We start from the raw sequence: 55625 nt of genomic DNA on the forward strand, positions 1-55625 counted from the left end.
CTCGTGAGCACGTTGCGCGGCCGCGGGGTTGTGGCGCCCATCCTGATGCTGACCGCGCTCGGCAGCCTCCGGGACAAAGTCGATGGCTTGGATGCGGGAGCGAACGACTACCTGGTCAAGCCCTTCGAGTTCGACGAACTGCTCGCACGGCTGCGCGCGCTCACCCGCACGTTCACCGGCGAAGGCAGGGAGCTGCCGATCGGCGAGTGGCGATTCCTTCCCGAGAGCCGGGCCGTGTATTCGCCGTACGAGGGACGCATCCTGCTCACCGACCGCGAGAACGCACTGCTCCGGCTGCTGGCCGAGAACCCGCTGCGCACGTTCTCGCGCCGCCAGATCCTGGACGCGGTGTTCGAGTCCGACGAGCAGCCGGGAACCGTGGACACCTACGTGCACTACCTGCGCCGCAAGACCGATCCGCTTATCGTGTCGACCGTGCGGGGCGCGGGCTACCGATTGGGCCAGCCGTGAGAAAAGGCAACGACACCACCGATCCGTTCGAAGTGCGGCGGGCATCGCGCGCGGTGGCATTGCAGATCACCATCGCCTCCGGCGCCCTCGTCGTCGCCGCGATCGGTGTGGCGTTCTTCTTCGTCCTCGACCAACTGCGTCCCGCCGAAGTGAATGAACCCCCGCAGCCCGGCGAGCACAAGATCTACGTCGACACGACGGCCGCCCTGATCGCCTTCGCCGTCGTCGGGGTTCTGGCCATCCTGATCGCCGGAGTTCTCAGCATCCTCCTCACGCGCCGGGCCGTCCGTCCCCTCGGCGAAGCACTGGAGCTGCAGCGTAATTTCATCGCCGACGCGAGCCACGAGCTGCGCACACCGCTCGCGGTGCTCGACGCCCGCCTGCAGGTCCTTCAGCGGGGCTTGGCGCGGGAGGACCCTTCCGCGGCATCGATCGCGGAACTCCGCAAAGACACCAGGACCCTGATCGATGTGGTCAACGACCTCTTGCTAGCAGCGGGACCGGAGCGGGAAGCACCCTTCGATCCGTCCCCGTTCTGGGAGCCGGTCGAGAAGGCCGTTCAGTCACTGCAGGTCCTCGCGCGCGACAACGACACAGCGCTGCGCTTCGAGAAGCGTGACGATGTGTCGACGACCGTCCCGCCGACCAGCATCCAGCGGTGCGCCATCGCTCTCATCGACAACGCGCTCGCTCACTCGCCCAGCGGGTCCAGCGCGACCGTCGCCGTTCGGCGCGACGGAAAGGATGCCGTGCTCACGGTCACCGACGAGGGCGCGGGAATCACCGGAATCGAACCGGCCCGGATCTTCGACCGGTTCGCCCGCAGCGAATCGACGTCGACCGGTCATACACGCGCGGGCTTCGGAATCGGGCTGGCACTCGTTCGCGAGATCGCCGTGCGGTACGGCGGCACCGTCACTGTCGCGTCCACCGGCTCAGCCGGCACGAGCATCGAAATGCGGGTCCCCTCCGCCTGAGCCGGAGGGACCCGCATCCCGAAACGCCGTCCGCGGGCTCAGAGGTCGAGGCTGGGCTCCCGCGACGCTATCGACGACTCCCGAACAGCGGTGCGATCCCGTCGCGACACGGTCAGGAAGACGACGAGCGCCAGGATGGCGAGGAGGAACAGAACGCTCGTGACGATGGTGCCCAGTCCCAGGCCGCCGTCGCTCGTGGGCTGGGCGAGGAAGTCCCCGAGGGATGCACCCAGCGGTCGCGTGAGCACATACGCGATCCAGAAGGAGATGATGGCTCCGAGGCGGAACACGAAGTGCGCCACCGCGACGACGGCGATCGCACCGGCGAACACTGCGACCGACGCCAAGTAGCCCAGGTTCAGCTGCTCGGCCAGGAAGTCGCCCGCAGCGGTGCCGAGCGCGAAGGTGAAAAGGATCGCCAGCCAGTAGAACGTCTCACGTCGACGGGTCACGATCTCGTGGATCGACAGCGTCCGCTCGACGGCGTACCAGACGGCGAAGGTCGCGATGAGTGCGACCGCGAAGACGGCGGTCGACACCGCCAGCGGCACGCCGAGCCCATCCGTCAGGTTGTCGGTGATCAGGGTGCCGACGACGCTGATCAGCACGACGGTCAGCCAGTAGATCGCCGGAACGTACCGGGTGGTCCGAAACTGCACGACCAGGACAACCAGGAACAGCACCGCCATGATGATCGAGGTCAGCTGGGTGCCCAAATGCAGGTTGGTGGCCAGCAGATCAGCGGCGGTCTCGCCGACGGTGGTGGCCAGGACCTTGATGATCCAGAAGGTCGCGGTCGGCTCCGGGACCTTGTTACCGGCAAGCGCGAGACGGTTCGGCTCGGTCATGTGTTCTCCTTCGTGCGATCGGGTCGGACGCATCGAAGGCTAGGGTGCTGGCTCTCAGGTACCGCTAAGAATCCGCGCGGGCTCGACGGCGCAGGGCGAACACCCGCACCAGCACCGGGACGACCGAGATCACGACGATGCCGATCAGTATCAGATCCAGGTAGGAGGAGACGAAGTCGGCGACGCCGGGGATGTGCCCGAGCCCGTAGCCGAGCATGATCACCGCGGTCGCCCAGACGGCGGCACCGGCCACGTTGAAGACGGTGAACAGAGGCCAGCGCATCTTTCCGACACCGGCGGCGACGGGCGCGAAGGTCCGCACCACCGGCACGAAACGTGCCACCATCACGGCCGCTCCACCGAAACGGTCGAAGAAGTGCTGCGTCCGATCAACGCTTGACCGGCTGAAGAATCCGGACTCCTTGCGTTCGAATACGCGCGGACCGGTACGGCGCCCGATGACATAGCCGACCTGGTCGCCGAGCGCTGCCGCCACGATGACCGCCAGAATGATCACCCACAGCGGTTCCGTGAATCGGCCAGTCAGGGCAAGCACGCCGGTGAAAAAGAGCAACGTGTCTCCCGGGAGGAAGAAGCCGACCAGGAGCCCGGTTTCGATGAACGCGATCGCGCACACCCCCAGAAGCGCCCACGGGCCTGCGGCTTGGATGATCCCTTGCGGATCGAGCAATCCGAGATGTGCGGTCATGGTGTCCTTTCGTAGAGGGCGATCAGGCCCCGGTGAGTGTGTATCGGCGCCGCAGTTTGCTCGAACCCGAGCTGGCTGAGGTCGCGCTGTCCGTAGGTATCGGCTTGATGAGGCGACGCCGCGTATTCGATCAGCCAGACACGATCGACACCCGCGAAGCGTCCGTGCGCTGCCGCGTCCCGAACCGTGTATGCAATGTCGTGCCAGGTCAGGGCTTTCTGGAACGGCGTCCGCACGGTGACATCCCGGAGGCCGTGGAAGCCAACCGGATAGCCGTGCATCGCCAGCCGAGGGCGCCGTGAAGGGCGGGTCGACTCATCGAACACGACGGCGTCACCTGGCCGGGCATTGTGGCCGATCGCTGCCGAGATCTGCGACCAGTCCGACTGGTTCTTGGCGTAGGGAGTGCGTTGCGCAACGTACACCGGCGCTGCGAGCAGCACCACCAGCAGGCCTGCTGCCACTCCGAGCCACCGGCGAACCCGGAGGAACTCGTCGATTCCGCATGCGATCAGGGCGGCGGCAGCCGGAGCACAGAACGAAACGTAGCGAGCCGTGAAGTCGGGCACGAACCCGTGCACGGCGATTAGCAGCAGGGTTGGGACGAGCAGCCAGGCCAACGACAGGAAGACCAGGGTCGGTATGCGCCGTCCCGACAAGAACAGGACCCCTCCGCCGACCGCCTGCGAGATCTGCACGCGGCGTCTCGCCTCGCCCCAGACGGCGACGCCGATCATCAGCCACGCAACCGCGGCGAACATCCAACCGCCAAACCACAGCCCGCTGTACAACGTGGATGGCGAGAGCTGCTGTGTCACGCCCAAATACGAGATCTGGGCGCGCTCCATAATCGCCACAACCACCAATGGCGACGCCGCGGCAAGACCCCCCACAGTTGCAATCACCCATCCAAGGACCGTGCGCCGTGACACCCGCGACGCGATCACCACAATCAGGTGCACCACAGCAAACAAGGCAATGTACAGAAAGAGAAAGATGCCCACCGCGAGCATCACACCGTACAGGACCCAGAGCAGGTTGCTGGTGTGATCACGGGAGAGCGCGACAATGAGTATCAGCGTCAGCCAGGCGACCACCGCGGCCGACAATGCGTACGACCGCGCTTCTTCGCCCATGTAGGTGATGCGCGGGAGGATCACGCAGACAAGCCCGGCGAGAACCGCGACACGACGGGATCGCAATCGATCAGTGAGGAGCACGACCGCGGCGGTCGCAACCCCGACCGCCAGGGCACTCGGGAGGCGCACAATGAACGGGCTGAACCCGAACGCGGCGCCCCACGCATGCAATCCCAAATAGTAAGTCCCGTGTACCGCGTCCACGTGCCCGAGCATGAGCAACAGCGACCCCACTGGGCGTTGAGCCGACATCACACTGGTCACTTCGTCGCCCCACAGCGACGGAATCCATGATCCGAGCATGGAGCTGACGGATGCGAGCGCGCCGAGCAATAGCGCGAGCAGGGCGGCGGAGTCACGGCGAAGAACACGCCTCTCCGGCAACGGCCGCGTCACTGTGACAGACAAGGCGGCACCGTCCTTCCGAATCAGTAGCCAACGCCAGTCAAGCCCGGCGGCCCTAAGAAAGTTCCAAGCGGTCGATTCCGGAATGCCTTAGAAGCTTCTGAGACCTTCACCTGCACACTGGTCGAGTGCGAATCCTCGTCATTCTGCTCGCAGCGGTCGCGGCGATCGTCGCCGTCGTCTTGATGCTCGTCAGAGCATCAGATCTAGCGGACGCGCGCGATGAGGCCGACGGAGCCCCTGACATCCTCTGACGCCGCAAAACGCTGGGGGCCTACCGCACGCATAATCCGGTCCGCGAGGACGACCGCAGCCGTCGCGTACAGCAGGCTGGCCAGGACGTCAGTCAAGTTGTGCACGCCGACATACATCCGGGCGAACGCCGTCAGCAGCGGAACACTGATGGCGACGACAACCAAGGCCGCTCGCAGCCTCCCGCGCCCCCAAATCACGAGCAGGGCCAGGCAAAAGGCGGTGGCCAGAGCCGTGTGCCCGCTCGGATAGCTATACCCCGTCGCTGTGAGCAGATGATGCGGGAGATTAGTGCTGAACGGACGCGGTCGCTGAACCAGCGCCTTGATCAAGCTGCTGCCAAGCCACGGGACGATCACCAAGATTGCCAGCCGCAGCGCCGGCCACACAGACCTTCGAGCTACTCCCGTCGCCACCGCAGCAGCCCCGATCACCACGGCCGCAACCAGTGGCGAAAACAACCAGGTCAGCCCGAGAGACAGTGCAACGAGGATCGGGCTTTGCACAGACTCCAAGCTGTGCAACACGGAGAGGTCCCACCGGGTCACGCCCGGTGACGCGGCGATCAGCCACCCCGCGACCAGCACAGCCACGATCACCAGGGCCGGAATCCCGAACCAGAACGCCGCCGCAACCGCTCGACGTGTCTTGGCTTGCCCAGAACTCATCGGATCCTCCGCATTCCCACGTGAACGAAGATCACGTTGAAGCCGATGCGTCAGTTCGCGTGGCCCTGCTGCCGGACGCCCCAGCAACAAGTGATCGGGCCGGCACCGGGCCGATCCGCCGCAGGAACGGCAACCAGCGCAGGACGGTCAGCCCAAACCGGGACCAAAGGCCGCAATAGAACGAGATCGCCACAGCGGCCACCAGCGCCGAACCCAAAACGTCGGTGAGATAGTGGGCTCCGACATACATCCGCGAGACGGCGACCACCAGCGCGAACAGCGACCCGAGCACCACGGTCAGGGTGAACCAGCGCGTGTGGCGGGAGAGCAGGACAGCCGCGATCGCGTACGACACAGCGAAGGTGGTGTGGCCGCTGGGGAAACTGTCATGTCCGGTCTCGGCCAGCAGCGGGTGCAACATCAGGTGGCCATTCGGGCGCGGCATCGAGACGGCCGCCTTGAACACCTCACAAGTGAGGTAGCCGAAGGCGGCAACAGAGGTGAAGGCGAAGGCGTTCACCGGGGAGCGTCGCACGACGAGCAGCAAAACCAACGAGATCGCCAGTATCGCCACGCAGCCTGCGGGAGAGAAGAGTGTCTCGATCACGAGCGCGATGCCGCTGGGGAAACCGCTTTGATGGTAGGTCAGCCAAATGTCAACATCAACTTCAGCAGCGGCGATCCCAGGAACGAAGCGAGCCAGCAACCCTAGAAGCAGCACAACCACGGCACCCAAGGCCGGCAAAAGGATCCAGTGTCGAGGGTGCGGAAGCGCCGCCATCCTGATGCCTGGGTCGGGTGGCGCCGCGAAGAAGGACGCGGTCTCGGGGATGGAGCTCATCCTCGAAAGGCTACGAGAACCAACCAAATGAATCGCTAAGAATCCACCACTCAGGGGTGGGTGTCGGCTCTGGAGTTCCGAGGGGCCGAAGGCTTTGGCCGCAGCTCTGACGGCTACACACGTTCGCAGGCCTGTGTCTTTGAAGAATCCGGCCGTTCGCATCATAGGTCGACTGCCGATAAGGAGACCTTATGACAGTTTGTGCATCTACTGATCGTTTCCTGAGTCCCTTTCGGTGGTCGTAAAGACGCCTTCCGCGTCCACGCGGTAGCTAAGACGCTCGAAGTCAGGTACGGAGTCACGAAGCCCCCACGAGTGGCCCCACTCTCGCACTGCGGCACCGTCCTGATCGACTTTTCGCGCCGCGACCATCCGAACAATTGCCAGCATCGCGGGTACGAGCGCTTGAAGCTGGACCGGGTCCGGTGGCTCGTTCTCGGCATGCTTCACGGATGTGTAGGTCCGGCTGATTGCGCGTGCCAACCCCTCGGGTGCGTCCGCTAGGAAGCTCCAATCGGCGTCGGTCAGTCTGAGGGCGCGGTATACGGAGATTGCGAACGTGTGGCCTTTGGAGTCCGGGGACACTGCCCGCTCACCTTCGACCCTTTCAGCGGTCTTTCCCCACGCATCGAGAAACCGGCCAGTGGCGAGAACCATGTCGTCGTAGAACGGCTTAGGTCGCATCAACGTGGTAACGACCGGCTCGATCATCCGAGAGAACGCCGCGTCGTCCCACACTTGCGCCCAGCGTGTGATCCCTTCGGGACCAATCTGCGGAAGTCTGAGCACCGGCCAGAACAGCCGACGCTCAGCGGGTACGGGCGCAGAAAGCTCTCGGAGTGTGCTTCGAGAGATGAAACTCACTGGCGGCGCAAATATCTCCGGCTTCTCCCCGGGAATGGTGCCCGGCAGGTAGTGGAGGCTTCTAACCTCGTGTCGACGGAAGCTGACCGGTGCTCCGAACATGAGCACCAGCAGTTCTCGCACCTTGCGGTGTTCAGCTAGGTGCGCGGCGGCATCCCTGGGCTCGGGAAACGCACTCACGAGTTGAGCATTGTCTTCTAGGGACCACGAGTGGTTGTGGTTCGTCGTCGACGATCGCCACCCCATTTTGAGTCTCATGACGGCATCCCCCTGCTGCCAGGTAACCTCCGGTACTTCGGTGGTTGAGACGCCCATCCCTTTAGTGAATCCCCGGTCGTCGTATTCGACCTCTCGGCTTATCGATGAAGGTGTGCCCCACCAGCGATCCAGGCCGTCTATCTCGCTGGCCAGCTCGTCGTACATCAGCGGATCCTCGACGCCGCGCCGAGTAGTGGCAAACACTGCCTCGTCGCTGCGCATTCTCGCGGTCACGACTTCGCCATTCGAGCTGTGTGAAATCTTGTGGATGCCGGCGAGCGTGACATTGCCGGAGTTGGTTTGAAATACAGCCTGGGTCGGGTACTTCCCGCCCTGGTGAACCCACCGCGGTGCGTTCGGTTCGTCGTCTAACCATCCGGTATCGGGATAGCTGACCTCGAAGGTTGCGCCCAGCTCGGCGTCAAAAGTCAAGGTCGCCGGTGCCTGCACAAGCTCGCCCTTGTCTTCGGAGGCGACGACTCCAGAGAATGACTCCCCCGGTGCAAACTCAAGGCTCATTGCATCATGATGCCCGGTCTCGACCCCTACGGGTCCGAGATTCGGATATCAGGTGCTTACGGACGGCTCTCCAAGTACTGCCAGACGCGCTCTCGCGTCTCGATGTTGCGGAGCGCCTGATCGGCTTCTTCGAGCGTCATTCGTCGACCCTGCTCGCCGTGCACCGCGTCCGCTACGACCGTGCGGAAATCGCGGACAGCCCAGCGTCGGCGCTCGTCGGCGCTGCCGATCCTTCGCCGCTCCAATGGCCGTTCCTCCAAATAGCCGATGATGTTGACCGTCTCGCTGCTCAGACCGTCGAGAAGGTAGAAGGGGTCGGTCATTGGTCGTCCTCCGTCCTGCCCGAGCTGGGTGACACGTACGTGTCAATCCGCTCGAGCTAGCTGTCCTGTTCTGGGTCGATGAAGCGCACCCGTTGCTTGGCCGCCTGCTGCCGCTTCCAGCGGGCGTGCGCCTGGCTGCGGGCAACCGCAGCTCGATAGGCGCGGCGTGCGCCGTTGACGGCTGCGACGGCGGCCAGGGCGATGGATGCGCCGATCGTGTAGCTCACGAGCGAGACGCCGCCGCTGTGGCCGAGCCAGTCGGCGGCACGCGCGACGAAAAGGCCGGCGAGCAGGATGCCGATTCCGACGAGCAGCCAGACAAGCGCGCCGGATGTTGCGCGGCCGCTCACTGCGGGCTCCCGACGTATGCGCCTTTGGCGTTGAGGAAGTCGATGTGTAGATGGTTGCCGGTGTCGTCGATCTGCCCGAAGTTGGTCGTGGCGATCGTGACGCCGGCAGCTGCGCGAATGTCCTTCTGCCCGACTCGTGAGCCCTTGGGGACGATCGGGTCGAGCATTCCGATTAGGCGCAGCGAGTATCCATCGGCGCCGGTCAGCGGGGTGCCGTTGAGCATGTAAAAGTCGACGGCGTGGCCGCCGCCGTCCTTGTAGTGGGCGGACTCGGTGCCGGCTCCTTCGATCTGGCCGGTGCATTTGCGGTTGATATCGGAGACGCCGACCGACTGGAAGTTGCGGACGGCGAGCACGATGGTCTGCAAGACGCGGGTGTCGATTCCGCAGTCTGGGACGGTCTTTCCCTGAGCGATCCAGCGGATCTCTTTGATGTGGTCGGGGACCAGGCCGCGCAGCTGGCCTGCGCCAGCGGCCTTGACGAGTTCCTGGGCGAGTCCAACCTGGTCGCCTCCGACAGCGCAGCCAGGTGTGCCGCCACCGTTGCTGGTGAGCGCCTGCACGACCTGTGCGGCCGCGGGATAGAACTTCGTGTAGTGGTTGGGGTCGGCGTTCACCTGCACGGTGTGCGCGGCCATTGTCGGGGTCATGGCCTGCCAGCCGGGCACCTGCATGAGTCGTTGGAAGAACAGCACCGCCGATTTGGTGGGGTCCATCCGATCCGCGAGGCTCCCCCAGCTGTCGCGCTGTTGGAACAGCCCGCGTGAGTCGGGGCCGGCCTGATCGCCGTGGTCGAGCACCCGGAGGCCGGATTCCCCCATCGCGGTCATCACGCCGATGACCTGGGCTTGTCCGTCGAGCCCGAGTCCGGTTGCGGCGTTCATGATCGCCGCAGCGTTGGCCAGCTGGTCGCCGGAGTAGCCGGCGATCGGCTGGCTGCTCGTCGCGGTGGTCGCGTCGACCTGGCCGCCGCCGCATCCGCTGGCCTGCGCGCCGGACATGAACACACCACTGCCGAACATCACCAGGACGGTGATGCCGGCAGCGGTGATGCCCTTCCAGCCCATCTACGCGCTCCGCAGCACCGCGGCCGCGGCACCTTCCATGCCCTCGTCGGTGTTGGTCATCTGGACCTCCCAGTCCGAGCGGATGTGCCGCACGAGCGTTTCGACGTGGGTGCCGTACTTGAAGTAGTGGTGGCCGTCACTCAGCTGCGTAATGTCATGCGCCCGCTCGGGTGAGAAGTTGAACGTCTGCTGGCACCACAGGGCATCCTCATACCGACTTTGCCGGTACACGTAAACCGACTGGGCCTCCTGCACCATCGCCATGCCGGGCGAGTTCGCCGGAATGTCGGTGCCCTTGTGAAAGACGAACACGTTGGAGAGCCCGAGCCCACGCGAAAGTTTCTGGTTCGCGCGAGCGAGTGACGCCGAGGGACCGGCCGCGATGTGCCAGCCTTCCTCGTACACGCACGTCGTGTGCCAGCCGCGATCGTTGCGGAGTCGGCCGAGCAGCCACATGTGCCCGATCGCCATAACGATCGGGACGGACGGCCCGTCGTCGGGCAGCTGCGAAATGTCCCAGCTGGTGAGCTTATGCGCGAGGTCGACCGACTGAGACGTTTCGCCGTCGAGCAAGCCGGCGTAGTCATCTAAGAGCGTGTTGAGCGTGAACTGCACCGAGAGGCCGGCCTGGTGCAGCTTGTCGCGCGCCTGAGCCGAGTGCTGCGCATAGTCGCTGTCGGCAGTCGTCGACGCGAGCGCCGGCAGCACATCGGCCAGGGTCGGCACCCTGCTGTCCTCGAAGCGGCCCAGCGTCACCCTCAGCGCCGATCGAAGAGCCTCTTCCTCCCACTCGTTCAGTGGGGTGTCGTTGCGCGCGAGTCGAGTGACGACCTTCAGCAGCCGCAGCTGGCCCGCTGCGCCCGTGCCATGGCCGATCATCGGGTCCAGCAGATTCAGTCGCGTACCGCTGCCGTCATCGGCGAACTTGATCGGCTCCGCGCCAAACGCGCGCGCGAGCTCCGAGTACTCCCCCTCGCCTCCGCGATCCTTCTTGTCGAACACTGTGGCGCGGCGTTTGGCCATGATGAGGGGCCGCGCGACGCACGCGGTCTTGACGAAACTCGATTTGCTGGAGCCGACGTCGCCCATCACGACGACGTTCGGGCTCGACACCAACCGCGGCCGCGAGTTGTAGGCGGTCACCGGGTCGTGTGCGATCGACGTCTTGGAGAGGACGTCGCGGCCGGTGACGATGCCGCTGGTGCCGGTGGGTGCGCCGATGACGGCGGAGTTGAGGACTTCGGCCTGCCGGGTGGTCGACGGCGCACCGCGCAGCGCGGGGGCGTAGAAGCCGCGGCCGGCGCGGCCGCTGCGCGCGCGCAGCTGCGTGCCGGGGACGTTCCACGGCAGCAGCTCGTCCTTGCCCTCGGTGCGGCCGCTCTCGTCGACCTGTACTTCCTCGGGCGGGGCGAACTTCCGCAGCACCGGCAGCGACCACATACCGCTCTTGGTGCTCTCGGCCTTGTGCTCGCTCATAGCGCCTCCTTGTTGGTCTTGCCGGCCAGCTTCCGGTACACGCGGTTGGTGACGGAGGGCTTCTCGGTCTGGATACCTCGGCCGATCGGCCACGTCGTGCCGGACGCCGCCGATTGGTAGCTGTCCTGCCAGTCCAGGTGCTCGATGCCGAGCCCGTTCTCGCAGACTTCCTCTAGCTGACGAGACGCCATTTGCAGCCGGTCACGGCTTGTCTCGGTGATCGTGACGTAGCCGATCCAGCTGTCCCCGTGGTGGCGGGAGCCATACCCAAGATCGGCATTCCGTAGCTGCGCGGCGGTCTTGTTCACGTGGGTTTCGTCGTTCGCGAGGCGGCCCTTTTCGGCGTCGTTCATCTGCGCGGCTTGGTCGCGCACCAGGTCGCGCCGGGCCGCAGCGCGTGCCTCGGATGCGGGGATCAGCTGGTGATGGAACGTCACCGTGCGGAGGAAGTGCAGCTCCGACCCAATCAGCAGGTCGAGCATCCACAGCTGTGACCGTTTGCCTACGGCGAGGTTCTCGGCCTTGATCGCGGCGGTGCGGTGCCACCACTCAACTTCTTCGCCCGTCTCGGGATTGGTGGCCGTGACGATGTGTGCGGAGTATTCGTCGTGGGAGGCGACGCCCAGCTTGCCCGGATCGTCGACGGGCTGGTCGATCGGGTGAAACGGGTTCTGGCCGTGAACGACGTGCGCGCCGGTCTGCCGTGCGGTGAGCACGGCAACGTCTCCCAAGCGAGCAGCGCGGAGCCCGCGTTCCGCGGACTCGATTTCGCGGTGCATCAGCGCGCGCCAGCCGTCCCGGCCTTCTCCGTATCCGCGGGCGACGTCGACGAATTCGGCGTCGATCGGCCAGCACGCTGTGATCGTGTGCCGCTGCACCATTGCGTCGCGGCCGGTCGTGCGCAGCACATCGCCGTAGGAGAGCACGGCGGGGTGGTTGGTCGGGATCGTCGGGTCAAGGCTGACTTCGGCCCATGCCGCGTTGAATGCGTTGTCGGGCGGCAGTACTCGCGTGGTGACCTGCACGCGGCGCAGCAGGCTCGACGGTGCTGCGCGGGATGCCAGGAACTCCCCGAAAGCCTCGGCCGCTCGACGAGCGACCGAGTTGGGCTCCGCACCGCGCAGCTGCCCGGTGACGGTAAACACGACCGATAGATAGGGCTTCTCCCCCATCGGGGCGTGCCAGGCGATTCCCGGCTCGCGCCGGCCCATCTGGAGCCACCCCATCCCGTCCGCGCCGTCCGGCATGGTCCGCATTGCCGCAAGCTCGCGTGCGGCCGTCCAGCGGTCCTCCTTGCTGGCGGTCTTGTCCTGGCTGAGCTGGGTCAGCTGGTCCCACTGTGCGACGTCGAACGGCGTGTAACGGTCGATGCCGGCGCGGCGGCGGTCCTTCCAGCGCACGCGACGTTCGCGGCGATCGAGGATCGATCCGCGATGGGTGCGAGCGGTGACCAGGAACACGAGCAGTGCGGCAATGACTGCCACAACGACGGCGGTCGCACCGAAGAACGGTGCCCCGACCACCAGGCCAACCCCGCACAGCGCGAGCAGCACGTTTCGCGGGCCTTTGCCCGACCCTCCGAAGAATGAGCGGTGGCCGGCTTCGCCGCCCAGCTGCCTCTCTACCATCGTGTTCTGCGCTGCGTTGCTCACTGTGCCCCCTCGTCCGAATCGGCCGCGTCAGCGGCCATAGCGCCCGCCTCCTGCGCCTTGTCGACGGCCGCCTGCCCGGCTGCCATAGCGCCGGCCGCGATGAGCGTAGGAACCCCGATCGCTGCACCGACGCCGGTAGCGGACTCGGCCGCGCCAGCGGCTGCCAGTCCCCCAGCGCCGGCACCAGCTGCGCCGGCCCCCGCACCTGCACCGGCCGCGCCAGCTTCCGCGCCCGCGCCGGCTTCCATGCCAAAGCTCTTACCGGCTTTGGCTCCTGCCCCGGCGAAATCGCCTAGGCCGCCACTGCCCTTCGCAGCTGGCGCGTCCTCGGCCGGCGACGGTGCGTTGGCAGAGTCCGTCGATTTGCCGCCCTGTCGAGCATCTGGGGCGTACTTCTGCGTGGCGTCTTGCATGTTGTTGGAGCCCCACTGGCCCGGCTGGATGCTCGGTCCGTTGCTTCCACCGAATGATGCCGGGATGACCGGCGCGAACTTCATCAGCAGCATGGGGCTGAGAGTGGCAATGAGCATCGCGAGCACACCGGAAATGAGCAGCGCGAGGCGCTGAACGTTCAGGTGATCCCCGAATGTCTCAACTCCGGCTCCGATCCAGTGGAACGTGACGCCGAGCATGAAGAACAGCAGCGGATGGGCGAGCATCACGCCGATGAACAGGCCGACGAGTCGCCAGCCTGTCTTGCGTCGCTGCGGGTCGATGATCCAGACGTAGCCGAGCGGGAACAGCACGCCGGCGAAGTAGAGAACGACCAGCAGCACGAGCATGACCGCGATCGCCATGAGTAGCGAAATCCAAGCGCAGAACATCAGGAACGCCGCAACGGGTGCGCCGCCGGCGATACCGGCCGCGTCGCCCTGATCGAGCATCTTCGTAAACGACGCCACCAGGTTGTCGTTGGTATCGAAGAAGGCCCAGCGGGTCAGTGATGTGCTCAAGGCGTGCACCACGTTCACCAAGAACGAGCCGAGCAACGGGCCGAACATGGCCCCGATGATGAACAGGGGCCCATAGAACGCCAGCGACTCCCCCAGCTCACGACCCGACTGCGTTCCCCGAGCGACCCGGACGAATTGCGGAAGCAGGGTGAAAACGAGCACGAGGATCGCGAGGCCGAACGACACCTTGTAGGCGTTAATGAACCAATCCATCGTGAGGTCTGGCATCGTCGCCTGCGTGACAACGGGCAGCACATCCCGCGACAGCGAGACGGCAGAGTCGCGGAACGACTTGTACATGTTGCCGAACGGGTCGGAGAAGAAATTTGCGGTCTGCACGGCCCCGCCGATTGCATCCCCGATGCCTCCGATAGCGTCGCCGATCGGGTTTCCGCTGCCTTCTGCGCCGAACATGTCAGCAGCCCCCACTGAATGCTGTGCCGATCGCGAACAGGTCTTGCGTCGTTCGCGTCCCCTTGGACTCGACGACGTGCCACGCTCCGTGCTCCCACTGAGCGGTCACCGTGATGGACTCACGCAAGGTCGCGCTTAAGGCGCCGTCCGTCACCAGGCCGCCACCGACCGAGACTGACACCTTGTTGGGTGCAGCCGATTCGATGTAATAGACCCCTGGCACCGTCGAGACGTAGAACGGCTGGCTATCCGGCACGAGCCCACCGGATAGGTTGGGCGAACCGGCAAGGAAGTCGATCACCTTCTTGGGGTCAGCGTCTGCCGAGTAGATCCGTTGCGCCACTGCCTGCACGTCGGACGCGGGCGGCGTGGGGTACTGGTACAGCCAGCGAACGAACGCCGCCGCAAAGCTAGCCGCGCCGTTCTCCGTATGGGGAGCGGCCTTCTGAGCCGCAACGAGCATGGCTGCGTCTCGCTCGCGTCCGCCGATGCATCCGCTGACCGCCGCGCCCGGTGCATCAGTGCTGATTTCCGTAGGCGTCGGCGCGGTGGTCGCCGGGACGGCCCTGTCGTCGCCACCCCGCGGTGCGGTCAGAGCGAACACGACCACCAGGATGACAAGGAGCGCCAGGGCGCCGACGATCCACGGCCAGCGAGGCCGTGTCCGGACAGGGCGTGGTGCGTCGGTCATGTGCTTACCCCGCAATGGCGAGAATGCCGCCGACGATCACGGCCAGCGCAGCGAGGCAGGCGAGCGCGATACCGGCCCAGATTGCCTTGGTGCGTGCTGACTTGTAGGCCATGGCGTTGCCGCCGCCCTCGGACGATCCGGCCATGCCGGTGAGGCCGATCGCGAGGAACGCAATCGAGATGATGATGCAGATTCCCCAGATGCCGGCGATGAGCTTCTTCCAGAGCGCATTGAACTGGACGCCGAACACGGAGAAGTCGGGAAGGACGCCGTTTAGCGGGTTGTCGATCGCGTGGACGATCAGGTGGTGAGCGATTTCGTGCATTGTGGTTTCTCCTTCTGGCCTAGCGGGCGGTTGATTTGAGCGCCCGCACGACGCCAGCTGTCGCGGCGGTGAAGGCGGCACGGGTGGCCGGCGCGAGCCGGTCAAGAGTGATCTGCCCGCGCTCGGCAATGTGCTCGTCGTAGGGCACGTGGTAGACGGCGCGCACGCGCATCCCGTCGATGATCCGGTTCACTCGCTCGATGACCTGCGGGTGCTCCGGCCGGCCGTCGGTGAGGCGAATCACGATCGCGTTGTCCGCCAGCTGCGCGGCGTGGCCGCCTTGGGCCCGAAGCTCCTCGATCATGGCGACCGCCTCGAGTACGGCATCCCCAGCGTTGAGTACGGGGATCACGAGCGCGTCGGCGGTTTCCACCGCGCCCTCGAAAGCGCTGGATGACGGCTGGTTGCCGGAGTCCATGACGCGGATCGAATAGAACTCGTCGATCACGCCTGCGGCGGCCACCACATCGTCACGGCTGAGGCGAGCACGTCGGCCTACCGTGCCGATGACGGAGGCGAATGAGGTCTGCGGGGCGGTGTAGCCGGCCAGCTGGCCGGCGTTGGTGATCTTCTGCACGTCCCGCACCAGCTCACCGATGCCCAGCGACGGGTTACCCTCGGCGCGGAAGGTCAGCGCCCCCGGGTCGTCGGAGACCTCCATCACGGCCACGGAGCCCCCGCGCACTGCCGCAAGCACTCCCCCGACGATCAGCGATACCGGCGTCTTGCCGGTGCCGCCCTTCTTGTTGCCCACGAGGATCGCCTGCGGGCCTGTCCACGTCGCCTGACGAATGACTTCCTCGTCCCGGCGCAGAGACTCGGCGGCGTCCAGCGCCGCACGCTCACGCGCTCCCGGCTCCATCTTGATTCCAAGCTTGCCGAGCAAGCCCCGAACACCCTGCGTCGCGGTCGCTGGCTTCTGCACGGTGCTAGCGATACTGAGGTCCGCCACCGGGTCCAGGAAGATCGTTTCAGGGATCTCCGTGTGCGGACCAGTCGGAGGCGCAGCCGGGATCGGCGGAAGCTCCGCCACAGGCGCGGCCGGCTCTGCATGAGTCGCCAGCTCGGGCGGCACTTGGATCAGCTCATCCTTCTCTGCGAGCTGCCCCAACACCTCGTCGACCTGGGCGCGGCTACTGGTGTGCTCGGACTCGACGTATCGAGCGGCGCGCCCAGCGCCCGCGAAAATGTCACCTGTTTGCTGCTCGTTATCTGTCATCTGCTCCGTCTCCCCTAGTGATTGAGTTAGCGTGCTGCGCCTTCTCGCCGCGTGTGCGGGAAGCGACGTCGGCCGTGAGAGGTCGCGACGGTGCTCGGTGAGGGCGCGCCTGGGAATGCCGCTGGGCCGCGCCCTTTGCTGATAGCTGAGACTTCGTCATCCGGCACTCTCCCCCCTACAAGACCGTGACCATTTCGAGGGTAATACGAACCCCCGATCTACAGTGCACGATCAGTCTACCTAGTAGTTCAATTAGCAGGTAGTGCATTGTGGAGGCATGGACAAATTGAACGGGTTGCTATCGGCCACCGTCGCGATCAGCGGGCACAATGGGGGGATGCCGTCACGCCGCGACTCCCCCGAAATGCCGCCGCGCGCTGCCGCGGTGCATCAAGCTGTCTCCGGGACGTCCAGGTTAATAACGCTGCGGTTTCTCCTGGAGAACCCCGGAGCCACCCGGACACATCTGGTCGAAGAAACCGGGCTCACGCCGAGCACCGCGCGCGTGACCCTACGCGAGCTGGAAACGCTCGGCTACATCGCTGCGGACGTTGAAGGTGAAAACCGGAACGGCCGCGCGGTGCATTACAGCGCCCGTCGAGACGTTCTCACCGACGACCTGACGGCGTTTGTTGCCTGGATGCTTCGCTAATTCTCAGAGTGACACGTGCAGATGCCCTGCTGGGCGTTGCTACTCTGTCGGCTACCAGCTGGTTCCCCCGACCCCTGGAAAAAGAGGCCACCCGCCAAGCGGGTGGCCTCTTCTTGTGAGACCCGCTCAGATGGATACTGCCTAGCAGCCGGAGTCCAGCCTCCTTAGAGTGCCCCCATGATCGAATCGCAAACCTTTGTCGCGGTCCTTCTCCACGATGAGAGGACCGTGCGGGACCGCGCCGTGCGCATGCCTCGCCCGTTCGAGGAGCCGCCAGTCAGACTTCGTATCCCAATAACGTTCGCGAACGCTGCTGCGTTCGACGTCTACGATCTGGTCGATCCCTCAGGGTGGCCGGATCGTGCGGTGTTCTGCCACGTCGCCACGGTTCCCAAAACCTCGGCCGATTACACTCGTCCCCCGATTGACGCGTAGGTGTCAATTTCTCGAGACGGCGCGACCGCGCTGTCAGGTCGGTCTGGAAACCGCGCTCGACCGCCCGGGCTCCGTGGGCGAGCAGTTCTGCTAGGCCCCGCCCCCGATAGGGGATCGGGACAACGAGGGCAGCCTGGACAAACGATAGGCCTCTTCGAGGGGATAGATCTGGAGTCCTCGGACGTCCGCTGTGAGCTCCTTCTCCGAACCGTCCATGTAGCGTGCGAAGACACGGTCCGCGGGGATTCTCGTCACCCACACGCGCGCTGTTGACACCTTTGGCGCTTGGCGGAAGCGCGCGAAGTAGCGGGCCTGGTCAACGTCCAGGCTCCACGACAGGCCTTCCTTGTTCTGCTCCGTAGCGCCACGATAGGCCAAACGTGTCCGGCGAGGTCGACGCCGCACCACCATGTCCTCGGTGTAGTGCGCACGCTCGAACATCGCCCGCCACACGTCGGTCGGAACGGACGAATGGTCTGCCCGGTACCGCCACATCCGGGGAACGAAGAAAGTCAGCATCGGTGAGGTGAGAGTGCCCGCGGTGAACTGCCGGACGACCTCAGCTTCGGGCGCGAGGTTACCAGTTCGGTCCACCAAGGTCACGATACCGGCGAGCTCATCGCCCGACAGGTGCAGCCGCGCTCGTGTAGCCATCTGCCGAATATCTTGCTCAGTCGCCACCGCCGGCTCCTATTCGCGATTTCGATGATGCGCTGCGGAAATCCGCGAGGACGGTTTCGGCATCGTGTTCTGTCTGCGTCCGGAACATGCTGGCGGCGGGTTCCTGGCTTGGGTTGGTTCCGTCGAGGCTCGGTTTGGGCTGGGTCACGCCTCAACGTCCTTGTGGGAGAGGAGCGCGTCGAGAAGGTGGGAGGCCCGGTAGCCGATGTTTCCGCCTGTGTCTGGACCGTCGAGGTTCACCCATCCGTGTGCCTGCCAGGTGGCGATGGTCGATTCTGTGATGGGTGCTCGTGCAGCGAACTCCTTTGCCGTTACGAGTCCGTCCTCGGTGCTGCGGGTGCGGACGGTGTCGGTTCTCACGCCGAGCGCGGCGGCGATCTGGTCGGCTGCTAGGCCTAATCGGTTTGCTCCTCCGAGTAGGTGTCGGGTGACCCGGTATGCGGCGCGGCGCGCTGAGCCTTCGGCGGTCGTTTCGGCCGCGCTGGAAGCGCACAGCACTGCGAGCAGGAGTGTTGTGCGTGCCGGATCATCCAGGCTGCCCCTGAGCGGCGCGCCGGTGTTGAGTGCCGTGCTCATCGTCCTCTCCGCTAACGATCAGTGGGCCAGCGGATGTCTCCGCTGGCCCACCTCATCGTGTTTCGGGTTACTCGGTTGCGCGGCGTCGGCGGATCACCAGGAAGGTGGCTCCGGCGCCGACCAGGAGCAGGGCGAGGATGCCGGGGGCGACGATGTCGCTACCGGTGAACGCCAGCCCGGTTCCCGGTGCGGGCGGGACGATCGGCGTGTTGGTGTCGCAGCTGCCGGCCGGGTCGCACGCGCCGCCGCCATCGACGGGCGGGTCGACCTTGTTGATCAGGCGACCGTTACCGGTGTCCGGGTTCTTGACGGTCACCGAGTAGGTCACCGTCACGGTCTCTCCGACATCGAGCGGGCCCGCCCAGGAGAGGATGTTGCCGTTCAGCGTCGCTCCGTGGGTGGCGTCGCCGTTGTAGGTGGCGTCATCCAGCACGTCCGTCATGGTGTCCGTGAACTTCGCGGGCGTGGCGGAGGTGTAGGCGAACTGGCCGGTGTTGACGACTGTGATCGTGTACACGACCTTGGCGCCGGGCTTTACGGCGTTCGTGGTGGAGACCGACTTGGTCACCGTGTACGAGCCCACCGGGGTGTTCGTCAGGCAGGTGCCGGCCGGGTCGCATACTCCGCCCGGGCCGGTCGGGATGACCGCGTTCACCAGGTGGTGGTTACCGGTGTTCGGGTTGTTGACCGTCACCGAGTAGGTCACCTTGACCGTCTGACCGGCGGCGAGAGCACCCGACCACGCCAGGGTCGGGGCCGCGTAGGTGGCACCGTTACTGGCGTCGCCGTTGTAGGTGGCGTCATCCAGCACGTTGGTCAGGTCGTCGGTGAACGACGCCGGCTTCGCAGCCGTGTAGTCGACCTTGCCCGTGTTGGTCACCGTGACCGTGTAGGTGATGGTGCCACCGGGGACGACCGTGGACTTGTCGGCGCTCTTGGTGATCGTGAACGACCCGGAGGGGATGTTCACGGTGCACGCCGCGTTATCGGCGCCAGTCGGGCAGTCGCCTCCGATGTTCGGCGGAGTGACGACCGTGTTGTCCATCTGCTTGTCGCCGCTGGCGGGGTCGTTGACGGTCAACGAGTACGTGACCGTCACCGTCGCACCGGCTGCCAGCGCACCCGACCACGAGAGCGTCGGGGCGGCGTAGGTGGCGCCGCCCGTGGCGTCGTTGTTGTAGCTGGCGTCATCCAGCACCGCCGACAGGTCGTCCGAGAACGAGGCCGGGTTCGCGGCGGTGTAGTCCGCGGTTCCGGTGTTCTTTACGGTGATCGTGTAGGTGACCGTGTCACCGGGGACGACCTCGGTCTTGTCGGCCGTCTTGGTCACGCTAAACGCCTGCACCGGGTTGGTGGTGGTGCAACTCCCGGCCGGGTCGCAGTCGCCGCCGATGACGGCGTTGGTCAGGACACCGTCACCGGTGCCCGCCGGGCCGACGAGCACCTGGTAGGTGATCGCCTGGACCGCGCCGACTGCCAGCGGACCGGACCAGGTCAGCGTGTTGCCGCTGACCACCGCGCCGGCTGTGGCCGAACCGGCCACGTAGGTGGCGTCGTCGAGGACCTTCGACAGGTCATCGGTGATCGTCGCCGGGACGGCCGCCGTGTAGTCGGCCTGACCGGTGTTCGTCACCGTCACCGTGTAGGTGATCGTGTCGCCCGGGTGCACCTCGCCGGCCGCCGACGACGTCTTGGTGACGCTGTAGGACTGGACCGGGTTCGTCGTGGCGCACTCCCCGGGCACACAGCTTCCACCGCCATCGGGGACGACGGCGTTGGTCAGCTTGTGGTCGCCGGTGTCCGGCGTGTTCACGGTCGCCGTGTAGGTGACCGTCACGCTCTTGCCGGCCGCCAGAGCACCAGACCACGACAGAGTGGGAGCCACATACGTAGCACCGTTCGAGGCGTCGCCGTTGTAGGTGGCGTCATCCAGCACCGCCGAGAGGTCGTCGGTGAAGGACGCCGGGTTCGCGGCGGTGAAGTCCGCGGTTCCCTCATTGGTCACGGTCACGGTGTAGGTGACGGTGTCGCCCTGCTTCACGGCACCGGCCGGAGAGGAGGTCTTGGACACGGTGAACACACGCACGTCCGTCGTCGTCGTGCACTCTCCTGCCGGGTCACAGGAACCGCCAGGACCCTCCGGGCGGACCGTGTTCGTCAGGACCTTGTCGCCGGTGTCGGGGTTGTTGACAGTGACCGTGTAGGTAACGACGACCGTCGCTCCCACCGCAAGCGGACCCGACCAGGACAGCGTGTTCCCGGTGATCGTCGCCCCGTTGTCCGGTCCCGCCGTCACCGTGGCGTCATCGAGAACCCGCGAGAGGTCGTCCGTGAAGCCGGCCGGCAGCGCCGCCGTGTAGTCGCGAACACCGGTGTTCTTCACCGTCACCTGGTAGGTGACCGTGCCGCCCGCCGTGACCTCAGTGGTCGAAGACGTCTTAGCGACCGTGAACGACCCCGACGGGATCAGCACGATGCAGTCCGGGTTGGTGGAGCCGGCCGGGCAATCGCCTCCCGGAGGCGTGACCACGGCGTTGTCAATGTGCGAGTCGCCCGCGATCGGGTCATCGACGGTGACCGAGTAGGTGATCGTGACGCTCTGCCCGACCGCGAGGGCACCAGACCACGACAGGGTCGGAGCCGCGTAGGTGGCACCACTGGTCGCGTCGTTGTTGTAGGTGGCGTCATCCAGCACCGCGGTCAGGTCATCGGTGAACGATGCCGGAGCGGCGGCCGTGTAGTCGAGCTGGCCCGTGTTCTTCACCGTGATCGTGTAGTTGATCGTCTGACCGGGCACGACATCCGTCTTGTCAGCCTTCTTGGTCACACTGAACGACTGCACCGTCGTGGTCGTCGTGCACGAACCTGCCGGGTCACACGTGCCACCACCGCCGGGGACGACCGCGTTCGTCAGAACCCCGTCACCCGGGTCGGGGGCGCCGACCGTGACCGTGTATGTGATGGTCTGCGTCGCCCCGACAGCGAGCGGACCGGACCAGGTCAGCGTGTTGCCGTTGACCGTGGCGCCGTTGCTCGGACCCGAGGTGATCGTCGCGTCATCCAGAACCTTCGAAAGGTCATCGGTGAACGAGGCGGGCTTCGCGGCCGTGTATGCCCACGCGCCCGTGTTCTTCACGTTCACCGTGTAGGTGACGAGGCCACCCGGGTTCACGACCGTGGTCGAGGCCGTCTTGGAGACCGTGTAGGACGGGTCGGAGAAGGTGACGGTGCTGGTGCCGGGCTCGTTCAGGCCCACCGTGGTGACGTTGTCCGGGCCGTTGGTGAAGCTGCCCGCAACGGGAGAGGTCACCTGCACGGTGATGGTGCACGAGGTCTGCCCAGCGGCGAGGGTGCCGTTGGTGATCGCGACGGAAGTTGCACCAGCGACAGCGGTGGTCGTCGCGTTACAGGTGCCGCCCACAGTGCTGTTCGCCAGGGTCAGCCCCGCCGGAAGGGCATCGGTGAAGCCCCAGCCCGCCTTCGACGCGAGCTCGCTCGTGTTCGTGACGGTGAACGTCAACGTGGACGTACCGCCCGTCTGTACCGCGGTCGGGCTGAACGCCTTATCGAGCTGCGGGGTGACATCGAGGATGCGGATGTTGTCGAACGCTGCGTCGTTACCGGCGCCGGACCCGTTCGCGTTCTGCATCCGGATGCCGAGGGTCGATCCGGTGAACAACAGCGAACCGTTCGAGGTGTAGGTGCCGACGTTCACCGTTGCCGCGCCGAGCGAGCCATTCGCGGGGACGTTCACGGTCTTGCCGGAGGAGCACGCGTTGAGCTGCCCGCCGACGTTGGTCGCAGTGCCCGCCTGATTCAGGAACGCGAACTGGTAAAGCGGTGCCGACGCGTTGCAGTTGACTGCCGCGGTGTCGACACTGAAAGTGAGGAATCGGCCGGAGGACGAGGCAAGCGGGATGTTAGTCGCCGTCTGGAACTCCGTCGCATTCACGCCGGGGTTGTTCTCCGTGTAGGCCGTCACCGCGTGGTTGGCGCCGGGGGTGGCGGAACCAGCATGCGCACCGAGGGCGTAGGCCAGCTGGTTCAGGTGCGCGGAATCGTTCTCGATCTGACAGTTGCCGAGCGTCGTCGAGGGCGTGTTGAAGTTGCGGACCTGACCGTTGCAGTTGGCCAGCCACGCCGGGTCAGCGGTGTACTTCTGCCCGGATGCTCCGGTATACGCAGTCAGCGCCACCGGCGTGTTGCCGACGCCGTTCTCGAAGTTCTCCTGGAACGCGACGGTCGGGGCCTGCGCCGTCCCCGGGGTCCCGGGCGCTGCTTGGGCGGTTTCGGCCGAGCCGATGGAGACCCAGCCGGCGCTGATCGTCGCGGCTACAACAGCCAGCACGACCGTGGTCGCAGCCGTGCGTCCAGGCCATCTCATCGTCAGCGTGTTATCGCCCCCACCTCGGGCAATTCTTCTCAACCAGCGCACGCGTGTTTCCCCTCATCGATCAGCGGCAAAAGACCACTCGGCCAGTTCACAGCTAATCGGCCGCGACACGCCGATGTCACGACTCCTCCGCAAAGTCCACCCTCTAGGACGAAAAACCCATACCGGTGTACCCCCAAACGGGGTACAGTGCTCGCGGTTGGAGAGGGGCAAAATACGCGCGATCTGCCCCTCGGTCGGGTGACATCGGTGGGAATGCGCTTTTTCCCGGGGTGACGAAATGTGCCCGTTTTGTGAAACTGCCACGCTATTCCAGTGAGTGAACGATGACCTCTGAAGAGCAATCTGACGATACAAACCCGGTGACCATCGACCCGCGGCTGAGACCGTCCGACTTGCCGGCGCTGGTGGCTGAGACGGGCGCACGCGACGGCTGGCAGGCGGCCGCTGCGGTGGTGGAGAGCCATTGGGACGCGTTCGCCAGCGCCGCACCCACACACCTGCTTGCTGCATTGAAGGCTCTTCCCGGTGAAGCGTTCGTCAACATGCCCAGTTTGAGTGTGGCCGCCAACTACCTGCAGCATGTGGTCATCGACGGGGAACCGCGACGGTTCTTCCACGACGGACGACTCACCCCGAACCCGGACCCCGAAGCCTCCGCCACCCTGGACACCCTCATCCTGCTCACCGGCAAGGCCGCCGGCGATCGCACCGCCGGCAGGCTGGAGGAAGCACGGCGCACCGTTGTGGAAGCTCAAGCCGTCCTCTCCCGGATCAGCTCGGCCGACCGTGGCGCGATCGTGGGCTCACTGCCGCACCTTCGCTTCCAATGGGGTCGCACGCTTGATGCAGCGGATGCATCCGGCGCGATTGCCGAGTATCGGGAGGCCTACGACCTCGCCCGTCTCACTGGACAGGCGGTCATTGCCCGGAGAGCTGCCGCCCATATCGCCTGGATCCACGCGGACCGTGGTCACCTCAACGATGCGGACTTGTGGTTGGCGCGCGCTCACGCGGAGCCGGCCACCAACGGCCGCTATGACGTGATCGTGTTCTTGGCCTCTGCCCTGCTCAAGCAGGACCGGCAGGATCGTAGCGCTGAGGTAGACCTCGGTCGTGCGCTGGGCCTCCCGCTCGGAGAGCAATGGGCGGCCGCCCTCTGGGTGTCCGCGCTCCTGGCACACGGGAAACCGGGTGCGTTCTCCGTGGACGCGCGGCTCGAGCGCGAGCTCGAGCTGCACCCGGAAGTCCACCTCGGCGGCGCCGATGCCCGCTACGTCAAGGCCGCCCGTGCTCGCCTCGCCCGAACGCGGCCACGGCTCCGGCAACAACTACGTGAGGACATCCCGACCGGGACAGCGCTCGACCCGCTGCTGGATGCATCGCTCGCGTACTCCGAAGCCCGCTACACAGACACGCTCGCCCGCAGCGAGGAAGCCCGCACCTTGACCGCTGCCCCCCGCGTCGAGGCACCCGCCCTGCTGCTGGCGTCCGCGTCACACCACGCCCTCGGCCATCACCCGACCGCGGCCGAACTGTTCCGTGCAGCCAACGCGATCATCCACCAGGAACGGCTGTACAGCGCATACACCTTCGTCCCCGCTCGCACTCTCACCGTCATCGCCCAGCACGCCGACGAACCCATCCACGGCCGAGTCCACGCAGCAGGCGAAGCGTCGGATTTTCCGAAGCTCACGAAACGCGAACAGCAGATCCTCGCCCTGCTCGTCAGCGGCCTCTCCTTCCAACAGATCGCCGCCGAGCTGTACATCAGCGCAAACACTCTCAAATCCGCCACAGCAGGCCTATACCGCAAGCTCGGCGTCAACTCCCGCGCCGCCGCAGTCCAACGCGCCAAACAGGCCGACAGCTGATTGTGCGCCTGCTCGCGATCCACATCACCGGACGAGGCGACGAGCTGCTCTCGTCCTACCGTGACGGCAACAATTTCTACGCGATCAATCAGGTGCTCGACGCGTACGGGCTCCGCGTCGACGTGGACGGAGATTGGCACCGCGATGAGTGAGGCCTCCTCGCTTCGTTCACCGCACCAGCGCCGGACCCATACTGTCGGAAGGCGTTAGCTAATCGCGTGGCGGGTGTCTACACATCGCGCCCGGCTCATCAGGGTTCAGTCGGGCAGACCCCAACGCTGGATTTCTTCCGCGCTCAGCTGCCCCTCGTACCCGTGCAGCTCGCATTGCCAGTGCCAATTACCGGCGAAGGTCCGTGCGGGGCCTTCGTCGGACTCGGCCGTCATTGTGTATTCACCCTGCGGACATTGCTTTGTGATCGCGGACATGCGCGAAGTCTGCCATTGTCGGTCGGTGTTGGAGTGCTCGCCTCAGGAGGCGAGCTGCTGGACGCGCTGTTTCGAGAGGCCGAGGACGGCGCCGGCGTCGGCCTGGCTCATGTGCTCCTCGGAGAGGAGAGCACGCACCGCGGCGCGGCGAAGTGCTGCGGCGCGTTCTTCGGCCTCGTCGGCCTGGGCGCGTAGCGCTTCCGCTTCGGCCCAGGTGGTCGCCACTGTCTCGGGAAGCTCGAAGGTGACGTTCACGGTCACCTCATCGGGTTCGACGTCGAGAAGCGCAGCGGCAAGATCGGTAGCCATGACCGGAATCTCCTTGATGGAGCGGGCCTGGGTGACGGCATCGAGCGCGGGAACGCGCACGAGCCACCAGCGGCCCTCACGGCTGGCGATCGCGTCGAAGGTGCGCTGATCGGTTTGAGTCTGTTCTGTCGTCGTCATATCGGGGGTCCTTCCCCTCATCCAGCCTCAGGGGGTCCCTCCCCCGGGCCGGCCAGGGGTCCTTCCCCTGGTCCATCCGTGCGGCGTGAGCCGCGGGCAGTGCTGGAAGTGCTGCGCTAGTTCCAGCTTTCCGGGGCTCCCGGCTGGGCCTTGATGATCTGCCGGACGACACCCTTGGTCACGGTGCCGTGCCGCGGGATCGCGAGCGACTGCGACCCGTCCGGGGACTTCCACACATTGTGGCCGCCCGTCGTGCGCGCCAGCTTCCACCCACTAGCCTCAAGAAACCGCTCGACCTCGCGCTGCTTCACTTCCTTCACCATGACTATAGACTATCCCCCCTTGTCGTACAAGTCAAGAGGGGCTAGTCATTTTCTGTCGTTGGTGGTGCGGGGAATGGTCGGCGGGTCCCGCAGTACGCGCAGATCAGGACGAACCTGACTTCGCCGTCATCGGTGGTGATTGCCGGGTAAGCGTCGGAGGTGTTGCAGCGCGGGCAGCGGGAGGTGTGCATCTGGCCGGTCACCCCCAGACGGTGCAGCAAAGAAAGGCCGGCGCCAGTTGACACGTACGTGTCAACGACTCGAGGCGGCTCTTTGCTTAGGATGAAGCAATGAGTATTGCAGTAAAGACTCATAGATAGTTCTCCGTGCCGGGCTGGCGGACCGGAACATCCCAAGGTTCCAGCTGGGACGCTTCGGGCGGAGCACTCGTGCGCCGATCGAGTGCAGCTGGTCGGCGTAGGAGACCACTCACGACGTCGGCAATCGTCCCGTCCATCGCAATCAGCATGCGCTCTAGATCGTGCTGCGCGGCCTCGATCTGCCGCACCAGTTCCTCCCGCTCAGCCAAGGCACTCTGGACGCCGAACACGTAAAGAGTGAGCCCCGCATCTGTGAGGCGCGTGAGGTCGACGCGGCGCGCCGGCCGGGCCAGCTCGTTGCCGCCGAATCCCGGAGGTGCTGGGTGAAAGCTCGGCGCGACGGGCTCGGCTCCATCGTCCGTGTCGACGAACGCCCTGTAGTAGTAGGCGGCCGCCTCCTGCCGAAGCTCGTGCAGCTCGACGTACAGCTCGGCGAAGGTCTCGCGCGTATCGGCCACTCCCCCGGCGATGATTTCCACTGGCGTGTACTTCGTGCGCATCAGATCCTCCCCCCGGTGTTGCGCTAGTAGACACTCAAATGAAGCTATGAGTATCTGAGTTCCGCGCGCCCTAGTCGACGAGGGAGCGAATGTGACGGGTCAGCTCGTCTTTGATGCTGGTGTCATTCTGAGCGGCCCACGCCTTGAACTTCTGGCGCAGCTCGCGCGGGATCATGAAGTTGATTCGAGCATCCTCGACCGCCTCGGCGGCCGCTGTTGAGCCCTGGGGCCCGGGTGTTGCCGCGGTCGGCGCAGGGGCCGGTGCAGCAGCCGGCTGCTTCGGCGGTACGGCCTGCACATCGCTGCTGCTGCCGATCATGTCGGCCAGATTTGCTTTCGCCATTATTTGCTTCCTCCGTTTGCCCAGATGGTCGTCATTTCCAGCGCCAGTGACTTGAAGTCGTCGATCGCAAGGGACGTGTTGCGGGTCGTTGGGTACGTCGTCACGACGTCGCCAGTCATCGGCGCATCGGAGTGCGCCACGTAGTCCCGGATCACGCTGTTGAAGCGCGGAATGCCCATCGCGTCGAGCCCGGCGATCGCGTCGTCCCTGCGCCGCTCCCCCGCAGCGTCGCGCTTCACGCGACTGAGCAGCACCCGGTATGGCAGGTTTCGTGGTTCCACGAATGACTTGATCGTTCGAAGGATGGGCTTCACGCTGGCTGGCTGGGGCTCCATCGGCAGGACCACGAAGTCCGCTGAGTCGAGTACCGCGGCCAGCAAGTCGCTCTCGTAGAGGCTGCCAGGCGTGTCAACAAAGATCGTGTCGTAGGCGCCGGCCTCGCGCATCCGCGCGAGCAACGCCGGGTCGCCCTCGTCGGTGAAGTCGAACGGCAACGGGCGCTCGTTCTTCTCCGCCGTCTCGGCCCAGTCGCTCGCGGTTCGTTGCAGGTGGTCGGTATCCACGACGAGCACCCGCGAGTGATCCGCTGTTACGGCGGCGAGATTCATCACCACGTTGCTCTTGCCGACGCCGCCCTTTTGGTTGAGCACTGCCACGATTCGCATGCTTTATCCTATCATCTTTTCATCAAATGATGATGTGAGTAAAAGTGCCTTGCTGGCTATGAGTATTGGAGTAGACGCCGGGTGAGTATCTGAGTAAGTGAGCCTAGGAAGCGTTGCGGAGGTAGAGCGCGATCGCTTCGCGCGCGACTTCGCTGGGCTTCCGGTGCTCGATCGCCGCACGGGCCCTGAGGGCGGCGTCGAGGTCGTGGGGGAGTCGTACCTGGACCTTGGGGGATTCGCCGCGCTGCTTGCCGGCTCCCGCCAGCGAGGGCCGGCCGCGGCCGATCGCCTTGTCCAGCTCGTCCGCTCCGACAATCTCGTCCAGGAGGGCGCGCGCTGCCCGCTGCGCGTCGTCGCCCTCGAATGCCTGGGCGGTGTCGGGGGTGTGAATGTCGTCGGCTTCGATCTGCTCCGACCATGCCGCGTAGAGGGCGTCATCCTCGGGGGAGACGTCCGCCCCGATCAGCGGGTCCGTGTCCTTCGTCATGATTGCTGCCCCTTCCTGTCTGCGAGTATGCGCCTTGCTCGTTCTAACGTCTTCTGCCGAACGGGCATCGAGTGAAAGATCAGCGCATCCTTGTTCACCTGGTCGACGTGGGCGAAGACTTCGAGCATTATCGAGCCGTCTCGTGTTGGGCCGATGAACAGGTCCGCGGTCGGTTGCCCCGGGACGCGGGCCTGGTCGAAGTCCTGCACGTAGACGACGGCGCTTCTCATGGCGTTGAGCGTGTCAGCGCGGGCAATCAGGTGCTTGTCTGCGCTGCTCGTCCATCTCGTCGGGGCCATATTATTATTGTAGTCCAAAAATAGCAAGCTGTCTACTCAAAAGTAGTTTGCAGTAAATGAGTATAGAAGTATTTCTAGAGGCTGACGGCAAGGGCGAGCACGAGCAGGGGAGTGCTGACGAGCGTGCAGAGCGCGCCGGCCCTCCTGACGCGCTGTAGGACGGTGGTCGGGCCAATGTGTCGTCGGCTCAGGAACCGGGCCGCACGCTGGGCGGCGAAGCCGCCCAGCAGCGCCAGGAACGCGAGGGCTGCGATCGCCCGCATGGCGGTCACCCTTCCACGCGGTCGTCGTCGGTCAGCTCGTCGTCATCGGCGCGGAATTCCGTGCCGCAGAGTCCGCAGAGGATGGGGCCGCCTTCGTACACCGCTTTGGATACTCGGATCTTCCGAGCGCAGTCGCATAGGGCACTCACGCCGTTGTTGTTGGACTTGCGGCCGCCGCCGATCGTCTCGGTGATCCGGTACGCGACGAGGGCAGCGTCCAGCTGTGCCACCTGGTCGCCGTAGGCGCTGAGGGTGGCGTCGGGCACTGCCGTTTCGCTCCATCCCTGGGTGTTGTTGTGTGAGAGGCGGAGGCCGAACTCCTTCCCGATCGCCTGAAACTTCGTGTTGTGAAAACGGCCCTGGCGGCTGGTGTCCTTGATCCCGCGGACCTGCGCCGCTCCGTGTGCGGCCTCGTGCAGCAGCGTGCCCAGCAGGTCGCGGCCGCCGTTCTTCAAGCCTTCTCCGCCCACGAAGAGCTCGTGCACTCGCTCGGTGCCACGGACCCACCGATCGGCGGCGAAATGTCCGAGCTTCAAGCCCTTTGCGGCACTGCCGGAACCGATCGTAACGACGACCTCGGGCACGTCCGGGTGACGCTCTTGGATCGCGTGCCAGGTGCTCTCAATCGCGTCGACGAGCACGGCGGTAATGGATGCGGTCTGCGTGGTCTTGGTCATGGCTTCTTCTCCCAACTCGTTTTCTTGCCGGAAGGCACGTAGTGCCGTTCAGGGAGAGCGGGTGGAGTGCAACCCGAAGGGCCGCGGGGAGAGAGTTTCCGCACGATGTGAGGGAGCGTAGCGACCGCGTGCGGAAAGTCTCGGGGGAGCGGGCCCCCGCAGGGGGTTGCGCGGAGCGCGCCGACCGTACAATCGCCGCAGGCTTCCGGCAATAAAACGAGGGCCGCGTGCCCGTCTACTGCGCCGCCGAAGGCGGCTCCGCTTTCCTCGGTGTGTGGTCGGTGCGGCTCCGTCCGTGACGACCGCATGGCACGCGCTGGTGGCCTTCGACACGTGGATTCCCGAAGAGTCGGAAAGACGCGGCTTCGGGCAAGTCACCGATCAGGGCCAAATCAGTAATTCACATGAGATCCCGCAGAACTTGTCCGAATCCGTTCATCCGTGGGCAGGTTGTGCGCAAGCCAGCTGATCGCGCACCGTTGACACATCGAGTCGCAAGCTATTCTTGCCCAGCCGTTCGCTCGCTTCCTGGTGTTGGCGTCTGGCGGCCGGAGATGAGCTTCAGCCCCACTACGGCCGCGACGATCCCGAGTATGAACACCAGCCGCAGCAGCGAGAACGGTTCTTCTCCGGCTATGAGCGCGAAGCCGACGGTGAGAGCCGCACCGATACCCACCCACACCGAATATGCCGTGCCCATCGGGATCGACTTCGCGGCCCAGCCGAGTCCGAACATACTGATGAGGAGACCGACGGCGAAGACGGCGACGGGGATGGGTTCGGTCAGACCCTTCGAGTGCCCGAGAGCAGTAGCCCAGACCGCTTCGAACACCGCACTGACGATCAGATCAGCCAGGGCATCAGCTCACCACCTTGAGACCGATGACGGAGACGACGAGGAGGGCGAGGAAGCAGATGCCCCCGGCGGTGAGGCGCTCCTTCTTCGTCACGAGCGCCCAGACAACGGTGAGCGTCGCGCCGATGCCGACCCACACGGCGTAGGCGGTGCCGGTCGGGATGGCGGACATGGCGATCGCGAGTCCGCCCATGCTCGCGACGACCGACACGACGAACAGGACGGACGGCCACAGACGACGGAAGCCGTTGGAGGCCGAGAGTGCTGAGGCCCAGACGGCCTCGAGCATGCCGGAGACGACAAGGATCACCCAGTACACGACGTGACAACTCCTTCGAGTCAGTCTTGTCGTGGTGCGGGTACTGCTCCCTCGTCCGCAGGTTCGATCGCAGAACCTCGCATTCACGCTAACTGGTTGAGGGCACTGGAACCAAATCGATGCCCTACGAGTGCAGTATGCTGCACTGATGGAAACGAGTGCTGAGAATCTAGCGCTGGCGATCGGCGCCCGGGTGAAGCACGAGCGCAACGCCCGTGGGTGGACGCTCGACCAGCTCGCTGCACAGGCCCAAGTGAGCCGTCGCATGGTGGTTAACGTCGAGCAGGGCTCCGTGAATCCGAGCGTGGGCACTCTCCTGCGACTTTCCGACGCGCTCGGGGTGGGCCTGCCCGCGCTCGTCGAGCCGCCGGTACGGAACACGGCGAAGGTGACTCGAGCGGGCGACGGGGCGGCGCTGTGGACCGGCGAGCATGGCGGCCGCGGGGCGCTCGTAGCCGGCACCGAGCCGCCGGACGTCGTGGAGCTTTGGGATTGGACGCTGGCGCCGGGGGACCGCCACGCGAGCGAGGCTCATACCTCCGGCACGCGCGAGCTGCTCCAGGTCTTGGAGGGGGCGATCATCGTCGAGGTCGGCGGGGAAACCCACACTCTGGGGGTAGGTGACGCCTTGACCTTCTTCGGCGATCACGATCACTCCTATTCCAATCCGAATGACGTATCCGCGCGATTCGCGCTCTGCGTATACGAACCGGGAGTCGGACAGGCGCACCGGACGCGGGCCCCTGATGCGTGAGACCAGCGCCACCGAAGAGTTCCTTGCTGCCTGCACGGTCGACCATGCTGTCCACGAACTACGCCCCGACTACCAGGCTCTCCTTCTCGTCGTGAGCGGACTCGAACTGGAGGCCAGCCACGCGTCGACCGATGCGTTGATCGAACGCGCCGAGTCCCACGCCCGCACCCTGATCGCCAGCTCGCCCGTCGACCACCTGCCGCACATCGCCGCATGGCGCGAGGCATACCGATCGTTCGGCGCGAAGCCGCAGCGCACCCGCAGCAGCCTGGAAGCGCTCACCCGCCGCGCTGAGCAGGGTCTCCCGCGAGTCAACGCCCTGACGGACGTCTACAACGCGATCTCCGTGCTGCACCAGATCCCCCTCGGCGGCGAAGACTTCGACCGATACGACGGACCCGCTCAGCTCATCCGTGCCACCGGTACCGAGACGTTCGACACGGTCTCCGACGGACAACCGGTGGTCGAGCATCCCGAACCCGGTGAGGTCGTCTGGGCCGACGATGCGGGTGTGACGTGCCGCCGCTGGAACTGGCGACAAGGCCGCCGCACGGCCCTCACCGATCAGACCCGGACAGCGGTCTTCATCCTGGATGCACTCGCTCCCGTGACCGACCGCGAGTTGGCCGAGGCGGGTGTCGCGTTGCTGGAGGCGCTCTCCGCGTTCGGCTCGGACGTCCGCGCCTCACACCGACTGATCGTGACACCGTGAACAGCCGTCGCTCCGTCCTGGGGTTGCCGCCGTGGATGATGGCGATCGCGGCGATGCTCGCTGTTCAGCTCTCCAATGCCCTGTCCGTGCCCGTCATCGACCAGGTCGGCCCCGCCGGGACGGCGTGGCTGCGCATGTGCTTCGGCGCGGTCTTCCTCTGGCTCATCGCCCGGCCCGCGATCCGTTCTCTGCACCGCACCGAGCTTCCCGCGCTGCTGGCGCTCGGTGTGGTGACCGGCTTCATGACGACGTTCTTCCTCTCCGCCGTCGAGCGCATCCCACTCGGAACAGCCGTCGCCATCGAGTTCCTCGGCCCCCTCACCGTCGCCGGCATCATGAGCAAGCGACGCCGAGCCCTGGTGTGGCCCCTGTTCGCATTTGTCGGTGTACTGCTGCTCACCGAGCCCTGGCAAGCAAGCGTCGACCTCGTCGGCGTCGGCTTCGCGCTGGCGGCCGGGACCTGCTGGGGCCTCTACAACCTGCTTACCCAACATGTCGGAGACCGCTTCTCCGGCATCAGCGGCCTCTCGCTCACGATTCCGGTCGCCGCGCTGGCCACGTTGCCAGTCGGCTTGCCTCAGGTCCTCGGGGGCCAGTTCACCTGGTGGGTGCTCCCTGCTGCGGCGGGGATCGCGCTGATCACCCCGGTGATCGCGTTCGGCCTAGAGATGCTGGCCCTGCGCCGCATGACCCACACTGCATTCGGCACCCTGCTGTCCATCGAGCCCGCGTTCGGCACCATCATCGGCCTGCTCGTCCTCGCCCAGACACCCTCGGTGCTCCAGATCGTCGGCGTCGCGATCGTGGTGGCCGCCGGTGCAGCCGCTCAACACGGCGGGAGACGGGATGCTCCTGTCACCACCGATCTGCCCTCTTCAACAACGAAGGAGACCACGTGAACGCGCGACCAGAAGCCACCGTCCAGCCGAAGTACACCTCGACGTTCATCTTCGAGATCGGCGACCTCGACGACGACTTCCATCGCATTAACGACGAGATCGCCGAGCGCGCCCGCGCGATCCCCGGCTTCCTCGGCGAAGAGGCCTGGCACAACATAGAGACCGGCCTGCACTCGGAGGTCTACTACTGGACCGACCTGGAGGCCCTGCACCAGCTCGTCGGCATGGACACCCACCAGATCGCAAAGGGACGCCACGACGAATGGCTCGGCGAATACCGAGTCGTGATCGCCGAGGTGAAGAGCGTCTACGGCAACCCGCTGCTCGGCCTCGAGCACCGCCCCGGACAGCAGGAGAAGTGACGAACGAGTTCTCAGGCTTGTCCGCCTTCCCGCTGACCCCGCTGAGGGACGATGTCGTCGACGAAGCCGCATTCGCAGGACTCGTCGACCGGCTGGCCGCGTCCGGCGTCGACTCGATCACCGCCCTGGGCTCGACCGGCTCCTACGCGTACCTCACGGCCAGCGAGCGTGCCACCGTCGCACGACTCGCAGTCGAGCATGCCGGAAACACCCCCGTGTTCGTCGGTGTCGGAGCATTGCGCAGCTCTCACGTCCTCACCAACGTCGAATCCGCTCAGGCCGCCGGGGCTGCAGGACTGCTCCTGGCTCCGGTGACCTACCAGCCGCTGACGCACGACGATGTCTACGAGCTCTTCCGGGTCGTCAGCGAGCACGCCGACGTGCCGATCATCGTCTACGACAATCCCGGCACGACCCGATTCGCGTTCACCAACGAGCTCTACGCGCGCATCGCCGAACTCCCCGGAGTGGCGTCCATCAAGATCCCTGGCGTCCCCGCCGAACCAGAGGCAGCTCGCCAGCACATCGCTGCCATCCGCACGGTCATCCCCGACGACGTCACCATCGGCGTGTCCGGTGACGCCTCCGCGGCCACCGGCCTCATCGCCGGCTGTGACGCCTGGTATTCGGTCCTCGGCGGAATCCTGCCCGAACCGGCCCTGGCGATCACACGCGCCGCCCAGGCAGGCCGGACCGCGGACGCCGTCGCGGAATCCGAACGCCTTGCACCAATCTGGGAGCTGTTCGCAGAATTCGGCGGCAGCCTGCGCGTCGTGGGCGTCATCGCCGAGCAACTCGGCCTCGCCCCCTTCGGATGCCTGCCGCGGCCCATCCAACCGGTTTCCCCGGACGACCGCGCCCGGATCACGGACACCCTGGGCGAACTCGGCCTTGACTGACGCGTTTGCGCTGGTGCGGCGGCCTCGGGCGGTGCGGCGCACTGGCGCGCTACGTCCTCGCTGCCACCCTCGTCCGCTCGGCAGATGGGCGCCGTGGTAGCGATCGTGCCGCTCGCAGGCGGAGACGAAAAGTCATCTGGGCACCGCTGTCAGCAGCTGTGGCGCTGGTGGCCGTTGGTGCACGGGCACGGGTGCCGAAATCGCTGGTCTGCTGCTGGTCGCAGGAGTCATCGGGTGGATTCTTGTGTCAGGGCCCAACCGAAATGTTCGCGGAGACGCGGCGGTTCGGTAGTACGCGGAACGCGGCCATTGAGCCGCCCTGCACGATCCAGAATTGTGCGTCGTTGGCCTCCCGCACGTCCTGCGGCGGGATGACGTAGGTGTGTTGAGCGCGCGCCGATTTCAGTTCCTCGCCGGTTGCCATGCCGGAGGATTCCATCTGCATGTAGGTGCCGGCGTACTTCACGACGTCCTCGGGGTCTTTCTGCCGGCCGAAGATCAGCGCTGCACCGGAGGCGAGGGCGCGGCGTCGGCGCGTCTCGTCGTTGGATAGGCCTGCGGGGGACTGGGCCGCCAGCCCGAGCCCGACGCCCGCCGATCGCGCTGTTTCGTAGAGCGATCCCGCGGTGTCGCCGGGATCGCTGGTGCCGGTGACCAGCTGTGGGAACTCGTCGACCACGACGAGCACGGGCGTCTTGTCTCGTCGCATGAGCCGATTCGTGAGGAAGTTCCGCAAGTCCAGCAGGAGCAGGTCCCCGAGACGGGCCTGCGAGTCGTCGGAGGGCGCCAGCGGAACGATGGTGATATCCGCGTGCGGCTTCTCATAGGACCACCCGTTGGGGTCCAGCCACCGCTCCAGCGGCCGCAGCGCGACGAGCAAGCTCTGCAAGGTCCGCTGGCCAGCAGAAATGCCGGCGCGGGAGTCCACGATCGCGTTGACCATTTGGAGGTCGTACTGATCGCGGACGTGCGGGGCCGGGTTGCTGAGGCGTTCCCGCAGTTCGTCGACACTGCGCAGCGGCGACGCATCCTGCACCGCTTGCAGGATGCCGCGGATCTCATCGAGGTAGTGCTGATTTGCCCCGTCTGGGGGCGGCATCAGCCGCATGAGCTTCGTGGTCACCTGGTCGGCGGTGCCGGTGAACATGTCCCAGCCGGCGTTGATCGCCGCGGTGCGGCCGAAGCTCTCGGCCAGCGCTGCAAGCTTCTCGGCGTCCTCCGGGTCGCCCTTGGCGTCGATGAAGAACACTGGCCAGCCGTACTCGAGCGCGCACTGCATCGCGTCGTTGAGGAACACGGTTTTTCCGGTGCCGGATTCTGCGATCAGCAGGAAGCGCACCGCGGATGCCGCGGTGGGCAGCTGCGCGTACTTTCCGGCCGGGTCGATCCAGTCGCGCACCCGGCGCGCGTCGTAGAACCGATCGGCCAGGGTTCGCACGGTGGCGCGGCTGACGAGCCCGAACGCCTGTGCACCCTCTGGGGTGCGCAGGGGAGCGGTCATTGCGCCTTTTGCGGAGCCGGTGATCTGGCCTGTTTCGGCGTCGACGGTGACGCCCATCCGGCGCGCGGCCGCGCGGTCGGCTGCGCGCTTGCGCGCCGTCTCGATCCTGGTCTGTTGCACGACGTCAGCGATGCGCCGGTTGCGCACGAGTGTCGCCACACGGCGACGTCGAATCGACCAGGTGACCGGCAGCAGGAGGATGCCGGCCAGGAAGTTGCCGAGCAGCCACGGCCACATACCGAGCGCGTGCGCCTTCCAGTCGGTCGTCTTGAAGAACGCGGCGGCGTCGCCGCTCGCAATCCACTGCGCGAGCACGGCCAGCTCGAAACCGAGCAGCCCGGCCACGAGCAATACCCCGATCGTGTTGACGATCCACTGCCACCGCCAGGTGACCCAGAACCACGTCTTGGTCGCGATGACCGTTCCGGTGACCCTGGCCACCACGAAGGGAATCACGAACGGGGCGCAGACCGCGACGAGCGCGACAATCAGCACAGCGATGACAAGCTTCTCCACGAGCACGCTCGTGGCGTCGTCGGAGCCGCCCTGCTGCACTTGCTGTTGGTTGCTCATCGCGTCCCCCATCCATCAGTAGCCGGCCCACCAACTACCAAGCCGTCCAGCTGCGCCGGCACATCGGCCGGCGCGCTCTCTGGCACCCCATCCCAAGCTCCACTCTCATCACCGACCCACTTCCCGCGCACGTCGAAAACGGGCAGGGCAAGGATGCGGTGACGGTCGTCACGGAACACTCTCGTGTCGGCCTCGCGGTTCACGATGCGAGCCGTGGTCGTGTCGCAGAAGTACACGATGCGGTCGACGCCTTCGCGCGCCAGCCGCCATGTGTGGTTCTCGAAGATGACCCGGTAACGGTCGATCGTTTTCGGCGTCAGCTCGACCTCGACCAGCTCGCGCCGGCCGTCCGGTCGGACGGCAACCCCGTCCGTCTGATGCTCGCTCCGCATCCCCGGTTTCCGGTCGCGCTCCCAGCTGTAGCCGCGGCACAAGTAGCGCGCAGAGACGGCCGCCACCGCGACCTCGTGACGGGTCGTCTGACGGAACAGATTAGGGGCGGTCTTGCCGATCGCCTGGTGCGTCGCCCAGACGATCGAACCGTCCCGGAACGTGGGTCGAGCACGGTCAACCAGACCGACCTCAGCGAGCCTCGCGGTCCACTGCTGAGCCTTCCGCAAACTCACCGGAGAGCCCGCACCAGAGAGCCCTCCGAGCGCCCACCGAAGCGCATCCATGTCGGCCATGCGAACCACGCTCAGCCACTCCACCATTGCTTCGTCACGCTCGGTCAGCTGCACCAGCGCCCCCTCTCACCTTGCTAACCAAGCTACCAGGTAGAACGCTCGTGTGTCACCCGATCGAGGCTCAGAGCGACAGGAATTTGAACACGGCTCCGCCGCGTCCGCTACCTTCCTGCACTACTCGACTGCCGCTCACAACAGCCACCGATTCTCACCACCTACCCAACGCAACATGCACTCTCAAACCCGACCACTCTCTCAACTTCGCATTGTTTTTCTTCTTCTCTTTTCTTCTTCTCTCTCACACTCTTTTCTTGCCCTGCCCTGCCCCCACCCCTTTACTTCCCAACCTCCCTCAGACAACTTGTTGGGTGCGAGAGGTTGGGAAGCGCGCGTAGCGCGGGGGTGGGGGCAGGGCAGGGCAAACCCGGCCACGGGTGTGCGTTTACCTATTCGCGCTCGGTGAATAGTCGGACGTACTAGCTCAGAACCGGTGGAGCTGCCCATCAGCGGCTCTCAGAGCCGCCAGGCGGCCACCTGAGGCCGCTACTCGGAGCCGTTGACCGTTCACGGTGCGACGCTCGACGCTGGCTCCTACCGACCGCGGGGGAGTGAGCGCCTGCGCCGAACTGCCGCGGCTCGTCGACGGCCAATCAGCGGCGCATGCCCGCTCCTGGCCGACACGGTGCACCGTTACCGGGGAGGCCGCAGCAACGACGGCGCTGCGCACACTCTCGATGCGCGCGAACCTGGTGAAAGAACTGCAAGGTGTGTAAGCGATCATCGGTGGCTCCGTCCGGCGCGGTGGGCCTCGATCGCGTCGAGGCGAGCGTACAGCTGGGCGAGCGAAATTGCAGTGTCGGTGGTCTTCTGGCCGGCGAGATTCAGCACCGGGAACAGGTCAGCCGGCGCACTCTCCGGAGGCCGGAACCAGACCTCCGTGACGGGGTTGTGGTCGTCGTCGACGTGCTCGGATCGCGACGGCTCCCACGTCCATTGAACGTCTCCGTGCTCGATCCCTTCGACGTCGATCGACCACCCTCTCCCGGTTAGGATCGCGTGCAGGTCGAGCACCTTTTGGTGGAGGTCCTGGACCGCCTGGGGGAACTCGAAAGCATGCCGGCCGACGCCGAGCAGCACGTCGCTGATCGCTCGCGGCGACGTCGCACGCTCGCGTCGACGAGCCTCGTTGCGGGCTCGAATTGCGGCATCCGATTCTGCCCGCATGCGGGCGAATTCGTCGGGGGAGAGCGAAGCTCGGCGTTGCCTCTCGGCTTCCCTTTCGCGAGCGGCCTCTGCGCGCTGAGCTTGCAGCTCACGGGCCCGCTTCTCGCTCGCGACGGCCGGGGGAGTCTCGCCGGGCTCGATCGTTTGCCGGATCATCCACGCGAAGTAGCGCAACGGATCTTCTGCCGTGTGCAGCTTCTCGTGTGCGGCGGGGAAGCGAGTAGCGATCCGCTGCGTCAGCTCGCGCAACGACCACGATTCTGCGACGCCGGCACGGCGTAGCAGCTGATCGATCTGGCCGATGTGGCGGCCCCGCGCCAGCGCGTTCCCATAGTGGCGATCCAGCTGTGCGAGGAACCGCTGACGGGTGATCGGGCGCACCTGCGGGACTGGACGTACCTGCTTGACCGGATCGCCCGTCTCCTGTCCAGGCTCGGGCCGTGAAGCGGCCTCCAATTGCGCGCTTGCGCGCGTTTGCTCTAACGAGAATTCGTAAGTTGATAGAGGGTTTTGAGCGTTAACAGGTAGGTGGACATTCTTAGTGTTCACCGAGGACTTATCCACAGCCGGCAGGGTCAGCGCGAGCACCGAGGCTGCTCGCAGCTGCACACTCTGGTGCAGCGCTCTGGCGGCCTCTCGCTCATCCGCGTAGAGGTACCGGCCCTCGACTACGGTCACGGCAAACCCGAGCGCTTCCAGCGTCCTTGTGGCGCGCTGGATCGTCTTGGCGCAGCGCTCCACCGCACCGCCCACGGTGTCATGCGCCACGCTGACACTGCGCCCCGTGGCGACGTCGGCGCGCTCGGCGTACTCGGCCGCGATCGCCAGCAGAGTGCGTCGAGCCACTTTCCGGGACGCGCGCACCGCTTCGCCCTCCGGGGTATCCAGCACGGCGGTGAGCGCCGCCAGCCAGTGCTCGCGGCCCCGCCATGCGACGATCGGCCCGTAGGCGCCCTCCGGCACCGGCAGCGACCAGCTGCGCGGCCGCGACGATGACAGCGGCCCGGAGGATCGCTCCTGTGACGCCGAAACAGCGTCGACGGACACGCCGACAGAAGTCTCTGACCGTATAGCTACGGTTAGCGCGTTCTGGGGTACGATGACGGCATCACCTTCCGCAAGAGGGTGTGACGAAGCCCCCGGCTGGTAACCGGGACTTCGGGTAGTAATCGCTCGGAACCTGTAGTCGCCAAACTGTGGGGTTCTGAGCCTCAGCTTCTAGGCCCGTCGCGCAAGCGGCGGGCCTAATGCGTTAATCCGGGTTGATAGGCAGCTCCTCCGGACGCTCCCACCAGGTGGGAACTCCCTCTCCGTTCAGGTCAATGTGAGCGACGACCTGCTCGAAGAACACGGCGGACGAGATGCCGAGCCGTTCTGCGATAGCGTCGAATCGCTCCTTGGCCTCGCGCTCGACCTCGTACCCGATGCTCACGGGATCAACGAGGGTGCCACGAGGGCGGCGACGCGGTGCCATGCCGTTAGTTAACCCTGGCCCTAGGGTTAACGCCAGCGACACGCCGAGGTCCTTGACCCGGGCAAGGAAATTGCTCTGACACGTACGTGTCAACGTGCTCGAGCTGGCTGCGCTCAACTCTCCGGGGGTACGTCGTAGCCGATCCTACGGACGGCGTTGGCCCACAGCCACACGCACTGCGCGAACCGCTCACCCTCTGGCGTGTACCTGATTAGGACCGCTCCGCCTGGGGTCCAGGCGAGCGCTTCGGCGTCCGTCTCGATGACGTCGTTGTAGGCGATCCGGACGGGAATTACGGCGCGCACGGGGACCGGTCGCGCCTCGTCCCGACGTCGGCCTGTGTGCCTCACAAAGTTGTCTGGCAGGCTCACCGGCTTCGGCCGGCGATCGAGCGCTTCGGCGTCGGTCGCCAGCTGCGGTGTGTAGACGTCGTATCGCTTATTGGTGCCCATCAGTCGTAGACCGCGGCGAGTTCCCACCGGCCGCCGCTGATGGGGCGCACGTCGAACACCCGCGTGTCGCCGTCGCTCACGCTCGTGCCCTGAAACCGCCACCCGAACACCCTGCTGCCGGGGTGGGTGAGCGCGTCGTGCACGACTGGCTCTTGCAGAGCGGTAGGCGTATCGGTCACAAGGTAGCGAACACCGCGCCACACCAGGCGCGAGGGATGCCCGCCTTCGGTCCAGACCGCGACGAGTTCGGGGGCGTGTGTGATGCTCATGACCAAAACCTCCAGCTGCTCGGTGTCACCCCATTGCACCACAATTCGAAGATATGTTCGAATGTTGTTGGAGGTTGGAAACGTGAAAACGCTGCACGCGGGAGAGAGGGTCTGGTTGATCCTCAACGACGCTGCGAACCGCATCGAGTTCCAGATCGAGTACGCGGCGGCCACCCGCTCCGACATTCACGAAACGCTGATGATGTACCGCGTCGACCACTGGGTGCTCAAGCGCGGCGACCGGTGGTCGCTGGGGTACTACGACGAGCTGCGGCAGGCGCTCGACGCCTGCGCACTGGCGCTCGGCATGCCGAACTTCCTCACGCCGGCGACGGCACCGGACGGCACGATCATCACCCCCGAAGAGCAGCGCGAACGATGGAGGGCCGGCCTCGATCCTCGCACTGGCCGAAGCCGCGGCGCGACGCTCGTCGACGCCTAAGCGACCGGCTCGATCAGCTCCGGCCCGTCGCCGCGCACCGGGCCCACCTGATCGAACCGCAGCGACTCCGCCTCCGCCACACCCGCGCGGACCGCCTCGTCGACGAGCGCCTGGTCTCCGGCCACGGTCGGATCGATCCAGTGCTCCCACATCCGCTGCGGCAGGATGACCGGGTTGCGGTCGTGAATATCGGCGAGGGTTTGCACGGCATCAGAGGTAACGATCGTCGCCGTCAGCGTCCACCGCGAATCATCGTCCCGATCCTTCGTCGGGTCAGCCCACCACGAGTAGAGGCCGGCGAAGCCCATGATTTGATCGTCCGGATAGCGGATGAAGTACGGCGTCTTATGCCCCTTGGGGCCCTGCCACTCGTAGTATCCATTCGCGAGCACGATCGCCCGATGTGACTTCACCGGGCCGCGCCACAGCGGCTTCTCCGCCATGTCCTCGGCGCGAGCGTTGAAGGTAGACGCTTTCAGCTTCAACGTCTTAGACCAGCTGGGCACGAGCGACCAATAGGCCGCCTCGAAACGGATCTGAGGCTCCGCCTCGCCCTTACCGGATTCGAACAGAAGGGGGATGTTCTCGGTTGGCGCGATGTTCCAACTTGGCTCCCAACCCGGCCGCCAGTCCTCTGGCTTCTTGCCCGTGGACTCGACGAAATCGGTGATCGCCGCGTTCACTTTGTCGTCCATCGCGAAACGCCCGCACATGCCACGAGCGTACTCGCCGCGGCGGAAGGAGCGTCATTAGGTTCGAATATGAAACACGATTGCGGCGTGGTCATTCGAATAATATTTCGGATTATGGTAAGGTGCTGTCCACCCGACCTCGACGCGGTGGAAACCTCGAAAGAGGGTCCAATGACCTTACGGGTCCACGAAGTTGCCTCAGAGCTAGGCGTGTCGACGAGACAGGTTATGAACCTGCTTCGCGAAGCTGGCGCACATCCCAAGGGGCCGAGCAGCCCTGTCGAACCGCAGCACCTAGCGGCCGTCCGGTCCGCCTGGTGGACGGTATCAAGACCGCTATATGACAGACGCCGACAGCACGCCGGCGGCGATCGCGCGCCAGGCCAGAAGGCGCTACTGGCGGCTGAATTCCTACAGTTCAAATCCAGCGGATTTCTGAGCATCGAAGAGTGGCGACGTGCGAGTGAGGTTGAGCGACGCGCCAGGAAAAGCGTGCGCGAGGCGGCCGCCCGATCAAGGGAACTCTACGAAGAGGCCGCTCGCTCGCGCCAGGAGGCGAACCGCCGACGCTGGGAAGGCACGTACGAGAAGCCCGAGACTGCTACAGCAAGTAGCGGTCGTCCTGTCGTGTATTTGGCCGGCGCCCCTGGGCTCGGCAAACGGCACTAGCATCTAGTGCTCTGCGGCGGGCTAGGCGGAACGTTCGCCTAGCCCGCCGTCCTATCGAACGACTAGCTTCGTTTGCCGTGGCCCGGGTCGCCACCACGGACAACCTGCGCGCGCCCGACGCTATAGATGCGGCGATCGAGCGGCTTTGATTCTGGAGTCGAGACGAATCGTCGAAGCCGGCGCTCATTCGCCACTCCGAACGCGGCCTGAATCTCCGAATCATTCGGGTCCGGATCGTTCTTGCGGGGCCGCGCTGGTGTCACACGGCTCCGATCGTCCGGTGGACGCGGTGCCCGCGTCGTGCTCGCCTGTGGGGCGGGTGACCCCGCGCAGCGGATGCCCGCAGCGGTGTCGTGAATCGACATGAGCCCGTTCGCTTGCCGGAGATGGGACTCGGAACATACCGGGCAAATCGCAGATTCGAGAGCCACTCTTTTCCCCGTTCTCATCGCCTTCGATGACTCGGTTTTCGTGTCAAAAAATGCGCTGATAAGCGTGATTATGTCACCTCAAGGTCCCGGGGAGGGCCTTCTGGGGCCCTTACCGCGCTTCGCAACAGCAGTCCGCTCTATGCAGACAATCCTTCGCGCTGGTAGACAGACGTATGGGGAACTCCACTTTCGTAGCCCGCCCGAATCGCTTGACTGAGGAGTGGGTGCGTGCGGTGACCCGCGTCGTGTATGTGTGGGCGTGGGTGCCAACGAATCTGCACAACCGTATTGCCGCGTTCAAGCAGTTGCCCGGGCCCGGCCGGATTGGCGGGATGGTGCCCGGCGCACCGCCGAACCGAGCGTGCATGCTGACCGGGTACATCCAGCCAGCTGAGCGGATGGTGGCCTGCCCCAACCAGGACGTTGCCTATGGGGTGGGGTCGCTCGATCCGCAGACCTCGCCGGTCGTCATTCAGGTGCCGGATTTCGGTGACCGTTTCTGGGTCTACGAGCTGTGTGATCAGCGCACGGAGAAGTTCGCCGAGCTCGGTGCGATGTACGGCTCTGCGCCGGGGCATTACCTGGTCGTCACCGAGGACTGGGACGGCGAGGTTCCTGAGGGCATCACTGGCGTGCTGCGGCTGCCGACCAGGATCGGTATCTGCATTCCACGGGTCTTCTTCGCTGACACCGACGAGGACCGGGATGCCGTGCAGGACGTGCTGAACCGGATCGAGGTGTATCCGTTGGGCGAGTACGACGGCACCGAGAGAACTCATGATTGGAAGACCGTTCCGGACTTTCCCGCGCCGCCCAGCGACGGTGGAGAGGTGAGATGGGTGAAGCCGGCCGACTTCCTCGACCGGCTCGCCGAGCTCCTCGTCGACGTTCCGTCGCATCCGGGCGAGGAGTCGCTGTATGCCCAGGCGGCCGAGCTTCTCCGAGCCGCCGCCAACAATCCCGCGCTTCGCGATGCGATCCTGGATGAGGCGTCGATCACGGAGGAGGTGGTCATCGCGCCGCTGTTCGAGTTCCGGAACTACGGCATCCCGCTGGCCGGCAATTGGACGACGGTCGACAACAACGCCGCCTTCGGCACCGACTACCTGACCCGCACCGCGATTGCCCGCTCGAACATCTTCACCAATGCCCTGCGCGAGACCCGCTATTTCTACCTCGACCTCGACGCCGACGGCGCCCGCCTCGACGGCTCGAACGAATACACCGTGAATTTCGCCGCGGATGACCTTCCGCCAGCACTCGGGTTCTGGTCATTGACGGTCTACAACGAGCAACACTTCTTCGAACCCAACCCGATCGACCGCTACTCAATCGGCACCAAGACCCCGGTGCTGCATCGCGGTGGCGACGGATCGCTCACTATCCGGGTGAGCCTGACCGACCCAGGGGCGGACGTGAACTGGCTGCCGGCACCCGCGGGTGCTTTCAGCCTCTACCTGCGGCTCTACTGGCCTGACGACTCCGGCATTGATGGGAGCTGGACCCCACCGTCAGCGGCCCCAACCCGGTAGCCAAACGACGGGCGCTTCACCGCCATCGGGTGCCCGATGGGCGATCCGCTTGCCGACGGCTCGCGCGGGAGGTAGCGGGTTCAAGCCCCGTTACTCACCCGGCCCGCAGGGGGATCGTTTAACGGACTATTGAGGAGGGAGCGTCGCAGTGAGGCTCGCGAGCAGTTTCTGCTCGCTTCCTACTTGGTCGGTCTTGTAGTGAAGAACCGTGCCGCGCAGTTCCAATTGCCCGTATCGTCCGTCGTCCCGCACCGCGCGGAATTCGTCGACGCGTTCCGCATCGGCATGCCCGGGATGCCGAGTTCCGTCATTCACGCGTTGAATGAAGCGCCGACCGATTTCCTCTGGCGAGGCCGTGCAGAGAATCTGGACTGCCTCGAATCCGTAGATTTCCTGCCATCGCTGGAACTTCGCGTTCTCGTACTGGGCACTGTATGCGGCGTCGATCAGGAACGGGCCGCCAGCCTGCAACTGCAATTCGATGACATGATCCAGCAGCGCGAAGGACGTACGACCCAACTTCACCGACCAAGCGACATCTCCGCCACCGAGAGTATCGAAGAGGATCTCCTTCAGCATGTCCTTCGACACATTCGGAAGGCTGAACTGCTCCGCGATTTTGGCACTGATCGTTGACTTACCTGATGCGGGCCGACCGAGAACGAGCACGACGTACGGGGTTCCTTGGCTCCATGAGTTCGTCACAATCCCGTTTTAGCAGACGCCCACAAAGCAACGGGTCCCAAACAGGACCGTCGGCCGCCCTGCGCGCAACCCGATCGTCTATCGGGACGACTTGCACTTTGCGCACGCGCCCCGCGCACGGACAATCTATTTGGCGGAGATCGCGGGCAGTCTTCTGGCAAAAGCACGTGAAGGAAGCCGGCTGGGACAATCTGCTGAGCGCGCCGACACGTCTTGTCGACTGTCGAAATAGATTGCCTTTCCGCCACGAAGATTGTCTTTTCTCGTGTCGTGGACGATCTAAATGGCGTGGTTCTGGCGACCAACCTCCCACGAACCGCGGCGCAGTAATTGATCAAGAGAATTCGCGACCACTCGACCGACCGAGGGAAAGATCACACGACCAGGTCAGAGAGCCCTCCAGCGGCCGAGCCGCAGCACGCGTGTAGCATCTTCGCTTCGCGAGGGTTCCCCCTGATGGCCGTTTCCACCGCCCGGCACTACGAGACTATTCCGCCCATCGGACCGTTGGTCGTGCCTGCTCCAGTGGCCGCCAATGCCCCGTAGATCCATGGAGACAGCATGAGCCCGACGACCAGGACGACAATGACAGCGACCGCGACGAGCACGGTTCTCCTGATGAGCCGGTTGTTCCTCTGTTTCTGGAGTCTTTCTTCTGCTTGACGCTTCTGTTCGGCGCGGATCACGTCGAGACGTTTGATCGCGTCGGCGGTGTCGGCACGGTCGACGGAGGTGAACAGATCGCTGACATCGACATTTAGAGCGTCGGCGAGGAGTGCCAGCGTTTCCAGGCTCGCATCCTCGCCCGACTCCAACCGCTGGATTGTGCGGACGGCCACTCCGCTGTTCTCCGCGAGCCGCTCTTGCGTCCATCCCTTGGTCTTGCGGAGTTCTCGGATTCGCGTTTGATTCATGTCCATCACGCTACGCACTAATGGAAGACCCCCGACACGACAGCAACCCGCCAGCTACCCGCCACTCGAACTTTTCTAGTCAGGCGCCGGCCGGATGATTGCCGAAGTCGAAGTGGTCTTCGGCCGCGGGGCTTGCCGGGGGCACGTCCTCAAGCCCGGTGGGCTTTCGCATATCGCTTTCTGCGAGATCGTCCGAAGCTGCGATCGTCTCGGTCGTTCGCTTCGCGAGGTTCCCCCTGGCAGACACTGACATCATACGAAGTGCTCGGCCGGACCAACACCACTAGACGCTCCGTCAATCGAACGATGGCTGCAGCTCGCGCCCTAATTTCCGGCCTCGAAATCGGGCTGGTTGGCGACCGTCTTGTCCTCCTCGGCGTGATCATCGTCTTCGCGGCAGCCGCGCTCACAGCGGTACTGTCGCCACTCCGTGAAACACGCACGACACCGGGCGTAAGCGTCCGCTAGCCGGTCGATCAGCGGGACACCCGCGTCGTCCCCATCCCCACTCGACGGATCGAGTGTTTCCGGATGCGAGAGAATCCCGTAAGACCCGCCCGCAAATATGCCCGGTGATGGCGCCCTAAACGCTACAGTCCGAACCATGCTCATCGGTTACGCCCGCGTTTCCACCAATGCCCAAGATCTCACCGCGCAACGCAACGCCCTCCGGGCGCTCGGCGTCGACGAGGAGAACATCCACGTCGACCACGGCCTCACCGGCACCAACCGCGAACGGCCCGGCCTGCGCGAAGCGCTGGCGGCAGTGCGTGCCGGCGACACCCTCGTCGTCGCGAAGCTCGACCGACTTGCCCGGTCCTTACCTGACGCGCGTGACATCGCCGACGAACTCACACGGAAGGGTGTTGCGCTCAGCCTCGGCGGCAGCGTCTACGACCCAAACGACCCCGTCGGCCGGCTGCTTTTCAACGTGCTCGGAATGGTCGCTGAGTTCGAGTCTGACCTGATCCGGATGCGCACACGCGAAGGGATGGCTGTGGCGAAGGCGAAAGGCCGGCTGAGAGGGAAGAAGCCAAAACTTTCCGCCGCGCAGGAACGGCACCTGGTGAACCTGCATCGTCAGGGCGCGCACACCACATCCGAAATTGCCGAGCTGTTCGGTGTCGCACGCTCCACCGTTTACCGCGCCATTCAACGAGCGGACGGCCCCCGTACAACTAGCCTCGAGTGACGGCCGGGCGGTGCGTTCACCGACTGAGACCGCCATCATTTCCGACAGGTGGCCGCGCCGGAACGTCAGGCTGCAGAGAGTCCAATTGACCAGGCGCGCAAGCCGCTCGCGACATGACTATGGCTTACAAACGCACTGCCCGACGCATCAACGAGCTCTCGGCGTAATCTCCTTGTCCATTGGGTCGCGATCGACCCGAGAACGCTCGCCTTTCGTACCGTGCGACCCGCGGGCGGCGGCGGCGCGTCGTCTAGAACCGACGAAGAACAGAACGAGGATGACCACAGCGCCGAGCCCGGACACAATGATGGTCCAATGGATCATGCCGGAATTCTATCTGCGCTGTGCGACAGGAGCCCGACGGCGCTTGGATACAGGCACGGAAATGGGCCGGGTATGCTCAGATCCTCACTGGATCCAACCCCGAAGGATGCAGTCATGGCAATATCGATCCTCATTATCGATGGGACCCGGTTTCCTATCGACATCGACCCCGAAGCAGTCAAGAAAAGCATCACAGAAGCCCTCCGCGAGGGCGGCGGGTTCGTAGCAATCACAACCACCGACGGACGCCAACGGGATGTTCTCTTCACCGGAAGTACTCGAGCGACAATCGAGTACGTCGCCGACACGAGTGAAGGTGCAGGTGCAGGTGCGCCCGAGCCATTTCTACCGGACGATTTCAATTTGGACTATGGGCTCTAACCGGTGATGTTGCAGACCGCCCGGCTGTGCTGGTCGGGGCGGTAACAAAAGAGCGGTACAGCCCGGCCGAAACCGGTGCTGTACCGCCATCCCGCCCAAGTCAGGTTTCCGATCTGCGTCAAAGCAGACAGGGCCGGTCCTCGGCGTACGAAAGGTTCACTCCTGTGCGCGATCGTTCGGGTCCGATAGATACACGTCGCGCGCCTTCCGAATTCGATCGGGGTCGTCCCGGCGCGTAGATTTCAGCGATTCCCAGACTCGCTCCATCCGCCGTTCGGCGTCCTCGGGTGTGTCGGTGGGAAACAGCGGTTCTGACATCAGATCTCTCCCAGCCGGTTTGACGACCTGACGCAAAGAAAGTGCGTTAGGGCTAGGTGGGAGCACCGCCGCATTGCAAAGTTACCGCCGGAGCGGATAGTAATGTGCCGACTCGCGCTCTGTTGCCGGTGCAGGATGCACCGTCACGAGCTAACCGTTACCGCCAATGTACGCCTCATGCCGTACGAGAACCTAGAGTCAGGCGCATTCATTGTGCGGCACGAGTGATCTGAGCTGCGGATTGATCGTGGCAGCGAGCTTCCCCGTCATGGCCCGTTTCTCGGCCGTCGGCGCGACCAAGGGAGTCAAGTTCGAACGTGAACATTGTTGCACCCTTGCCGGCCTGGGGCGCACCTCCACCAAGCACTCCACAAGCGGAGAATCATCCTCCGAGACAAGCCGACGCCTTCCCGCCGCTATCCGGCAGATGACGAGCGCTTGCTAGAGAATCTTCGTGAATCGCTTCGCCTTATCGGAAGCCTCTGGCTCTGGCTCTGGCTCTGGCTCTGGCTCTGGCTCTGGCTGCAGATGCATACTGCCGCGGTCGGCCGTGACGACCAGCAGCTCTAGCCATTCCCGATTGATTTCAGGTAGTTCCTTCGTCGTGTAGTGGAACTCCAATTCGATTCCCGGGCTGATCCAAGCAGTCCGCCGTCCCGGTGACGCGCCATCCTCGCCAGCGCTGATCCAGCACAACGCGAAGGGCTCCTGGCGACGCAGCTTCGAGAGGATCGCGATCTCAAGGTGCGCGAGCATGCGATCGTCGACGTCGATCGCTCGCGCATGCGTCCCGTATAAGAGCTTGCCCATGACGAAACCTCCCTATTTGACAGCCCACGATGCGAGAATCGTGGCCGACGACCGGGCAGAACCATATTTTAGCTAAGCGCAGCAAGGGCCGAAACCCACAAGCTAGCAGCACGCTTCGACGCCTGCCGGCCATCTTCGTTGATGTTTCGGAAACGGTCGGAATTTTGACTCATAATATATCTTATGTCAGATAGATTTTCATCTATGTCTTGGGTGGTTCTCGGCTCTGTGGAGAGGTAACGATAGACCGCCTGCTCTGGCCACTCTCCGGCGTCGGCAAGCTCGTATGCGTCGAAGGCGGCCGCGCCCCCGAATTCAGTTGGAAGTCGCACCCGAATTGGTTACGCCTCGGAAAGCCGAGCCCTCATTACTCGATCCCTACCGGCGTCTCCATCGTGCAAAAACACCGCCACAAATTCACCCGGCACCACCATGAGCGGCCTGGTAGGGATCGACAAAGCCGCGGCTGGACGGCAAACGCGCCGATATTCGACGTCACGGCAGGGTGAAGAGCCGGCCCAGAGCCCGGGCAAGCGGCCCGCGGTGAAGATCTCTTCGAGCTCTTAGGCACGGGGCGCGTTTGCCGACCCGGGCACGGGGGCGCTCCCACGGTCCAATATTAGGGAGAACTGGGTGTGTGGAAGACGGGCTCTGAGCAGTAGTCTGCCTCCGATATCGGTGGTGAGTTCTCTCGCAAGCGCCAGTCCGATGCCGCTGCGCCCGGCTCCTGAGTATCCCCGCTGGAAGACATCGGCGTCGAGCGGGATCTGGTTGCCCTCGTCCTCCACATCGACGACAGTTGCGCCGTAGGAGGCGCGCAGCCTCACCAGGACGGCGCCCGAGCCGTGCTGATAGGCGTTCTCAAGCAGAACGTCCAGAATCTGCTGAAGTCGCGCCGGATCCGTTGCGATCGGTTCGACGTGCTCGGGAATGTCGATGCGGAGTGGGCGTCCCTTTGCCGCGAGCGGCCCCCGCCAGCGCCGTTCGGACTGTCGGGCCAGCTCACCGATGTCGGTGAGCTGGCCCCGCGGCCGAGTCTCGGGTGCGAGGAAGTCGCCGATGGTGGCATCGAGCGCGTCGACTCGTTCGAGTGCTTGCGCGACCACGTCGGGGGGAGCGCCTGCCTCGCCGGTCTGGGTAGTCTCCAGGAGTGCGCGCAGCCCCGCCAGCGGCGTCCTGAGCTGATGGGATGCGTCCTGCGACAGGCGGCGTTGGCGTTCGACCAGTGCTCGGAGTCGGATCGCCGTGTCCGCAAGGGCAGCTCCCGCCACGTCGATTTCGGCAATGCCCGAGACGGTGGCGCGCGCCTGGAAATCACCATGACCGAGAGCTTGCACGGCGTTGGCCAGGCTTTCCATCGGTGTGGCGACCCGTCGCGCCGCCCTCCGCGCGATGAGTACGCCGACCAGTAGGCACAGGGCGGCCGCACCCAGAATGGTCGCCCACGCCGTGATGTCGTCGCCGATCACGACGGTGAGCGGGATGGATGCGCGTACGACCCCGACAGTGCGCTCCGAGGTGGTGACCGGCACGACATCCACCAAAGTCCCGTCGACCATCTCGTCTGCTGCGCCTCCCGCGAGGGCCCGCTTGACGGGTTCGTCGGCTCGGGCCGGCCCGCTGCCGGCAACGAGCGTGCCGGAGTGGTCGTACAGGCCGAGGCTGGTGTTCGCATTGGCCGGGGACGGGATCTCGGTGCGGTCGCTGGGCGAGAACTGCGGATCGATACCGGCGACTGCGGCAAGCGCATCGCGTTGGAGCTGGGACTGAGCATCAGCGACGGACAAGTTGTACACGGTGATCATCAGTGGAATAAGAAACAAGGCAAGCGCCGCCGAGGCGCTCAGCACCGCGACTCTCACGATCCGGTTCCTCATTGGGCCTCGATTCCCAGTCACCTTTTACCGTCCCCTTACCGAAGCGGTAACGGGCGTTGGCCAGGCCGTCCGTAGCGTGGAGACGATCACCCGATCCACTTTGGAGGACTGATGTCACCACTTCGTAGTCTGTCGCACCCCGCGGGCGTTGCGGCTGCGACCGCGGTCGCTTTGATGGTTGGTCTGACCGGATGCGCGTCCGGGGGGACCACGAGTTCCTCAACGACATCCGCGCAGGCCGAGGTGAACCCGTCGGGCGATATCCCCGACAACCAGGCATATGTCCCCTTCACCCCGCCGGCAGGCCTCTACACCGCCAGCGTGCCGGAGGGGTGGGCGCAGAGCAGCTCCGGGTCGGCGACGACGTTCTCCGACAAACTGAACTCCGCCCGATTCGAACAGAAGTCCACGCCGGCCGCGCCGAGTACCGCCACCGTGACGGCCGAGGTGGTGCCGGCCCTGCGCTTTGCTCACCCCGGGTTCACGCTCACCGACGTCACGCCGTTCGCACGCACCGGCGGTTCGGGTGTGCTGGTGCGCTACGAAGCGGATGCCCCGGCGAACGCGGTGACCGCATCCACTCATCGCCAGGCGGTGGAGGACTACCTGTTCTGGAAGAACGGCACCCAGGTCGATGTCAGCCTCACCTCTCCGAAGGGTGCGGACAACGTGGACCCGTGGAAGAAGATCACCGACTCCTTCACCTGGCGATGACCGCCACCACGCCCGCCTTGGAGGCGGAAAGCCTCTACCGGTTCTTCCGGGCCGGCGATGAGGAGACGCTCGCCCTGCAGGGGGTCAGCCTTGCGGTCGACCCCGGCGAGACGCTGGCCATCACGGGACCGTCCGGTTCGGGAAAGTCGACCCTGCTGGCGTGCCTGGCCGGGGTCGACGAACCCGACGGCGGCACGGTCCGGATCGCCGGTGAGCGGATGAGTCACCGCCCCGAGGCGGAACGTGCGGCACTCCGGGCGCGCAGCATCGGCCTGCTGTTCCAGTCCGACAACCTGTTCGATCAGCTCACCGTCCGTGACAACATCCGCCTCGCCCAGCGGCTCGTGTCCGGGCGGGCGGCCGAGATCGACCGCCTTCTGGACGAGGTCGGGCTGCGCGCGCGGGGCGACGCCTATCCGGCGCAACTCTCCGGCGGTGAGTCCGCGCGGGCCGGTTTGGCAGTAGCGGTGGCCAACCGGCCGGCTGTTCTCATCGCGGACGAGCCGACCGGTGAGCTCGATGGCGCCACCGAGCGGCAGATTCTAGGACTGCTTCGCCGGCACGCCGACACCGGCGCGGCAGTCGTGGTGGTCACCCACAGTCCCGCAGTGGTGCGGCACGCCGATCGCTCCCTGGCCCTCTCCGATGGACGGATCTCTCGATGAACGATGCACTGCAGCGCGCGAACGACCGCACGGCGGTACTCGTCGACACACACGACGCCGGACACACCTACGGCGATGGAACGCGAGCGGTGGTCGCCGTGCACGGCGTGACGTGCCAGGTGCGGCGCGGGGACCGGATCGCCGTGACAGGACCCTCCGGGTCCGGAAAATCGACACTGCTCTACATGCTGGCGGGCCTCGAGGCCGCCACCACCGGAAGCGTCGAATGGCCCGCCTTCGGGGCGACACCCGCCGGCCGACCCACGGCAGCAGGCCTGGTCTTCCAAGGTCCGAGCCTGATCCCGACGCTCGACGTCACCGAGAACGTGGGCCTGCCGCTCGTCCTGGCCGGAATGACCGACGCCGCGGCCCGGCAGGCAGCATCACGCGCGTTGGGAGCTGTCGGGATCGCCTCTCTGGCGTGGAAGCTGCCGGGTGAGCTCTCCGGTGGTCAGGCCCAACGCGTGGCGATCGCCCGCGTCCTGGCGACCGAGCCCGCGCTGATCCTTGCCGACGAACCGACCGGGCAACTCGACCACACCACGGGCGGTCAGGTAATCGACGCGCTTCTGGCGACCGCCGAGCGGATCGGGGCAGCGCTGGTGGTCAGCACCCATGACCCCGCCGTCGCCCGGCGGCTCGACACCGAATGGCACCTGATCGACGGCGGCCTCGCAGCCCCCGCAACCTCCACGGGAGCGCACCGATGACCAGGCTGTGGATTCGCGGTCTGCTGCGCCGCCCCGGCAACTTCCTGGCCACCGTCGCCGGAATCGCCGTTGCGGTGGCGCTGCTCGCCAGTCTCGGCTCCTTTCTGGCCGCAGCGAACGGTTCGATGACGGCCCGCGCGATTCACTCCGTGGCTGTCGACTGGCAGGTGCAGGTGACTGCCGGAGCCGACGCTGCGGCTGCGGAGAAGACGGTGCGAGCGGCACCCGGAGTGGCCTCCGCGCTCCCGGTGCGATTCGCGCGGGTGGCCGCATTGAGTTCCTCGACGGGCGGAACGAGCCAGACCACGGGGGCCGGTGTCGTACTGCGACTCCCCGCCGACTACACCCGCACGTTCCCCGGCCAGGTGCGGTTCTTGACCGGTGCGCACGACGGCGTCCTGATTGCCCAGCAGACAGCCTCCAACCTGCACGCTGCGCCCGGTGATCAGGTGACCATCCACCCGGCAGGCGCAGATCCCGTGCAGGTCACCGTCGCCGGCGTCGTCGACCTCCCGCAGGCGAACTCGCTGTTCCAGACCGTCGGGGCACCGCCGCAGTCCCAGCCGATCGCCCCGCCCGACAACGTGGTCCTCCTCCCGCCCGACCAGTTCGCCCCGCTACAGAACGCGCTCACCGCGGCACACGCCGACCAGCTCTCCACTCAGATCCACGTGGCACGCTCCCACCACCTGCCACCCGATCCGGCATCCGCCTTTACCACGATCGGCGCGGCCGCCCACAATCTCGACGCCGCCCTCGCCGGATCCGGTCAGGTCGGGGACAATCTGGGGGCCGCCCTCGACGCAGCGCGCGGCGACGCCGCCTATGCCACGATCCTGTTCCTCTTCCTCGGCCTGCCCGGAGCAATCCTCGCCGGCATTCTGACCTTCGCGATCGCCAATGCTGCCATGCCCCGTCGCCGCCGCGACCAAGCGTTGCTGCGCACCCGGGGCGCCAGCGCCCGAACCATCTCCGGGCTCGTCACCGCTGAGGCGGCCCTCGCCGGGGTGACGGGCGGCCTGATCGGGTTGGCGACGGCGGCCCTCATCGGCCTGGCCATGTTCGGGTCGCCCACGTTCGGTTCCACCGCATCCGGGGCGCTGGTCTGGCCGGCCGCAGCATTCGTCGGCGGCCTGCTCATCGCCGTGCTCGCGGTGCTGCTTCCCGCCGTCCGGGACTTCCGCAATGTAGTCGTCGCACGCGCCCGCAACACCGCGGCGACGCAACACACCCCGTGGTGGATGCTCATCTACCTCGACCTGCTGCTGATCGCCCTGGCAATCGTGGTGATCCTGATCACCACGCAAGACGGGTACACCCTCGTGCTCGCCCCGGAAGGTGTCCCTTCGATCCAGATCAACTACTGGGCGTTCTTCGGTCCCGGCCTGCTGTGGGTCGGCGCCGGCCTCCTGATCTGGCGCCTCTCGCACCTCCTCCTCGGACGGGGACGGCGGCTTTTGACCGCCGCCGCCCGCCCCGTCGGGAAGAGCCTTGCGGCCACGTCGACGGCCACCATGATGCGGCAGCGGCCCCTCTTCGCGACCTCGATCGTGATGGTGGCGCTGGCGTTCGCCTTCGCCGGCTCCACCGCGATCTTCAACGCGACCTATCAGCAGCAGGCTGAGGTGGATGCGCGCCTGACCAATGGCGCCGATGTCACGGTCACCTACCCACCAGGAGCCGGGACTTCGCCTCAGGCCGTGGACCGCCTCCGAACGGTCCCCGGCGTCTCCACGGCGGAGCCCCTGCAGCACCGCTTCGCGTATGTGGGCAGCGACCTACAGGATCTCTTCGGGGTCCGGGCCGGAAGCATCGGCGCGACCGCCTCCCTTCAGAACGCCTACTTCCAAGGTGGCACCGCCGCCTCGCTGATGCGCGCCCTCGGCAAGACACCCGACGCCATCCTCGTCAGCGCGGAGACGGTGAAGGACTACCAACTCCGCCAGGGCGACACCATCAACCTGCGGCTGCAGAACCCCCGAACGTCGACGCTGGTCACCGTGCCGTTCACGTACGTCGGGGTGGCCAAGGAGTTCCCGACCGCCCCGAAGGACAGCTTCTTCGTCGCCAACGCCGACTACATCGCGCAGAAGACGGGTGACCCGTCGATTTCGGCGGCCTTGATCAGCACGGGCAACGCCAACCCGGCCAACGTCGCCGCCGCGCTGCATAAGGCGGTCGGCACAAGCGCGTCCGTCGTCCCCATCAGCGCAGCCCGCTCGGCGGTCGGGTCCAGCCTGACCTCGGTCGATCTGGGGAGCCTGACCCGGATCGAACTCGTCTTCGCGTTCCTGCTCGCCGCGGCATCCGGAGGGGTCGTGTTCGCCCTGGGCTTGGCCGAGCGGCGGCGGTCGTTCGCGATCGCCTCCGTCCTCGGAGCAAGCGCCCGTCAGCTCCGCGGGCTCGCCCTCGTCGAGGCGATCACCGTCACCGTTGGCGGACTGCTCGCCGGTGTGGTCCTCGGCTGGGCGCTCTCTGCGACCTT

General features: G+C 65.5%; 61 protein-coding genes and 1 riboswitch (1 of these 62 running past the window's edge). Of the genes, 19 read left to right on the forward strand and 42 right to left on the reverse strand.

The window, feature by feature from the left end; all coding sequences use genetic code 11:
* Nucleotides 1–471 (forward strand): response regulator transcription factor (locus ACN6M5_RS19040; RefSeq protein WP_434952470.1); only part of this gene is annotated, 471 nt, incomplete at its 5' end.
* Nucleotides 468–1448: a sensor histidine kinase gene (locus ACN6M5_RS19045; RefSeq protein ID WP_434952472.1), complete on the forward strand. Its 981-nt coding sequence runs from the start codon at nt 468–470 to the stop codon at nt 1446–1448. The genes ACN6M5_RS19040 and ACN6M5_RS19045, both read left to right, overlap by 4 nt.
* 38 nt (nt 1449–1486) lie before the next feature.
* Here ACN6M5_RS19045 and ACN6M5_RS19050 read toward each other — a convergent pair whose 3' ends face one another.
* The 15 genes from ACN6M5_RS19050 to ACN6M5_RS19120 all read right to left on the reverse strand — a co-directional run bounded on the left by ACN6M5_RS19050 (nt 1487) and on the right by ACN6M5_RS19120 (nt 16421).
* Complete coding sequence (locus ACN6M5_RS19050) at nt 1487–2296, reverse strand: COG4705 family protein (RefSeq protein ID WP_434952474.1); 810 nt, start codon at nt 2294–2296, stop codon at nt 1487–1489.
* 64 nt (nt 2297–2360) lie between these two features.
* Nucleotides 2361–3005 (reverse strand): DedA family protein, encoded by a 645-nt coding sequence (locus ACN6M5_RS19055; RefSeq protein ID WP_434952476.1) that lies wholly within the window; start codon nt 3003–3005, stop codon nt 2361–2363.
* Nucleotides 3002–4552, reverse strand: a complete 1551-nt coding sequence (locus tag ACN6M5_RS19060; RefSeq protein WP_434952478.1) for a glycosyltransferase family 39 protein — start codon at nt 4550–4552, stop codon at nt 3002–3004. Before ACN6M5_RS19060 ends, ACN6M5_RS19055 begins: the two co-directional genes overlap by 4 nt.
* Nucleotides 4553–4755: 203 nt before the next feature.
* Nucleotides 4756–5469 (reverse strand): phosphatase PAP2 family protein, encoded by a 714-nt coding sequence (locus tag ACN6M5_RS19065; protein WP_434952480.1) that lies wholly within the window; start codon nt 5467–5469, stop codon nt 4756–4758.
* Between the two features lie 31 nt (nt 5470–5500).
* Nucleotides 5501–6310 (reverse strand): phosphatase PAP2 family protein, encoded by an 810-nt coding sequence (locus ACN6M5_RS19070; RefSeq protein WP_434952482.1) that lies wholly within the window; start codon nt 6308–6310, stop codon nt 5501–5503.
* 207 nt (nt 6311–6517) lie between these two features.
* Nucleotides 6518–7951 (reverse strand): ApeA N-terminal domain 1-containing protein, encoded by a 1434-nt coding sequence (locus tag ACN6M5_RS19075; RefSeq protein WP_434952484.1) that lies wholly within the window; start codon nt 7949–7951, stop codon nt 6518–6520.
* A 56-nt stretch (nt 7952–8007) separates the two neighbouring features.
* Nucleotides 8008–8274, reverse strand: a complete 267-nt coding sequence (locus ACN6M5_RS19080; RefSeq protein ID WP_434952486.1) for a hypothetical protein — start codon at nt 8272–8274, stop codon at nt 8008–8010.
* Nucleotides 8275–8330: 56 nt separating this feature from the next.
* Nucleotides 8331–8624: a hypothetical protein gene (locus tag ACN6M5_RS19085; protein WP_434952488.1), complete on the reverse strand. Its 294-nt coding sequence runs from the start codon at nt 8622–8624 to the stop codon at nt 8331–8333.
* The gene (locus ACN6M5_RS19090) at nt 8621–9691 is read right to left on the reverse strand and encodes a hypothetical protein (protein ID WP_434952490.1); all 1071 of its coding nucleotides are present in this window, start codon (nt 9689–9691) and stop codon (nt 8621–8623) included. The genes ACN6M5_RS19085 and ACN6M5_RS19090 overlap by 4 nt, the downstream gene beginning before the upstream one ends.
* Complete coding sequence (locus ACN6M5_RS19095) at nt 9692–11167, reverse strand: putative type IV secretion/conjugal transfer ATPase (protein ID WP_434952492.1); 1476 nt, start codon at nt 11165–11167, stop codon at nt 9692–9694.
* The gene (locus tag ACN6M5_RS19100; protein WP_434952494.1) at nt 11164–12819 is read right to left on the reverse strand and encodes an SCO6880 family protein; all 1656 of its coding nucleotides are present in this window, start codon (nt 12817–12819) and stop codon (nt 11164–11166) included. Before ACN6M5_RS19100 ends, ACN6M5_RS19095 begins: the two co-directional genes overlap by 4 nt.
* The gene (locus tag ACN6M5_RS19105; RefSeq protein ID WP_434952496.1) at nt 12816–14186 is read right to left on the reverse strand and encodes a hypothetical protein; all 1371 of its coding nucleotides are present in this window, start codon (nt 14184–14186) and stop codon (nt 12816–12818) included. The genes ACN6M5_RS19100 and ACN6M5_RS19105 overlap by 4 nt, the downstream gene beginning before the upstream one ends.
* Nucleotide 14187: 1 nt before the next feature.
* Nucleotides 14188–14877: a hypothetical protein gene (locus tag ACN6M5_RS19110; RefSeq protein ID WP_434952498.1), complete on the reverse strand. Its 690-nt coding sequence runs from the start codon at nt 14875–14877 to the stop codon at nt 14188–14190.
* 4 nt (nt 14878–14881) lie between these two features.
* Nucleotides 14882–15202 carry a hypothetical protein gene (locus ACN6M5_RS19115; protein WP_434952500.1) on the reverse strand — a complete coding sequence of 107 codons (321 nt, stop codon included), beginning with the start codon at nt 15200–15202 and terminating at the stop codon, nt 14882–14884.
* 19 nt (nt 15203–15221) lie between these two features.
* Nucleotides 15222–16421, reverse strand: coding sequence for a MinD/ParA family ATP-binding protein (locus tag ACN6M5_RS19120; protein WP_434952502.1), 1200 nt, complete (start codon nt 16419–16421; stop codon nt 15222–15224).
* 277 nt (nt 16422–16698) lie between these two features.
* On the opposite strand from ACN6M5_RS19120, the gene ACN6M5_RS19125 reads away from it, so the two are divergent.
* Nucleotides 16699–17073 (forward strand): MarR family transcriptional regulator, encoded by a 375-nt coding sequence (locus ACN6M5_RS19125; protein ID WP_434952504.1) that lies wholly within the window; start codon nt 16699–16701, stop codon nt 17071–17073.
* Nucleotides 17074–17250: 177 nt separating this feature from the next.
* A complete protein-coding gene (locus ACN6M5_RS19130) occupies nt 17251–17508 on the forward strand; it encodes a hypothetical protein (protein WP_434952506.1) in 258 nt (85 codons plus the stop codon).
* A gap of 90 nt (nt 17509–17598) precedes the next feature.
* Here ACN6M5_RS19130 and ACN6M5_RS19135 read toward each other — a convergent pair whose 3' ends face one another.
* The 3 genes from ACN6M5_RS19135 to ACN6M5_RS19145 all read right to left on the reverse strand — a co-directional run bounded on the left by ACN6M5_RS19135 (nt 17599) and on the right by ACN6M5_RS19145 (nt 23149).
* Complete coding sequence (locus ACN6M5_RS19135) at nt 17599–18189, reverse strand: hypothetical protein (protein ID WP_434952508.1); 591 nt, start codon at nt 18187–18189, stop codon at nt 17599–17601.
* Between the two features lie 144 nt (nt 18190–18333).
* Nucleotides 18334–18765, reverse strand: coding sequence for a hypothetical protein (locus ACN6M5_RS19140; RefSeq protein ID WP_434952510.1), 432 nt, complete (start codon nt 18763–18765; stop codon nt 18334–18336).
* 67 nt (nt 18766–18832) lie between these two features.
* Nucleotides 18833–23149 carry a COG1361 S-layer family protein gene (locus ACN6M5_RS19145; protein WP_434952512.1) on the reverse strand — a complete coding sequence of 1439 codons (4317 nt, stop codon included), beginning with the start codon at nt 23147–23149 and terminating at the stop codon, nt 18833–18835.
* 371 nt (nt 23150–23520) lie between these two features.
* Between ACN6M5_RS19145 and ACN6M5_RS19150 the strand changes: the two genes are divergently transcribed.
* Nucleotides 23521–25032, forward strand: a complete 1512-nt coding sequence (locus ACN6M5_RS19150; RefSeq protein WP_434952514.1) for a helix-turn-helix transcriptional regulator — start codon at nt 23521–23523, stop codon at nt 25030–25032.
* Between the two features lie 2 nt (nt 25033–25034).
* Nucleotides 25035–25184, forward strand: coding sequence for a hypothetical protein (locus ACN6M5_RS19155; protein WP_434952516.1), 150 nt, complete (start codon nt 25035–25037; stop codon nt 25182–25184).
* Nucleotides 25185–25289: 105 nt separating this feature from the next.
* Here ACN6M5_RS19155 and ACN6M5_RS19160 read toward each other — a convergent pair whose 3' ends face one another.
* The 12 genes from ACN6M5_RS19160 to ACN6M5_RS19215 form a co-directional block, all read right to left on the reverse strand.
* Nucleotides 25290–25460 carry a hypothetical protein gene (locus ACN6M5_RS19160; protein WP_434952517.1) on the reverse strand — a complete coding sequence of 57 codons (171 nt, stop codon included), beginning with the start codon at nt 25458–25460 and terminating at the stop codon, nt 25290–25292.
* Between the two features lie 42 nt (nt 25461–25502).
* On the reverse strand, nt 25503–25907 hold the full coding sequence (locus ACN6M5_RS19165) for an antitoxin HicB (protein ID WP_434952519.1): 405 nt from the start codon (nt 25905–25907) through the stop codon (nt 25503–25505).
* 116 nt (nt 25908–26023) lie between these two features.
* On the reverse strand, nt 26024–26230 hold the full coding sequence (locus tag ACN6M5_RS19170; protein WP_434952521.1) for a type II toxin-antitoxin system HicA family toxin: 207 nt from the start codon (nt 26228–26230) through the stop codon (nt 26024–26026).
* 310 nt (nt 26231–26540) lie between these two features.
* Nucleotides 26541–27050, reverse strand: a complete 510-nt coding sequence (locus tag ACN6M5_RS19175) for a hypothetical protein (protein ID WP_434952523.1) — start codon at nt 27048–27050, stop codon at nt 26541–26543.
* A 70-nt stretch (nt 27051–27120) separates the two neighbouring features.
* The gene (locus ACN6M5_RS19180; RefSeq protein WP_434952525.1) at nt 27121–27393 is read right to left on the reverse strand and encodes a hypothetical protein; all 273 of its coding nucleotides are present in this window, start codon (nt 27391–27393) and stop codon (nt 27121–27123) included.
* Nucleotides 27393–28058 (reverse strand): AAA family ATPase, encoded by a 666-nt coding sequence (locus tag ACN6M5_RS19185; RefSeq protein WP_434952527.1) that lies wholly within the window; start codon nt 28056–28058, stop codon nt 27393–27395. The genes ACN6M5_RS19180 and ACN6M5_RS19185 overlap by 1 nt, the downstream gene beginning before the upstream one ends.
* A 103-nt stretch (nt 28059–28161) precedes the next feature.
* The gene (locus ACN6M5_RS19190; RefSeq protein WP_434952529.1) at nt 28162–28545 is read right to left on the reverse strand and encodes a hypothetical protein; all 384 of its coding nucleotides are present in this window, start codon (nt 28543–28545) and stop codon (nt 28162–28164) included.
* Nucleotides 28542–28844, reverse strand: a complete 303-nt coding sequence (locus tag ACN6M5_RS19195; protein WP_434952531.1) for a hypothetical protein — start codon at nt 28842–28844, stop codon at nt 28542–28544. Before ACN6M5_RS19195 ends, ACN6M5_RS19190 begins: the two co-directional genes overlap by 4 nt.
* A 74-nt stretch (nt 28845–28918) precedes the next feature.
* On the reverse strand, nt 28919–29107 hold the full coding sequence (locus tag ACN6M5_RS19200; RefSeq protein WP_434952533.1) for a hypothetical protein: 189 nt from the start codon (nt 29105–29107) through the stop codon (nt 28919–28921).
* A gap of 5 nt (nt 29108–29112) precedes the next feature.
* The gene (locus tag ACN6M5_RS19205) at nt 29113–29784 is read right to left on the reverse strand and encodes a hypothetical protein (RefSeq protein WP_434952535.1); all 672 of its coding nucleotides are present in this window, start codon (nt 29782–29784) and stop codon (nt 29113–29115) included.
* A gap of 499 nt (nt 29785–30283) precedes the next feature.
* Nucleotides 30284–30616: a DMT family transporter gene (locus ACN6M5_RS19210; RefSeq protein WP_434952537.1), complete on the reverse strand. Its 333-nt coding sequence runs from the start codon at nt 30614–30616 to the stop codon at nt 30284–30286.
* 28 nt (nt 30617–30644) lie between these two features.
* Nucleotides 30645–30959, reverse strand: a complete 315-nt coding sequence (locus tag ACN6M5_RS19215; protein ID WP_434952539.1) for a DMT family transporter — start codon at nt 30957–30959, stop codon at nt 30645–30647.
* 14 nt (nt 30960–30973) lie between these two features.
* Nucleotides 30974–31040, reverse strand: a riboswitch (guanidine-III (ykkC-III) riboswitch).
* 67 nt (nt 31041–31107) lie between these two features.
* Here ACN6M5_RS19215 and ACN6M5_RS19220 point away from each other — a divergent pair.
* The 5 genes from ACN6M5_RS19220 to ACN6M5_RS19240 are packed head-to-tail and all read left to right on the forward strand — an operon-like array spanning nt 31108 to nt 34585.
* Nucleotides 31108–31713, forward strand: a complete 606-nt coding sequence (locus ACN6M5_RS19220; protein ID WP_434952541.1) for a helix-turn-helix domain-containing protein — start codon at nt 31108–31110, stop codon at nt 31711–31713.
* A complete protein-coding gene (locus tag ACN6M5_RS19225; protein WP_434952543.1) occupies nt 31706–32425 on the forward strand; it encodes a B3/B4 domain-containing protein in 720 nt (239 codons plus the stop codon). The genes ACN6M5_RS19220 and ACN6M5_RS19225 overlap by 8 nt, the downstream gene beginning before the upstream one ends.
* Entirely contained in the window at nt 32422–33324 is a 903-nt protein-coding gene (locus ACN6M5_RS19230; RefSeq protein ID WP_434952545.1) for an EamA family transporter, read from the forward strand. The genes ACN6M5_RS19225 and ACN6M5_RS19230 overlap by 4 nt, the downstream gene beginning before the upstream one ends.
* Complete coding sequence (locus ACN6M5_RS19235) at nt 33321–33686, forward strand: antibiotic biosynthesis monooxygenase family protein (protein WP_434952547.1); 366 nt, start codon at nt 33321–33323, stop codon at nt 33684–33686. Before ACN6M5_RS19230 ends, ACN6M5_RS19235 begins: the two co-directional genes overlap by 4 nt.
* On the forward strand, nt 33683–34585 hold the full coding sequence (locus ACN6M5_RS19240; protein WP_434952549.1) for a dihydrodipicolinate synthase family protein: 903 nt from the start codon (nt 33683–33685) through the stop codon (nt 34583–34585). The genes ACN6M5_RS19235 and ACN6M5_RS19240 overlap by 4 nt, the downstream gene beginning before the upstream one ends.
* 247 nt (nt 34586–34832) lie before the next feature.
* Here ACN6M5_RS19240 and ACN6M5_RS19245 read toward each other — a convergent pair whose 3' ends face one another.
* The 6 genes from ACN6M5_RS19245 to ACN6M5_RS19270 all read right to left on the reverse strand — a co-directional run bounded on the left by ACN6M5_RS19245 (nt 34833) and on the right by ACN6M5_RS19270 (nt 40764).
* Nucleotides 34833–36671: a hypothetical protein gene (locus ACN6M5_RS19245; protein ID WP_434952551.1), complete on the reverse strand. Its 1839-nt coding sequence runs from the start codon at nt 36669–36671 to the stop codon at nt 34833–34835.
* Complete coding sequence (locus ACN6M5_RS19250) at nt 36656–37399, reverse strand: hypothetical protein (RefSeq protein WP_434952553.1); 744 nt, start codon at nt 37397–37399, stop codon at nt 36656–36658. The genes ACN6M5_RS19245 and ACN6M5_RS19250 overlap by 16 nt, the downstream gene beginning before the upstream one ends.
* A gap of 723 nt (nt 37400–38122) precedes the next feature.
* Entirely contained in the window at nt 38123–39616 is a 1494-nt protein-coding gene (locus tag ACN6M5_RS19255; RefSeq protein ID WP_434952555.1) for a hypothetical protein, read from the reverse strand.
* 205 nt (nt 39617–39821) lie between these two features.
* Nucleotides 39822–40001, reverse strand: a complete 180-nt coding sequence (locus ACN6M5_RS19260) for a hypothetical protein (RefSeq protein WP_434952557.1) — start codon at nt 39999–40001, stop codon at nt 39822–39824.
* A 155-nt stretch (nt 40002–40156) separates the two neighbouring features.
* Nucleotides 40157–40495, reverse strand: coding sequence for a hypothetical protein (locus ACN6M5_RS19265; RefSeq protein ID WP_434952559.1), 339 nt, complete (start codon nt 40493–40495; stop codon nt 40157–40159).
* A complete protein-coding gene (locus tag ACN6M5_RS19270; RefSeq protein WP_434952561.1) occupies nt 40495–40764 on the reverse strand; it encodes a DUF6504 family protein in 270 nt (89 codons plus the stop codon). Before ACN6M5_RS19270 ends, ACN6M5_RS19265 begins: the two co-directional genes overlap by 1 nt.
* Before the next feature lie 82 nt (nt 40765–40846).
* On the opposite strand from ACN6M5_RS19270, the gene ACN6M5_RS19275 reads away from it, so the two are divergent.
* Entirely contained in the window at nt 40847–41206 is a 360-nt protein-coding gene (locus ACN6M5_RS19275) for a hypothetical protein (RefSeq protein WP_434952563.1), read from the forward strand.
* Here the strand turns inward: ACN6M5_RS19275 and ACN6M5_RS19280 are convergent.
* On the reverse strand, nt 41203–41919 hold the full coding sequence (locus tag ACN6M5_RS19280) for an SOS response-associated peptidase (RefSeq protein ID WP_434952565.1): 717 nt from the start codon (nt 41917–41919) through the stop codon (nt 41203–41205). The genes ACN6M5_RS19275 and ACN6M5_RS19280 overlap by 4 nt on opposite strands.
* 1312 nt (nt 41920–43231) lie before the next feature.
* Here ACN6M5_RS19280 and ACN6M5_RS19285 point away from each other — a divergent pair.
* Nucleotides 43232–44530 carry a DUF1214 domain-containing protein gene (locus ACN6M5_RS19285; RefSeq protein ID WP_434952567.1) on the forward strand — a complete coding sequence of 433 codons (1299 nt, stop codon included), beginning with the start codon at nt 43232–43234 and terminating at the stop codon, nt 44528–44530.
* Between the two features lie 126 nt (nt 44531–44656).
* Here the strand turns inward: ACN6M5_RS19285 and ACN6M5_RS19290 are convergent, their stop codons facing one another.
* Together ACN6M5_RS19290 and relB are read right to left on the reverse strand one after the other, a co-directional pair.
* Complete coding sequence (locus ACN6M5_RS19290) at nt 44657–45235, reverse strand: P-loop nucleotide/nucleoside kinase family protein (RefSeq protein WP_434952569.1); 579 nt, start codon at nt 45233–45235, stop codon at nt 44657–44659.
* Nucleotides 45236–45714: 479 nt separating this feature from the next.
* Complete coding sequence (gene relB / locus ACN6M5_RS19295; protein WP_434952571.1) at nt 45715–46149, reverse strand: type II toxin-antitoxin system RelB family anti-toxin; 435 nt, start codon at nt 46147–46149, stop codon at nt 45715–45717.
* A 604-nt stretch (nt 46150–46753) separates the two neighbouring features.
* Here relB and ACN6M5_RS19300 point away from each other — a divergent pair.
* Nucleotides 46754–47341 carry a recombinase family protein gene (locus ACN6M5_RS19300; protein WP_434952573.1) on the forward strand — a complete coding sequence of 196 codons (588 nt, stop codon included), beginning with the start codon at nt 46754–46756 and terminating at the stop codon, nt 47339–47341.
* A gap of 147 nt (nt 47342–47488) precedes the next feature.
* Here the strand turns inward: ACN6M5_RS19300 and ACN6M5_RS19305 are convergent, their stop codons facing one another.
* Nucleotides 47489–47665 (reverse strand): hypothetical protein, encoded by a 177-nt coding sequence (locus ACN6M5_RS19305; RefSeq protein ID WP_434952575.1) that lies wholly within the window; start codon nt 47663–47665, stop codon nt 47489–47491.
* Between ACN6M5_RS19305 and ACN6M5_RS19310 the strand changes: the two genes are divergently transcribed.
* Nucleotides 47657–48046, forward strand: coding sequence for a hypothetical protein (locus ACN6M5_RS19310; protein ID WP_434952577.1), 390 nt, complete (start codon nt 47657–47659; stop codon nt 48044–48046). The genes ACN6M5_RS19305 and ACN6M5_RS19310 overlap by 9 nt on opposite strands.
* Before the next feature lie 759 nt (nt 48047–48805).
* Here the strand turns inward: ACN6M5_RS19310 and ACN6M5_RS19315 are convergent.
* Nucleotides 48806–49174, reverse strand: a complete 369-nt coding sequence (locus ACN6M5_RS19315) for a DUF7882 family protein (RefSeq protein ID WP_434952579.1) — start codon at nt 49172–49174, stop codon at nt 48806–48808.
* Between the two features lie 563 nt (nt 49175–49737).
* Nucleotides 49738–51036, reverse strand: coding sequence for a sensor histidine kinase (locus ACN6M5_RS19320; protein ID WP_434952581.1), 1299 nt, complete (start codon nt 51034–51036; stop codon nt 49738–49740).
* A 258-nt stretch (nt 51037–51294) separates the two neighbouring features.
* On the opposite strand from ACN6M5_RS19320, the gene ACN6M5_RS19325 reads away from it, so the two are divergent.
* The 4 genes in view from ACN6M5_RS19325 to ACN6M5_RS19340 are tightly spaced (each overlapping or abutting the next) and all read left to right on the forward strand, a layout consistent with a single transcriptional unit that may run on beyond the window.
* The gene (locus ACN6M5_RS19325) at nt 51295–51765 is read left to right on the forward strand and encodes a hypothetical protein (RefSeq protein WP_434952583.1); all 471 of its coding nucleotides are present in this window, start codon (nt 51295–51297) and stop codon (nt 51763–51765) included.
* Nucleotides 51762–52430 carry an ABC transporter ATP-binding protein gene (locus tag ACN6M5_RS19330; protein ID WP_434952585.1) on the forward strand — a complete coding sequence of 223 codons (669 nt, stop codon included), beginning with the start codon at nt 51762–51764 and terminating at the stop codon, nt 52428–52430. Before ACN6M5_RS19325 ends, ACN6M5_RS19330 begins: the two co-directional genes overlap by 4 nt.
* On the forward strand, nt 52427–53140 hold the full coding sequence (locus ACN6M5_RS19335) for an ABC transporter ATP-binding protein (RefSeq protein ID WP_434952587.1): 714 nt from the start codon (nt 52427–52429) through the stop codon (nt 53138–53140). The genes ACN6M5_RS19330 and ACN6M5_RS19335 overlap by 4 nt, the downstream gene beginning before the upstream one ends.
* Nucleotides 53137–55625 carry the 5' portion of an ABC transporter permease gene (locus tag ACN6M5_RS19340; RefSeq protein WP_434952589.1) on the forward strand. Its footprint extends 169 nt past the window's final position, so 2489 of the gene's 2658 nt are visible here — the first part of the coding sequence; the start codon lies at nt 53137–53139; the stop codon falls past the right edge of the window. Before ACN6M5_RS19335 ends, ACN6M5_RS19340 begins: the two co-directional genes overlap by 4 nt.

The organism is Leifsonia araucanica, from assembly GCF_051161895.1.
Classification (GTDB): domain Bacteria; phylum Actinomycetota; class Actinomycetes; order Actinomycetales; family Microbacteriaceae; genus Leifsonia.

Bases quoted from the DNA above. Each gene is read 5' to 3' on its own strand.
- ACN6M5_RS19195 (WP_434952531.1), bottom strand. From the start codon at position 28,844: ATGGCCCCGACGAGATGGACGAGCAGCGCAGACAAGCACCTGATTGCC.
- ACN6M5_RS19205 (WP_434952535.1), bottom strand. From the start codon at position 29,784: ATGACCAAGACCACGCAGACCGCATCCATTACCGCCGTGCTCGTCGAC.
- ACN6M5_RS19300 (WP_434952573.1), top strand. From the start codon at position 46,754: ATGCTCATCGGTTACGCCCGCGTTTCCACCAATGCCCAAGATCTCACC.
- ACN6M5_RS19305 (WP_434952575.1), bottom strand. From the start codon at position 47,665: ATGATCCATTGGACCATCATTGTGTCCGGGCTCGGCGCTGTGGTCATC.
- ACN6M5_RS19070 (WP_434952482.1), bottom strand. From the start codon at position 6,310: ATGAGCTCCATCCCCGAGACCGCGTCCTTCTTCGCGGCGCCACCCGAC.
- ACN6M5_RS19055 (WP_434952476.1), bottom strand. From the start codon at position 3,005: ATGACCGCACATCTCGGATTGCTCGATCCGCAAGGGATCATCCAAGCC.
- ACN6M5_RS19120 (WP_434952502.1), bottom strand. From the start codon at position 16,421: ATGACAGATAACGAGCAGCAAACAGGTGACATTTTCGCGGGCGCTGGG.
- ACN6M5_RS19310 (WP_434952577.1), top strand. From the start codon at position 47,657: ATGGATCATGCCGGAATTCTATCTGCGCTGTGCGACAGGAGCCCGACG.
- ACN6M5_RS19335 (WP_434952587.1), top strand. From the start codon at position 52,427: ATGAACGATGCACTGCAGCGCGCGAACGACCGCACGGCGGTACTCGTC.
- ACN6M5_RS19315 (WP_434952579.1), bottom strand. From the start codon at position 49,174: ATGGGCAAGCTCTTATACGGGACGCATGCGCGAGCGATCGACGTCGAC.
- ACN6M5_RS19265 (WP_434952559.1), bottom strand. From the start codon at position 40,495: ATGGGCACCAATAAGCGATACGACGTCTACACACCGCAGCTGGCGACC.
- ACN6M5_RS19225 (WP_434952543.1), top strand. From the start codon at position 31,706: ATGCGTGAGACCAGCGCCACCGAAGAGTTCCTTGCTGCCTGCACGGTC.
- ACN6M5_RS19140 (WP_434952510.1), bottom strand. From the start codon at position 18,765: ATGAGCACGGCACTCAACACCGGCGCGCCGCTCAGGGGCAGCCTGGAT.
- ACN6M5_RS19125 (WP_434952504.1), top strand. From the start codon at position 16,699: ATGGACAAATTGAACGGGTTGCTATCGGCCACCGTCGCGATCAGCGGG.
- ACN6M5_RS19115 (WP_434952500.1), bottom strand. From the start codon at position 15,202: ATGCACGAAATCGCTCACCACCTGATCGTCCACGCGATCGACAACCCG.
- ACN6M5_RS19220 (WP_434952541.1), top strand. From the start codon at position 31,108: ATGGAAACGAGTGCTGAGAATCTAGCGCTGGCGATCGGCGCCCGGGTG.
- ACN6M5_RS19110 (WP_434952498.1), bottom strand. From the start codon at position 14,877: ATGACCGACGCACCACGCCCTGTCCGGACACGGCCTCGCTGGCCGTGG.
- ACN6M5_RS19160 (WP_434952517.1), bottom strand. From the start codon at position 25,460: ATGTCCGCGATCACAAAGCAATGTCCGCAGGGTGAATACACAATGACG.
- ACN6M5_RS19080 (WP_434952486.1), bottom strand. From the start codon at position 8,274: ATGACCGACCCCTTCTACCTTCTCGACGGTCTGAGCAGCGAGACGGTC.
- ACN6M5_RS19075 (WP_434952484.1), bottom strand. From the start codon at position 7,951: ATGAGCCTTGAGTTTGCACCGGGGGAGTCATTCTCTGGAGTCGTCGCC.
- ACN6M5_RS19270 (WP_434952561.1), bottom strand. From the start codon at position 40,764: ATGAGCATCACACACGCCCCCGAACTCGTCGCGGTCTGGACCGAAGGC.
- ACN6M5_RS19050 (WP_434952474.1), bottom strand. From the start codon at position 2,296: ATGACCGAGCCGAACCGTCTCGCGCTTGCCGGTAACAAGGTCCCGGAG.
- ACN6M5_RS19280 (WP_434952565.1), bottom strand. From the start codon at position 41,919: ATGTGCGGGCGTTTCGCGATGGACGACAAAGTGAACGCGGCGATCACC.
- ACN6M5_RS19095 (WP_434952492.1), bottom strand. From the start codon at position 11,167: ATGAGCGAGCACAAGGCCGAGAGCACCAAGAGCGGTATGTGGTCGCTG.
- ACN6M5_RS19170 (WP_434952521.1), bottom strand. From the start codon at position 26,230: ATGGTGAAGGAAGTGAAGCAGCGCGAGGTCGAGCGGTTTCTTGAGGCT.
- ACN6M5_RS19065 (WP_434952480.1), bottom strand. From the start codon at position 5,469: ATGAGTTCTGGGCAAGCCAAGACACGTCGAGCGGTTGCGGCGGCGTTC.
- ACN6M5_RS19105 (WP_434952496.1), bottom strand. From the start codon at position 14,186: ATGTTCGGCGCAGAAGGCAGCGGAAACCCGATCGGCGACGCTATCGGA.
- ACN6M5_RS19130 (WP_434952506.1), top strand. From the start codon at position 17,251: ATGATCGAATCGCAAACCTTTGTCGCGGTCCTTCTCCACGATGAGAGG.
- ACN6M5_RS19245 (WP_434952551.1), bottom strand. From the start codon at position 36,671: ATGGGGGACGCGATGAGCAACCAACAGCAAGTGCAGCAGGGCGGCTCC.
- ACN6M5_RS19185 (WP_434952527.1), bottom strand. From the start codon at position 28,058: ATGCGAATCGTGGCAGTGCTCAACCAAAAGGGCGGCGTCGGCAAGAGC.
- ACN6M5_RS19180 (WP_434952525.1), bottom strand. From the start codon at position 27,393: ATGGCGAAAGCAAATCTGGCCGACATGATCGGCAGCAGCAGCGATGTG.
- ACN6M5_RS19090 (WP_434952490.1), bottom strand. From the start codon at position 9,691: ATGGGCTGGAAGGGCATCACCGCTGCCGGCATCACCGTCCTGGTGATG.
- ACN6M5_RS19145 (WP_434952512.1), bottom strand. From the start codon at position 23,149: ATGAGATGGCCTGGACGCACGGCTGCGACCACGGTCGTGCTGGCTGTT.
- ACN6M5_RS19190 (WP_434952529.1), bottom strand. From the start codon at position 28,545: ATGACGAAGGACACGGACCCGCTGATCGGGGCGGACGTCTCCCCCGAG.
- ACN6M5_RS19330 (WP_434952585.1), top strand. From the start codon at position 51,762: ATGACCGCCACCACGCCCGCCTTGGAGGCGGAAAGCCTCTACCGGTTC.
- ACN6M5_RS19165 (WP_434952519.1), bottom strand. From the start codon at position 25,907: ATGACGACGACAGAACAGACTCAAACCGATCAGCGCACCTTCGACGCG.
- ACN6M5_RS19200 (WP_434952533.1), bottom strand. From the start codon at position 29,107: ATGCGGGCGATCGCAGCCCTCGCGTTCCTGGCGCTGCTGGGCGGCTTC.
- ACN6M5_RS19175 (WP_434952523.1), bottom strand. From the start codon at position 27,050: ATGCGCACGAAGTACACGCCAGTGGAAATCATCGCCGGGGGAGTGGCC.
- relB (WP_434952571.1), bottom strand. From the start codon at position 46,149: ATGAATCAAACGCGAATCCGAGAACTCCGCAAGACCAAGGGATGGACG.